This window comes from Metamycoplasma equirhinis, from assembly GCF_006385185.1.
In the GTDB taxonomy this organism is placed as follows: domain Bacteria; phylum Bacillota_I; class Bacilli_A; order Mycoplasmatales; family Metamycoplasmataceae; genus Metamycoplasma; species Metamycoplasma equirhinis.
In genome coordinates, this window is sequence record NZ_VFIX01000002.1 from 57,672 (window position 1) to 111,514 (window position 53,843).

General features: G+C 27.3%; 45 protein-coding genes, 3 tRNA genes and 1 other RNA gene (1 of these 49 only partly in view). 36 read left to right on the plus strand and 13 right to left on the minus strand.

From position 1 onward, the window contains the following. From FJM08_RS00865 to FJM08_RS07365, 6 genes are all read left to right on the plus strand, one after another. Positions 1-96, plus strand: the final stretch of a protein-coding gene (locus FJM08_RS00865; RefSeq protein WP_140031331.1) for a glutamyl-tRNA amidotransferase. 207 nt of this gene lie to the left of the window's left edge; only the last 96 of its 303 coding nucleotides appear in the window; the start codon falls outside the window, past its left edge; the stop codon is at positions 94-96. Further along, on the plus strand, positions 86-1,402 hold the full coding sequence (locus tag FJM08_RS00870; RefSeq protein WP_140031332.1) for an amidase family protein: 1,317 nt from the start codon (positions 86-88) through the stop codon (positions 1,400-1,402). The genes FJM08_RS00865 and FJM08_RS00870 overlap by 11 nt, the downstream gene beginning before the upstream one ends. Then, the gene (gene gatB, locus FJM08_RS00875; protein WP_140031333.1) at positions 1,395-2,810 is read left to right on the plus strand and encodes an Asp-tRNA(Asn)/Glu-tRNA(Gln) amidotransferase subunit GatB; all 1,416 of its coding nucleotides are present in this window, start codon (positions 1,395-1,397) and stop codon (positions 2,808-2,810) included. The genes FJM08_RS00870 and gatB overlap by 8 nt, the downstream gene beginning before the upstream one ends. After that, positions 2,810-3,922, plus strand: coding sequence for a YhjD/YihY/BrkB family envelope integrity protein (locus tag FJM08_RS07360; RefSeq protein WP_140031334.1), 1,113 nt, complete (start codon positions 2,810-2,812; stop codon positions 3,920-3,922). Before gatB ends, FJM08_RS07360 begins: the two co-directional genes overlap by 1 nt. Positions 3,923-3,987: 65 nt before the next feature. Beyond that, complete coding sequence (locus tag FJM08_RS00885) at positions 3,988-4,995, plus strand: ECF transporter S component (protein ID WP_140031335.1); 1,008 nt, start codon at positions 3,988-3,990, stop codon at positions 4,993-4,995. Next, positions 4,995-9,821 (plus strand): valine--tRNA ligase, encoded by a 4,827-nt coding sequence (locus FJM08_RS07365; RefSeq protein ID WP_306769759.1) that lies wholly within the window; start codon positions 4,995-4,997, stop codon positions 9,819-9,821. The genes FJM08_RS00885 and FJM08_RS07365 overlap by 1 nt, the downstream gene beginning before the upstream one ends. 76 nt (positions 9,822-9,897) lie before the next feature. Here the strand turns inward: FJM08_RS07365 and FJM08_RS07370 are convergent, their stop codons facing one another. Then, positions 9,898-10,980 carry a helix-turn-helix domain-containing protein gene (locus tag FJM08_RS07370; RefSeq protein ID WP_140031336.1) on the minus strand — a complete coding sequence of 361 codons (1,083 nt, stop codon included), beginning with the start codon at positions 10,978-10,980 and terminating at the stop codon, positions 9,898-9,900. Positions 10,981-11,100: 120 nt separating this feature from the next. After that, complete coding sequence (locus FJM08_RS00900; RefSeq protein ID WP_140031337.1) at positions 11,101-11,496, minus strand: cytidine deaminase; 396 nt, start codon at positions 11,494-11,496, stop codon at positions 11,101-11,103. Between the two features lie 261 nt (positions 11,497-11,757). Here FJM08_RS00900 and rpsP point away from each other — a divergent pair, with 261 nt between their 5' ends. From rpsP to rplS, 3 genes are read left to right on the plus strand one after another with little or no spacing between them, the layout of a single operon-like run. Further along, positions 11,758-12,012, plus strand: coding sequence for a 30S ribosomal protein S16 (gene rpsP, locus FJM08_RS00905; RefSeq protein ID WP_140031338.1), 255 nt, complete (start codon positions 11,758-11,760; stop codon positions 12,010-12,012). A gap of 9 nt (positions 12,013-12,021) precedes the next feature. Further along, positions 12,022-12,699, plus strand: coding sequence for a tRNA (guanosine(37)-N1)-methyltransferase TrmD (gene trmD / locus FJM08_RS00910; protein WP_140031339.1), 678 nt, complete (start codon positions 12,022-12,024; stop codon positions 12,697-12,699). After that, complete coding sequence (gene rplS / locus FJM08_RS00915; protein ID WP_140031340.1) at positions 12,689-13,045, plus strand: 50S ribosomal protein L19; 357 nt, start codon at positions 12,689-12,691, stop codon at positions 13,043-13,045. The genes trmD and rplS overlap by 11 nt, the downstream gene beginning before the upstream one ends. Positions 13,046-13,278: 233 nt before the next feature. On the opposite strand, the gene FJM08_RS07375 is transcribed toward rplS, so the two are convergent. Both FJM08_RS07375 and FJM08_RS07380 read right to left on the minus strand, forming a co-directional pair. Then, on the minus strand, positions 13,279-23,466 hold the full coding sequence (locus FJM08_RS07375) for a hypothetical protein (RefSeq protein ID WP_140031341.1): 10,188 nt from the start codon (positions 23,464-23,466) through the stop codon (positions 13,279-13,281). Positions 23,467-23,711: 245 nt separating this feature from the next. Continuing rightward, positions 23,712-24,275, minus strand: a complete 564-nt coding sequence (locus FJM08_RS07380; protein WP_211331331.1) for an NAD(P)H-dependent oxidoreductase — start codon at positions 24,273-24,275, stop codon at positions 23,712-23,714. Between the two features lie 96 nt (positions 24,276-24,371). Here FJM08_RS07380 and upp point away from each other — a divergent pair, with 96 nt between their 5' ends. Then, complete coding sequence (upp, locus tag FJM08_RS00930) at positions 24,372-24,998, plus strand: uracil phosphoribosyltransferase (protein ID WP_140031342.1); 627 nt, start codon at positions 24,372-24,374, stop codon at positions 24,996-24,998. Between the two features lie 49 nt (positions 24,999-25,047). On the opposite strand, the gene FJM08_RS07385 is transcribed toward upp, so the two are convergent. Both FJM08_RS07385 and ffs read right to left on the minus strand, forming a co-directional pair. Continuing rightward, complete coding sequence (locus FJM08_RS07385; protein WP_140031343.1) at positions 25,048-25,695, minus strand: hypothetical protein; 648 nt, start codon at positions 25,693-25,695, stop codon at positions 25,048-25,050. Between the two features lie 8 nt (positions 25,696-25,703). Further along, positions 25,704-25,800: signal recognition particle sRNA small type (gene ffs / locus FJM08_RS00940), an RNA gene on the minus strand. A gap of 107 nt (positions 25,801-25,907) precedes the next feature. Here ffs and FJM08_RS07390 point away from each other — a divergent pair. The 5 genes from FJM08_RS07390 to FJM08_RS00965 all read left to right on the plus strand — a co-directional run bounded on the left by FJM08_RS07390 (position 25,908) and on the right by FJM08_RS00965 (position 28,912). Then, entirely contained in the window at positions 25,908-26,816 is a 909-nt protein-coding gene (locus tag FJM08_RS07390; RefSeq protein WP_140031344.1) for a gamma-glutamylcyclotransferase family protein, read from the plus strand. Further along, positions 26,816-28,501, plus strand: a complete 1,686-nt coding sequence (locus FJM08_RS07395) for a GIY-YIG nuclease family protein (protein ID WP_140031345.1) — start codon at positions 26,816-26,818, stop codon at positions 28,499-28,501. The genes FJM08_RS07390 and FJM08_RS07395 overlap by 1 nt, the downstream gene beginning before the upstream one ends. Positions 28,502-28,591: 90 nt before the next feature. After that, a tRNA-Arg gene (locus FJM08_RS00955) sits at positions 28,592-28,667 on the plus strand. A gap of 96 nt (positions 28,668-28,763) precedes the next feature. After that, a tRNA-Gly gene (locus FJM08_RS00960) sits at positions 28,764-28,837 on the plus strand. A gap of 1 nt (position 28,838) precedes the next feature. Further along, positions 28,839-28,912: transfer RNA gene (locus FJM08_RS00965), tRNA-Gly, on the plus strand. 45 nt (positions 28,913-28,957) lie between these two features. On the opposite strand, the gene msrB is transcribed toward FJM08_RS00965, so the two are convergent. Then, positions 28,958-29,911 (minus strand): peptide-methionine (R)-S-oxide reductase MsrB, encoded by a 954-nt coding sequence (gene msrB, locus FJM08_RS00970; protein ID WP_140031346.1) that lies wholly within the window; start codon positions 29,909-29,911, stop codon positions 28,958-28,960. A 93-nt stretch (positions 29,912-30,004) separates the two neighbouring features. Here msrB and FJM08_RS07400 point away from each other — a divergent pair, with 93 nt between their 5' ends. The 3 genes from FJM08_RS07400 to rplA all read left to right on the plus strand — a co-directional run bounded on the left by FJM08_RS07400 (position 30,005) and on the right by rplA (position 31,920). Next, positions 30,005-30,601, plus strand: a complete 597-nt coding sequence (locus tag FJM08_RS07400; protein ID WP_140031347.1) for an FMN-dependent NADH-azoreductase — start codon at positions 30,005-30,007, stop codon at positions 30,599-30,601. 183 nt (positions 30,602-30,784) lie between these two features. Further along, positions 30,785-31,228: a 50S ribosomal protein L11 gene (gene rplK / locus FJM08_RS00980; protein ID WP_140031348.1), complete on the plus strand. Its 444-nt coding sequence runs from the start codon at positions 30,785-30,787 to the stop codon at positions 31,226-31,228. Continuing rightward, positions 31,228-31,920 (plus strand): 50S ribosomal protein L1, encoded by a 693-nt coding sequence (gene rplA, locus FJM08_RS00985; RefSeq protein WP_140031349.1) that lies wholly within the window; start codon positions 31,228-31,230, stop codon positions 31,918-31,920. The genes rplK and rplA overlap by 1 nt, the downstream gene beginning before the upstream one ends. Before the next feature lie 111 nt (positions 31,921-32,031). Here rplA and eno read toward each other — a convergent pair whose 3' ends face one another. Beyond that, on the minus strand, positions 32,032-33,408 hold the full coding sequence (gene eno, locus FJM08_RS00990) for a phosphopyruvate hydratase (protein WP_140031350.1): 1,377 nt from the start codon (positions 33,406-33,408) through the stop codon (positions 32,032-32,034). Between the two features lie 56 nt (positions 33,409-33,464). Between eno and FJM08_RS00995 the strand changes: the two genes are divergently transcribed. Continuing rightward, positions 33,465-34,175: a hypothetical protein gene (locus FJM08_RS00995; RefSeq protein WP_140031351.1), complete on the plus strand. Its 711-nt coding sequence runs from the start codon at positions 33,465-33,467 to the stop codon at positions 34,173-34,175. 43 nt (positions 34,176-34,218) lie between these two features. Here the strand turns inward: FJM08_RS00995 and FJM08_RS07405 are convergent, their stop codons facing one another. Beyond that, entirely contained in the window at positions 34,219-35,055 is an 837-nt protein-coding gene (locus FJM08_RS07405; protein ID WP_140031352.1) for a hypothetical protein, read from the minus strand. 78 nt (positions 35,056-35,133) lie between these two features. Between FJM08_RS07405 and tig the strand changes: the two genes are divergently transcribed. The 8 genes from tig to FJM08_RS04775 all read left to right on the plus strand — a co-directional run bounded on the left by tig (position 35,134) and on the right by FJM08_RS04775 (position 43,942). Then, a complete protein-coding gene (gene tig / locus FJM08_RS01005; protein ID WP_140031353.1) occupies positions 35,134-36,570 on the plus strand; it encodes a trigger factor in 1,437 nt (478 codons plus the stop codon). A gap of 82 nt (positions 36,571-36,652) precedes the next feature. Beyond that, the gene (secA, locus tag FJM08_RS07410; RefSeq protein ID WP_140031354.1) at positions 36,653-39,256 is read left to right on the plus strand and encodes a preprotein translocase subunit SecA; all 2,604 of its coding nucleotides are present in this window, start codon (positions 36,653-36,655) and stop codon (positions 39,254-39,256) included. A gap of 167 nt (positions 39,257-39,423) precedes the next feature. Next, entirely contained in the window at positions 39,424-40,413 is a 990-nt protein-coding gene (locus FJM08_RS01015; RefSeq protein WP_140031355.1) for a hypothetical protein, read from the plus strand. Beyond that, positions 40,404-41,786 (plus strand): putative cysteine peptidase, encoded by a 1,383-nt coding sequence (locus FJM08_RS07415; protein WP_140031356.1) that lies wholly within the window; start codon positions 40,404-40,406, stop codon positions 41,784-41,786. Before FJM08_RS01015 ends, FJM08_RS07415 begins: the two co-directional genes overlap by 10 nt. After that, positions 41,786-42,649 (plus strand): hypothetical protein, encoded by an 864-nt coding sequence (locus tag FJM08_RS07420; RefSeq protein WP_140031357.1) that lies wholly within the window; start codon positions 41,786-41,788, stop codon positions 42,647-42,649. Before FJM08_RS07415 ends, FJM08_RS07420 begins: the two co-directional genes overlap by 1 nt. 77 nt (positions 42,650-42,726) lie before the next feature. Next, entirely contained in the window at positions 42,727-42,894 is a 168-nt protein-coding gene (locus tag FJM08_RS07425) for a hypothetical protein (RefSeq protein ID WP_306769760.1), read from the plus strand. Positions 42,895-43,011: 117 nt separating this feature from the next. Then, positions 43,012-43,533 (plus strand): hypothetical protein, encoded by a 522-nt coding sequence (locus FJM08_RS04770; RefSeq protein ID WP_241863726.1) that lies wholly within the window; start codon positions 43,012-43,014, stop codon positions 43,531-43,533. Between the two features lie 64 nt (positions 43,534-43,597). After that, positions 43,598-43,942, plus strand: a complete 345-nt coding sequence (locus tag FJM08_RS04775) for an IS3 family transposase (RefSeq protein ID WP_306769761.1) — start codon at positions 43,598-43,600, stop codon at positions 43,940-43,942. A gap of 41 nt (positions 43,943-43,983) precedes the next feature. Here the strand turns inward: FJM08_RS04775 and FJM08_RS07430 are convergent, their stop codons facing one another. Both FJM08_RS07430 and FJM08_RS01040 read right to left on the minus strand, forming a co-directional pair. Further along, positions 43,984-44,430, minus strand: a complete 447-nt coding sequence (locus FJM08_RS07430; RefSeq protein WP_140031358.1) for a bis(5'-nucleosyl)-tetraphosphatase — start codon at positions 44,428-44,430, stop codon at positions 43,984-43,986. Further along, a complete protein-coding gene (locus FJM08_RS01040) occupies positions 44,423-44,923 on the minus strand; it encodes a hypothetical protein (protein WP_140031359.1) in 501 nt (166 codons plus the stop codon). Before FJM08_RS01040 ends, FJM08_RS07430 begins: the two co-directional genes overlap by 8 nt. A gap of 102 nt (positions 44,924-45,025) precedes the next feature. On the opposite strand from FJM08_RS01040, the gene dnaX reads away from it, so the two are divergent. From dnaX to rsmI, 6 genes are read left to right on the plus strand one after another with little or no spacing between them, the layout of a single operon-like run. Beyond that, a complete protein-coding gene (gene dnaX / locus FJM08_RS07435) occupies positions 45,026-47,050 on the plus strand; it encodes a DNA polymerase III subunit gamma/tau (RefSeq protein WP_140031360.1) in 2,025 nt (674 codons plus the stop codon). Positions 47,051-47,058: 8 nt separating this feature from the next. Further along, positions 47,059-47,346 (plus strand): YbaB/EbfC family nucleoid-associated protein, encoded by a 288-nt coding sequence (locus FJM08_RS01050; protein ID WP_140031361.1) that lies wholly within the window; start codon positions 47,059-47,061, stop codon positions 47,344-47,346. Then, the gene (locus tag FJM08_RS01055; protein ID WP_140031362.1) at positions 47,336-47,938 is read left to right on the plus strand and encodes a toprim domain-containing protein; all 603 of its coding nucleotides are present in this window, start codon (positions 47,336-47,338) and stop codon (positions 47,936-47,938) included. Before FJM08_RS01050 ends, FJM08_RS01055 begins: the two co-directional genes overlap by 11 nt. Before the next feature lie 13 nt (positions 47,939-47,951). Continuing rightward, complete coding sequence (tmk, locus tag FJM08_RS01060; RefSeq protein ID WP_140031363.1) at positions 47,952-48,596, plus strand: dTMP kinase; 645 nt, start codon at positions 47,952-47,954, stop codon at positions 48,594-48,596. Beyond that, positions 48,596-49,468: a DNA polymerase III delta subunit-related protein gene (locus FJM08_RS07440; RefSeq protein ID WP_140031364.1), complete on the plus strand. Its 873-nt coding sequence runs from the start codon at positions 48,596-48,598 to the stop codon at positions 49,466-49,468. Before tmk ends, FJM08_RS07440 begins: the two co-directional genes overlap by 1 nt. Continuing rightward, a complete protein-coding gene (rsmI, locus tag FJM08_RS01070) occupies positions 49,458-50,165 on the plus strand; it encodes a 16S rRNA (cytidine(1402)-2'-O)-methyltransferase (protein WP_140031365.1) in 708 nt (235 codons plus the stop codon). Before FJM08_RS07440 ends, rsmI begins: the two co-directional genes overlap by 11 nt. A 52-nt stretch (positions 50,166-50,217) precedes the next feature. On the opposite strand, the gene rpsT is transcribed toward rsmI, so the two are convergent. Beyond that, positions 50,218-50,478 carry a 30S ribosomal protein S20 gene (gene rpsT, locus FJM08_RS01075; protein ID WP_140031366.1) on the minus strand — a complete coding sequence of 87 codons (261 nt, stop codon included), beginning with the start codon at positions 50,476-50,478 and terminating at the stop codon, positions 50,218-50,220. A 217-nt stretch (positions 50,479-50,695) separates the two neighbouring features. Here rpsT and FJM08_RS07445 point away from each other — a divergent pair, with 217 nt between their 5' ends. From FJM08_RS07445 to FJM08_RS07455, 3 genes are all read left to right on the plus strand, one after another. Next, entirely contained in the window at positions 50,696-51,403 is a 708-nt protein-coding gene (locus tag FJM08_RS07445; protein WP_140031367.1) for a YgjP-like metallopeptidase domain-containing protein, read from the plus strand. A gap of 8 nt (positions 51,404-51,411) precedes the next feature. After that, positions 51,412-52,047, plus strand: coding sequence for a hypothetical protein (locus tag FJM08_RS07450; RefSeq protein ID WP_140031368.1), 636 nt, complete (start codon positions 51,412-51,414; stop codon positions 52,045-52,047). 154 nt (positions 52,048-52,201) lie between these two features. Then, a complete protein-coding gene (locus FJM08_RS07455) occupies positions 52,202-52,780 on the plus strand; it encodes a hypothetical protein (protein ID WP_140031369.1) in 579 nt (192 codons plus the stop codon). A 56-nt stretch (positions 52,781-52,836) separates the two neighbouring features. Here FJM08_RS07455 and FJM08_RS07460 read toward each other — a convergent pair whose 3' ends face one another. Further along, the gene (locus tag FJM08_RS07460; protein WP_140031370.1) at positions 52,837-53,739 is read right to left on the minus strand and encodes a TMEM164 family acyltransferase; all 903 of its coding nucleotides are present in this window, start codon (positions 53,737-53,739) and stop codon (positions 52,837-52,839) included. Positions 53,740-53,843: the final 104 nt, after the last annotated feature.

Here is a 53,843-nt window from a genome sequence, read left to right on the forward strand (position 1 = left end):
AGTGATTTTTACTTAAAGAAAAGCGATGTGCTAGCTAATTCAAAACAACATAATGATGATTGTGTAATTATTAGAAAGGTCATAAATGAAAAATAATATTGACGCTGCAATTAAAAATTTACAAAATGACAAAAATAATGCAATATCACACGTATTTTTTAACGCTAAACTAAATAATTTTGGACCTTTAAAAAATAAAATTTTCACTATTAAAGATAATTATGCTGATGTAAACGTAACTGCTTGCGGTTCTAGCAAAATTTTAGAGGCTTTTAAACCTCAATATAAAGCTACTGTTATAAACCTGCTAGAAAACGCTGGCGCCACTTGTGTAGCAAGAACTAATTTGGATGAATTTGGTTTAGGCGGTTCGGGAGAATACTCAGCTTTTGGATTAATTAAAAACCCATTAAATAGTGATTATTTAGTTGGCGGTTCTTCTTCGGGCGCCGCTGCGACTTTTAGCAAACAAATTGATTTTGCAATTGGCTCTGATACGGGCGATTCCGTTCGTAAACCAGCTTCAAATATTGGTGAGGTTGGTTTTAAACCTAGCTACGGCGCAATTAGCCGCTATGGACAATTTGCTTTTGCAACTTCGCTAGATACGGTGGCATATTTTACGCATAATGTGCAAGATGCAATTTTGCTTTCAAGTGTTTTATATAAGCAAGATTTAGAACATGATCTAACGTCAATTAATCTTGCCTTTGACTATGAAAGCGTCAAACTTAAGGTGCCTAAAACTATTGCATATTTAGATTGCTTTAGCGAACTTAGTGATTGTGTTAAAAAGTCATATCATGATTTACTTGATAAATTAGCTTTAAGAGGCATAACCCTAATCAAAATTACTCCCAACATTAAATTATTAAAATCAATTGATGTTTTATACAAAATTATTGCCTTCTCAGAAGCTTCATCTAACTTAGCAAATCTTACTGGCACACATTTTGGTAATCGAATTGTTGGAAAATCTTGAGAAGAAAGTTATATTAAAACAAGAAGCCAAAATCTAGGCAAAATGGTTCAATCAAGATTAATATTGGGTTCACATTTTTTACAAAAAGAAAACCAAATTAAATATTTCGTTAAGGCAAAAAAAATGCGTCGTTATTTAATTGATTATTTCACAAAAATTCATGAAAGTGCCGATTGCTTTATTTATCCCGCTTCAAATAATTCAGCACCATTAATTGGAAAAGAATATAAGCGATCATATATGGATTACATTTTGACTTATGGAAACTTAGTTGGTAATCCCTCTTTGACTATGAAGTTAGATTCTGATTCAAACAATATGCCCTTTAATATTGCTATTGATAGCAAAATATATCAAGATACTAATTTATTTTCATTTGCACTATATTTAGAAAAAATAATCGGAGGCAAAAATGAATAAAGAATGAGAAATGGTTATTGGCATTGAAATCCATCTTGAATTAAATACTAAAACTAAAATGTTTTCTCCGGTTGAAAATTCATTTGATAAAGAGGCGAATACTTTGGTTTCAAATATTGATTTGGCATATCCGGGTGCCTTGCCACTAGTTAATTCAGCAGCAATAATAAAAGGAATTAAATTAGCTAAGGCATTAAATATGAAAATTGATAAACTAATAAGATTTGACCGTAAAAATTATTTTTATCCCGATCTAACTAAAGGCTATCAAATTACTCAACAATTTAATCCTATTGGTAAGGATGGAAGCATTAAAATCAAAGTTGATAACGAATGGAAAACTATTTCAATTGAAAGAATTCATCTTGAAGAAGACACTGCGAAATCATTACACGAAAATGATCATACTATGCTAAATTACAACCGTGCCGGAGTTCCATTGATTGAAATAGTTTCTAACCCAGTTATACATAGTGCTAAAGAAGCTGTGGCGTATGTTGAAGCAATTAGACAAATGGCTTTATGCTTAAATATTAGTGACGCAAAAATGAATGAAGGTAGTTTGCGTACAGATGTTAATATTTCAGTGAGAAAAATAAATAGTAAAAATTTAAACACAAGAGTTGAAATTAAAAATTTAAATTCATTAGCAAATGTTGAAAAATCAATAAATTATGAAGCACAATATCAAATTGAATGCTATGAAGCTAATAAAACTTTTCTACAATCAACAAAACGTTTTGATGAAAGTAGTGGCAAAACAGTTTTAATGCGCTCTAAAAGTGATGCTGTTGATTATAGATATTTTCCCGATCCAAACATTCCATACATCCAATTAACTGATGAATTAATAACCAATACTTTAATTGAAGAAATTCCATATGAAAAAGAGCAAAGATATTTTAAAAATGGGCTAAATTCAATTCAAATTTCACAGCTGCTAAATAATATTGAATATGCTAATTACTTTGACAAAATTAATTCTTATGACATCAAAAAGTCAGCAAATATTTTCTTTTCAGACATTGTTTCTTATTTAAACCAAAATAATAAATTAATTAATGAATTGAAATTTTTACCTGAAGATGCAACACAGCTAATTAATTACGTAATTGCGGATAAAATTAATAAATCAAATATTAAAAGAATTATTGAATTAAAAGATAAAAATGCAGAAAAAAATTTAACTTTCCTTATAAGGGATAATAACTTATTTGAAGAAATTCAAGAAATTTCAATTGATAAAATTATTGACGAAATATTTTTAGAAAACCCATCACTTTCAAACGAAATTATCAAAAATAAAGACCGCTCATTGAAATTTATTATAGGACAAGTCATGAAAAAATCAAAAGGTAAGGCAAATGTAATAGAATTAAATAAAAAACTATTAGAAAGGTTTAAATAATGTTTAATCAAAACGATCAAAATAACATAGGCGGATGAGATAAAAATTCCAATAATAAAAAATCAAATAATCGCCCTTCCGTAGTTGAATCGCAAATTGTTACTAACAAAAAAAAGAATAACTTTTTTGTAAAAATCCTTAAATGAATTATTTATGGAATTTTATATGTTGCGATACCTAGATATTTAAGATCTTCAAAAACAAAAGGACGCGAAATTGTAGATAGCGCCTATGGTAAATTAAATTCAAACGAATTTGCATTTGTTCCTGCAGGATATGCAATGTATTTATTTTTATCATTTATTCCTGTGTCAATTTTGTTAATTGGAATTATTGGCTCTATTAGCGAACGTTATGAGGTTGTTTTAAAATTTATTATTTTAGGGCAAATAATTCCCGGTATTTCTGACATTGTACCTAAAATATCAGAAATATGAAAATCCGGAGCTGCGGGAGCAATTGGATTTACTCTTTTTGCATTTTCGATTATTTGATTAGCTTCAAAAGGATATTCAAAGTTTATTTTTTCAATTGATGCTTTATATCGTCACAATGCACAATTTAGAATGATCAAAACAAGAATTAAAGGGTTTATTTTAAGCTTAATAATTTCCGCTGGATTGACAATTTTACTATTAGGATTAACAGCATTTTTTACATTTTTAATTGAACATGCAAAATTGGGTAATTTTGCTCCTTCATTAGATGCGATGACTAAAAAAAGTGATTTCAACTTGAGTTGAGAATTTGAGTTAGTTTATTGAGTAACAATTATTATTTTACTTCCTGTTGTGACTTATACTGCGTTTGTTTTATTCTTCACTTTTTCACCAAATTTTAAATTGAAATTTTCGCAGGCTCATCCCGGTGCTTTAATTAGTGCTGTTCCCACATCATTATTTATTTTACTATTTGGTTCATTGACTTCATTAATTAGATATAGTAATTTTGGTGTTGTTGCTTCATTTATGTACATTATTTTATTTCTAAGTGTGACATCATATTTCATTTACATGGGTGTTATCGTTAATTCAAGTTTTTATCACACATTTATTAATTTGCCAACCGTAGAAAGAACACGTTGATTCAGAAGACCAAAACGTATCATTTAATTTAATATTTTAAATATTAAAATATAATTATAAATATCTTATTAATTAAATAGAAAGGCTGATTTATGGAATCAAGAGTACCTGGTGGTCTTAAACATTACCTTAGGTGAGTAAGATCACAAACAAGCATTTCTTATCGCAAATGGAATTCAAAGCGAATTGCATTTGTCGGTGTGTTGATTGCAATTTCTGTCGTATTCTTTTTAATTTCTGTACGTATTTTGCCAATAAGTGCATTGCCTAGCATCAAATTTGGTTTTATAGGTCTACCAATTAAAATTACAGGATTTATTTTTGGACCAATTGTTGGTTTTATTACAGGGATATTGGCTGATTTGATATCATTTGCTTTAGTTCCAACATATTATAATTTTTTATATACATTGGCGGTGGCAATTGCTGGATTTATTCCTGGAATCGCCGCATATTACTTTTTCAACATTAATGAAATATTTTTCTCAAGAAAATATCGAATTTATAAATTTAATGAAATAATTAACTATTTTAAAATTCAGTATGATGAAGCGCTTTTGAAAGGAAATTCAGAAGATTTACAATATTTTTCAGAAAAAATTGCTTATTATGAAGTTAAAGTAATTATGCTTGAGAATAAACTAAAACCTTCAGCAATGCTTAATTTTAGTTTTATTTCAACTTTGGCAATGTTAGCAATTCAGGTTTTAATCATTTTAGTAATTTTTAGTAAATTAGATAATTCAATTTTTGAACATAATCGCTTCATTAAAAACAAAAACTTTTACATTATTTTAACCTGTTCTGGTTTTGTTGGTATGGGAATATTTGTGATTTTGTATCGTATATTTTTAAAGAAAAATTATCAAACATTTATTGAAGCAATGGCGATTATTGGTTTTTGTGTTATTTTAGAATTTATTAATGTTGTTATTCTTTCATGAGCTGATACCGAAACACTTAAAACCGATTTTTGAGTAAATATTACCGGCCAAACAATTACTAGCCCGATAAAAATCTTTTTTAACCTTGCAATTATTTTAGCTACTTATAAAATTGTAGCGCCTCTTGTAAGATCAAAAGAAGGTGATCGTTTCTAATGAAAAAAAATAATTTGCAAGCTTTGCGTATAATCAACTTTAAGTTAGTTGATTTTGTTTCAAATTTATATAAATCATATATAAATAATCTTAATGTTTTCCTAAATTCCAACGGAATATTAGGTATTTTTTCTAATAATAGCGAAGAAAAAACTCGAATTTTTGAATGTTTAACAAATTACAAAATTAAGGCATCGCGCTATCAAGGACTTATAGAATTTGAAAATTCCGAAGGCGAATTTTTATCGATTCATAAAAATAACGATTACGTCAATAATTTGGCATATGGTTTTGATAATTCTACACTATTTGATAACAAAAGCGAAATTTCAATTTTTGATTATTTAAGTAACTATTTAGAACAAAACGTTATAGTCGCAAACAAAAATGCTGAATTCATAAACAAATGAACTAAAGCTTTTAAAGATTATAAAATTTTAATCAAAAATAAGCATGCTGCAATGCTATTGTCTTTGCAAAAAGAAATTTCACCACTGCTACAAATTTTAAACAAAAACTTCTATCATTTGATTTATCACAATTTTAACATTGAAACCTTAACTTCAGAAATTAATGAAATTAATAAACAATTTTTTCAAATAATTAACGTATTTAGAACACACGAAAGTCTATTATTTGATTTTATGAAATCTATTATTACTAAATTTGAAAATGGGTTTTCGTATTTACAAAAATCTGAGTATTTACACGCAAAGAAAAATTACGAATTAATAAAAAAAGAATACATTAATTCCCAAAAGCCAAATCAAAAGCGTCACGAACTTAAACGGGCATTTTTTGAACTTAAAATCAAAAACCTAGTGAAATATGTTGTTAAAAAATTTCGTCAATATAAGCATATTAGAAAAATTGAACACGACTTAATTAGAGAAAATAAAATCAACAAAATGAAATTGCGAACCGAAAAGGAAATTTCATCATTTACATATTATTTTAAAAATTATGTTTTTAACAAAAAAACATTATCTTTTTTAAGTAAATATAAACTTCAACTAATTAAACTTGAAAGTGATTCGCTTTTCAAAATTATGGAAGAAATTTATAATCTACGTTCAACAATAATAGTTGAACTTAATGTTATTTCACATAGTATTCCCCGTAAACAATATATGCAACAGGTAAAAAAAATTATCAATAATAGTTTTGACAACAATGCCCGTACATTTATCAAACGTTTTAATGATAATTCAAATACTGAATCAATTGCTACCACCTTTAATGAACTAGTAGCAAAAGAATCAACTACCACAACGTATTTCATTGATATTCAAAATGTTATCGAAAAAATCAAGTTGGCTAAAAATGAGTATCTCGAAACCAAAAACGAATATTTGTGAAATTTATCAACAATTAGTCGTAAGGTTTTTGCTCAACTTAGAAGTACAAATAACGATATTTCAAAATTAACTAAACAAAATGACAAAAATAAGCATGAAATTAATAATCTAACTATTCTACTTCAAAATAAACTTAAATATATTCCTAAAATAACTGGCGAATTAAGAAATGCAATTTTAACTTTATATGCGTATAACGATATTTTGCAACAAGCTAGCCTAATTCTTAAACAATACAATAAAACAATTTTGCCTCATTCTAATATCGCCACAGAAAGCTCAAAATTGTTTACAAAACGTATGCTAATTTACGATATTTTTAACGCTGCTAATATTTCTTTAAATAAGTTATATGATAAATTGAATACCTTAACATTAGAAGAAAAAATAAAAATTGAACTTCAAAAAATATTAGTTAACGGCCCAAGTTTAATTATTATTGGAAATAAAATTAGTGAATTGAGTTATGAAAATCAATTTGATATTTTAAATCAAATTAATAAATATGTTTTAAACAATCATAAAATGGCAATATATTTTCTAAATGATATGAAAATAGCAGCTAAATTAACTTCATCTTTGATAATCATTAACGAAGCCAAAGTTATTGAAGAAGGCCAAACTAGCAAAATTATTAATAATCCAATCAACCCATTAGTAAGAAAAATTCTTGGTCATAACGATCAATTAACGCAAAAGAATTACGAAGATTATATTTCGTATCGCGATAATTTTGAAAATATTTTTCAATATAAAATTGAAGATCAACATTACATTTGAAGTTCAAGCAACGAATTAAATAGTTGAATCAACAAACACAAAAAGAAGTCAAAGAATAAGTCTATTGAACCTGCAATCAAAAAGACAAAAATTCGCAATTTGAACAATTTTGAAGAAACTACAATTCTTGATTTATCAAAAATTAATAAAGTTTCAATTAATAAGGAGTGTGACAAAATGGATAAAACATTTGATCATAAAGTAGTTGAAGCTGGCAGACATAAAAAATGAGTTAATATTAAAGCCTTTTCAACTCACGATACAGTCAAACCACCATTCACAATAATTCTTCCACCGCCTAATGTTACTGGGAAACTTCATATTGGCCACGCACTTGATACTTATTTACAAGATACAATTATTAGATTTAAAAAACTTGATGGATATGATGTAATGTGAGTTCCTGGTAAAGATCATGCTGGAATCGCAACACAGGCAGTTGTCGAAAAATTACTTGCTAAACAGGGTATTAACAAATATCAAATAGGACGCGAAAATTTCGTTCGCGAAGTATGAAAATGAAAAGATATTTATTCGGATAGTATAAATAATCAATGAGAAAAATTAGGATTAGCACTTGATTATCCATCTGAAAGATTTACACTAGATGCAAAAGCAAATGAAGCGGTTTTAAAAGTATTTATCGACTTATATGAAGACGGTTTAATTTATCGCGATAGCAAACCGATAAATTGGGATCCAAAGCTTCAAACAGCTTTATCTAATATTGAAGTAGTGAATATCGAAACTGAGCAATCATTATATTACATTAAATATCCAATTAAAGATAGTTTAAAATTCGTTACCGTCGCGACCACGCGTACCGAAACATTATTTTCAGATGTTGCTCTAGCAATTAATCCAAACGACACTAAAAATCAACATTTACTAAAGAAAACTATTATTCATCCACTAACACTAAAAGAAATTCCAGTTGTTACTTCTGAATCAATTGATCCAAATTTTGGATCCGGAATCATGAAAGTTTCAGCACATGCAATCGATGATATTGAAATTATTAGAAAAAATAATCTGGAATTAATTGAATGTATTGATAAATATGGAAAAATGAATGAAAACACTGGCAAATTTGCTAAATTAGACCGTTTTGACGCAAGAGTCAGAATAGTTACTGAACTCGAAAAAAATGGTTATATTTTAAAAACTGAAAAAATTATTTCAAATGTGGGACATAGTGAACGTAGTAAAGAACCAATCGAAATTTTGGTTCAACCACAATGATTTGTAAAAATGCAATCATTAGCAAAATTGTTATTAAAAAATTTCCAAGGCGAAGATGGTGTTAAATTTGCTCCTAAAAAATTTGAAGAAACTTTAACACAATGAATGGAAAACGCTCGCGACTGAACAATCAGCCGTCAAATTTGATGAGGGCATAGAATCCCCGCTTGATATAAAGGCGACCAAGTTGCAGTGCAAATTAAAAAACCTATTGGCGAAGGATGAATTCAAGATCCTGATGTTTTAGACACTTGATTTAGCTCGGCACTTAGTCCATTTGTATTTTTGGGTTGACCACAAGATAAAAGCAAATTAAAACGCTATTTTCCAACTAATTTATTAGTTACTGGTTATGACATTATTTTCTTTTGAGTTGCAAGAATGTACTTTCAAAGTTTATATTTCATGCAGGAAAAACCATTTAATGAAGTTTTAATTCATGGGCTCGTTAGAGATTCACAAGGTAGAAAAATGTCAAAATCATTAGGAAATGGAATTGATCCTATTGCAGTTATTGATCAATACGGTTCTGATGTTTTACGGATGTCACTAATATTTAACTCTACTCCAGGACAGGATATTAATTATGGCGACGAAAAAATTCAAACAGCGCGCCTATTTATTAATAAATTCTGAAATATTGGTCGCTATATTAATAGCATCGAAAAAACATATTTAGAAGTTTTAGATATTAGTAAATTAGATTCATTTGATCTGTGAATTTTATCTAAGTTTAACGAATTTAAAAATGAAATATTAAAAGCGATAAATAAATATGAATTTACAATTATTTTTAAATTAATGCAGGAATTTATTATTAACGATTTTTCTAGTTGATATTTGGAATTTGCGAAATTTAAAGATAATCAATATTTTATTCCTTATTTATTCAGAGAAATTTTAATTACTTTGCATCCTTTTATGCCGTTTTTAACTGATTATCTATTTGAAAATATTTATCATGAAGAATTGCTTGAAGCAACTCAACAAAAATTTGCAGAATTAGAAAACAATTTTGACGAAAATGTTTCTAATGTAATTGAAACTATTACTGTATTGCGTAAATATCGCGAAGAAAAGAAAATATCTAAATCTAAGACGTTATTTTTCTGAAGTGACAACATTAAATATAGCGAAAAAGAACTTTTAATAATTTCAAAACTTGCTAATTTTAAATTAAAAGAAAATCATGATATTTCCATTAAATTAAATGCTAATGAAATATATATTTGTTTATCGAGCGAAAATAAAAACGCAAGAATATCAGAAATTAATAAATTAATTGATGAAGCTAAATATGAAATAGCATTTAACGAAAAATTTATTAATAATCCAAATTTCATGGCAAAAGCCAACAAAGAAACAATTCAATTAAAACTTGATAATTTGAAAAAAAATGAACAAAAGCTAGAATTCTATTTAGCCGAATTAGAAAAACTATCTTAATAAGAATTTCCTTGTCAATAAATCTGGCAAGGATTTTTTAATTAAAAAACACAGTCAAATAAAACCGTGTCTTATATTAAACTGATTCTTTATCCTTATCAGTTAATTCATCAAATGATACATAAGGGTATTTTTCTCGAATTTCTGATCAAAAATAGCTTGTGTTTATATTGCCGTTTTTAATTTTTTCTTTATACGATTCTTCAAAAGCATATAATGCTTTTTCCATAATATGTTTTTCGCCTGTATATTCATCTATATGCAAATGAAATTGTTTAATCAATTTTTCGTCAATTTGATTTTCATTATATTCAGGAAAATAACAGTGAATAATTTCATGCAATAAAGCAAATAAAATATAAGGTTCTAAATGATACATGTCCGAAAGAAAAATGTAGCGTTTTGCGCCTTTTTTTAGTGCAATTGCGCAAAGCGAACTATTTTCGATAAAAGGCATAGTCACTAACGCAATTCCTTTAGTTATTAGATTTGCTTTTAATAGTTTTATTTTTTCTACAAATGTTAAATCATTATTTAAGATGATTTTACATGATTTTTTAAAAACTTCAGTAAAAATTGATTTTCTAAATACACCAAAATTTTCATAGTCACTACTTTTTGCAGCTAGTATTTCACAAAATCTTATTCAAATTTTACTATTTGCATTTTTATATGTTTCTTGATCGGCTAAAACGTGAGTTTTTAAATAATCATCGTAATATGGCAATTTAGAAACGCCGTAAAAACGTTTCAACATCATTAATTTAATATGTAGTGGAGTTGCTTCCTTGATTGTGATGTTGGCAGCTATAGCTAATTCCGGATGCTCCATTAAAAAAGAAATTCCATATTCATTTAATTGTTTTTCCAAATTTTCAATTTGATTAGCATTTTTTAGATTTGAATATATATGATATACTTCTGCTAATGTCCCAGTTTCTAAGCAAAATGCATATTCCAATGATTCGATAACCGCAACGCTAACATCATTTATATTACCACGCATTATTGTGTTAATATGTTTTACGCTAATCCCGAGTCTTAAAGCTAGTTCTTTTTGCGTAATTGAAAAACGATCTAAATAGTATTTAATTTCTTCGGCAAAATCATTTCCGTGAGTTTTAATATGCTTCATATCGCATATATGTTGTTCAGCCATTATTTCCCCTTAATGTAATTAACTTTTATAATTATAATATTAATTTAATATTAAATTACAAGAAAAATAAACCATATGACATTTTTTCTTGTAATTTTTTGCTTAATTAAAGGCAAGATTCTAATTTTTAATATCGCAGTCACGAACTCCATAAGGCATAATTTCATTTAATGTATATACTTTTTGGTCGCTTAAATCATAGTTATATAAACACACTTTCGCATCGCTTTTTAAAAATTGCGAAATAACTTGTAGGCAAGCGCCACAAGGATATAAAACTTTGTTCAAATTGCTAATTATATGAATTTCTTTAAAATCACCAATATTTGCACCTTTTACAACAGATGAAAATAAAGCTGCACGTTCGGCGCATAGGCCACTAGGAAAAGCAGCATTTTCACAATTAACGCCATAGAATTCTTTTCCTTTGCTATCGATTGCAACCGAAGCAACTTTAACACCTGAATAAGGGCCATATGCATATTTTAATTTACTCTTTAATGTTTGTATTTTCATATAATAAATTTTACATCTTTTTAATCACAAAATTTATGCTCTAGATCGTTACATTATTTATTCTCTTGTTTGCCAATATTATTTTATTCAAAATAAAATTAACATATAAACTTTAAATATTCGCTTAATTAAATCTAAAAACACCATTTTAATTTTGCCTAGTTAATATATTAAACTGTCAAGTAATTTTGCTTGACATTTATTTTTTGTGGTAAAATGTACTTATCTTTAAATTTTGTAATTTTATAGAAAGGACCTAACATGGTTAAATTAAGACTAAAAAGAACAGGCAAAAAATTTTATGCTACATATAAAATTGTTGCTGCTGATGCGAGAAGTTCACGTGATGGAAAATTCATCGAAGAACTAGGATATTACGATCCTCATAAAAAAAGTTTAACTTTACACAAAGAATTAATCACTAAATATTTAGATCAAGGCGCTAAACCTTCTGACACCGTTAGAACTTTATTGAAACAAGATAATTTCTACGCTGATTATATTTCTAAAAAATAGTTTTTAAATATGAAAATAAACATTTTAACTTTATTTCCCGAATATTTTGAAACATTCAAAAATCAAAGTATTATTGCTAAAGCGATAAAACTCGGACATCTTGAAATAAATATTATTAACTTTAGAAATTTTTCTAAAGAGAAACATCAAAAAGTTGATGATACTGTATATGGCGGGGGTGATGGAATGCTTTTGCAAGTTGAACCAATTGATTTGGCATTGCAAACGGTTCCCAATAGTCATAAAATTTTATTATCACCCCAAGGTTCACGCTTTAACCAAAGCAAAGCTCATGAATTATCTAAATTCCCAGAAATTACGTTAATTTGTGGACATTATGAGGGATTTGATGAAAGAATTTTGAATTTTGTTGATGAAGAATTGTCAATTGGCGATTTTGTTTTGACAGGTGGAGAAATTCCAGCAATGACTATCGCTGAATCAGTTGCAAGATTAACGCCTGGCGTGCTAAAAAAAGGCAGCCATGAAAATGAAAGTTTTGAAGGTGATGGTCTTTTGGATTATCCTCAATACACAAAACCAGCTGAATATAAAGGATTGAAAGTTCCGGAAGTTTTATTAAGTGGAAATCACGCTTTAATAGAAAAATGGCGTAAGGAAAATGCTTATTTAAAAACCTTAAAAAATCGTAAAGATATTATTGAAAGGAAGAAAAATGAGAACTAAATTAATTGAATTAGTAGAAAAAGATCAAATTAGAGCCGACTTACCGGAAATTAGAGAAGGTTTTAATGTAAAAGTTCACGTTAGAATTAAAGAAGGTAATAAAGAAAGAATTCAAATTTTTGAAGGACTTGTTATTGCTGCTTATGGTGAAGGAATTAATAAATCCATTACTGTAAGAAAAGATTCTTACGGTGTTGGTGTTGAAAGAGTGTTTAAAATTAATTCTCCTCTTGTTTCACATATTGAAGTTACAAGAAGGAATAAAGTTAGAAGAGCTAAACTTTACTACATGAGAGATCTTAAAGGTAAAAGCGCAAGACTTAAAGAAATCAAAAATTATAAATAAAAGTTATATAGAGTTTGCGAGATTTATATGCAAAGTAAATTTTAAAAAACTCACACAAATATATTTCTAAAATTAAAGATCTCAATTTAAATTGCGAATAATTTTTTTGAGATTTCAAAATGTAATACAAAGTGCGACGTGCGCTTTGTATTTTTAATAAATTAAAATAAAAAAATGCAAGCACTTAATTAGCTTAAGTGTTGCATTTTACGTTTATTATGGAAAAAAAGAAATTATTTTTCTTTTAAGCAATCTGGCAATGGCCAGCTATTATACGCATCATGCAGAGAGTAATCTATATTTTTCTTTTGGTTGAGAGCTAATTTTCAATCCTTTGTAAATCTTAGAAGATATTTTGGATAATATATGTATAAATATCTAGCTAATTCTACAGGCCCCGGGTCTTGTGCTAATGCTTTTCAACGAGCATCATCTTTTTTCATTCAATATGAAAAAATGCGCGCGGCTTCAGTATCATCCATGCCTTGGTTTTTATAAACAAATATCAAGGATAATTGTAATAATTCAACTAGATTTTGTTTAATATTTTTGTATCTTTCCTTCAAATTTTGTCATCCAGCATCATTTCTTTCAAGTGGTGGAGTGATTGGTCCTGTATATACCAATGATTCATATAATTTTTTATAAACCTTGGCATACTCTTTGATTCCTTCTGTTGGTGTTTTATTTTCATGTTTATAGTTTATATATTCTTCGATAGTTCAATTTTGATTATTAGCAAGAACCTGAAATCTTGATAATTTTTCTCGTATTTGTGTAATGTCTGAAAAGAATCTAATAAGATGTAATGGTTCTAGGAATCAACTTAAATCTAAAATAGTTGTATATTGTTTTTTAATGTCTTTTACACCAGTATAAGTTTTGACTGTTTTCTTTACAAAATATGTTACTTTTAATTTGTAATCTTCATTATCCATTTCGGCTTCTATAATGGCATCAAATTTGCCTTTGCCACTTTTACTTAATATTTCTTTAAATCATTCAGTGATATTTGAATATTTAGAAATGTTATAATCTAGATAATCAGATAATTCTTTTTCCTTTGTAGAAGCTAACATTACTTTGTTAGTAATATTATAATCGCTTTCTACTAACGCTTTAATTTCGCTTGGCTCATCTTTTTTAAAATTAGGAATTTCTTGATAATATTCATGAGTAATGCCTGAAAATAATTTTGAACGTAGTCTTATTTGTAATCTTGCTTTACCGTGTTCATCATCTCCGACAACGCTTACAAGATTTCAATCATAATCAAGGTTATTGCTATTGTGAATAGGTGCAAAATCAGAAAGAGTTGCATCTGAGGCTAACAAGTTACCTATTGGTTTAGAACCTATATATTTATAATTAACTCGTTGATTTTTCAAAAATGCTCTTATATTTTCTTGTAATGTTGAAGCGAAATCAACAGTGAGTTCTCTACTATCTAATTCAAAATCAATATATTTTTGTTCGTTATTTTCAATGTGTGGCACGTTTGATTTAAAGAATTTTAATTTAAATCCCAATTTACCAGACCCTAAATCACGTAATGAATTATGATCAATTCGTATTATAGTTCCATCATTTGGCAAATCAATAAATTTAAATATTTGTTTTATATTATGCGCATTAGTTCCGTTTACTTCTGGCTTGTATGATTTTAACAAAGCAATTAATTGTTCAATTCTTGTGAATTTATTGTTTGTGCTATTAGATGATTTTTCAGCGTGAGCATGAACAGTAAATGTTCTTTTACTAATCTTAGTAAATCCAATAATAGTATAAGTATGTTTTGATCCGTTTATTACTTCACTATTATTTTTATTAGGATCAAAATATTTATTTCGTACAAACGCACTTAATTTAAATTGCAATTTACCATCAATGTCGCTATATTTAATATCATCTATATTTAAACCAAATCCTTCATAAATTGCATAATTATTTTCTTTCAATCCATCAACGTTGCCTAGATTTCCTAATGTTTGCAAATTCTGAATTTTGTAATTTAATGGAGTTTTATAGCTTCCCTTGCTTATATTAAATTTGATATACTCGCCAATTTGATGATTTGCATCTTTTACTAGTTCTGAAATCAATTTATTTTGCGAATTTTCTCATTTAAAATCAGTCAAATGTTCTACAAATTCTTTTAAATTGATTTCGTTAAATTTCTTTTCAACTTGATATTCAATATTTTTATATAATTTTTCGAATTTTGTAAATTCTGAAGTTGCTCCATCGAAAGTATAATTATCAGCTTTTTCATATAATAATTTGTAAATTTCTGTTCCTGAAGTATCTAATAAATTTTTATATAACTTTTTAACTTCGTCATATTTGTACATATTTTGCATATGTGGTAATTGGAAATATTTTGTGTTTTCAAAATTTTCGACAAAAGAATTTATCTTTTGATAATACTTCAGCACATCTTCTTTATGAGTATAGAAATAATTATTAGTTGCTTCCTTGAATCATTTAGCAGTTTTATTAATTTTATCAATTATTAATTGATAGTTACTATCAGAAGTTGAAAATGGTAATTTTTCAATTTCTTGTGTTCTATAATTACTTGACTCAATTTCCATCTTTCTAGCATATGCAAAAAATGGATTTCTATTATCTTTATCATGTTTTTGCATAATGTCATAAGCTTTTGTTACAAATGAAGCATTAATTGTTCATCCCTTAAAATCATTATACATTGAACCTAATAATTGTTTTGATTTATTTATTATTGTGTCAACAATAGGATAAAATTCAGTTTTCATTTTACTATTTTTTGCGCGGATAGTGTCATCATCAACATCATTATGATAATCAATATAATTATCGTTATATAGTGTATTTAATTGTGATCTTTCGTTTTCAAAAGAATATTGTTGGCTCATTCATTCCTTTGCGTCAAATAATTTTTCATTAATTGGCAACTGCTTTATTTTTTCGGATAAATTCTTATTTTCTAATATTAATTTTCGTGTAATTTCATCTGCATTTTTTGCATCATTCAAAATTTGTTGCATACGACTTAAATCGTTTTTATTGTCGTTTAAATCCTTAAGTTTTTGATCACGCTTAGAATTAGAAATTCATTTAAGATCTTGAATTTCTTCTTTAGCTTTATCATAAAATTTTTTAGCGGCAATTTTCTTTTCAATTTCTTCTAATGCTTTTGAAATTTTGGTTTTTGCATCTTGTCATCTATTTTGCATACCGTTGGCCAAAGATTGTACGTTTGGATGGTTTGCTTGATATTCATAGTTATGGAAGTTGTTAAAAATAGAATTTTGATCTTGAACATCGGAACTTATATTATCAATTATTGTCTTTTGATTTAGCCATTCATCTTTATCATTTTCATTAATTGTTTGATGATTGCTAATGAATTGTTCGACATTTTTTAGTTTTTCATCTAACTGGTGTAATTTAAATTCTTTATCTTGTCAACCTTTTTCAACATAGTCACGTGCCTCTTTGATCATATCTTGTGCAGCCTTAACGTCAGTATTTTTGAATGTTTCAATTTCTGACCGCAATTCTGCATATTTATTGTAATCATTTATTAAGCCATTGGCCTCATCTAATTTTTGCGTTAAAGCACTAATATCGGGTTCAAAATCAATTGACGATTTTTTGCCTAAATTATTTTTAACATTTTGAATAGCGCTTGATATGTCTTGTTTTAATCTATTTAGTTTTTCTCTAAATATTTTTACAATGTTAGCTTTATTTGCTTCGTTAGCTTTACGTGCGTTTTCGATAATATTTTCAACTTCAGCTTCATTAACAGCTTCGTATGCCTGTCTAATATATGTTTTTTTTGTGTCGGACTCTAAGTATTCAAATGTGTTAATTGTGTCATATGCTTTATTTTTAGACTCCGCCAACTTAATAGCTTTTTCAAGATTATCTTTAGATTCATTTAGTTCTTGTGCAGTTTCAGAAGCTAAAGAATTTTTAAGAGTATTTGCTTTTACTAATTCATCTTTTAGAGCTTGATAATTTTGTTGCATAATATTATCTTTATTAGCCTTAAGAGTATTTATCTTTTGGTTAATTGCTTCTATTTGTGTTTCGACTTCCTTAATTAATTTTTTAATTCTTAATTTTTCTGCGTTTTCTTTTCTTTCGATTTCTTCGGTAATTTTGTTTATTTTTTGTTTAATACTATTAATAATTTCGCTCGCTTTGGTTACTTGGGCAGCATAATCGCTAGTTTGTGCAAATGTTTTGGCATCATTTGCCTCTTTTAAATAACCGCTAGTTTCATTTCCCAGTGTGTTTAGTAGTGATCTTAAATCTTCAAGTGATTTTGAAGCCAAATCATCAATTGAAATTAATTCATTTTTGTTACTAATTTCATTATTTTTTTGAACAACTGATTCACCTAAAGTTTTATTAACGTCTTTTAAATCTCTTAAAATACCTGAACCATCTGATTTTTTAACTTCATCCAATAACGTCTTTAAATCATTAAGTTTATTTAAAATAGGAGATTTTTTATTTTCTTCTACAAATCAGCTTTGATATTTGTTATTAGCAGTTGCTCAAACACTTTCTAATGATGACAATTTAGAGCTAGAAGTATCAAATTTTCCCTTTGCTGAATTTGCATCATTTTTAGCTTTGGTTAAGGCATTAATTTGAGCATCAATATCTCTTTCAAGATTTTTAACTCTCTCTTCCTCAGATTCAGATTTAGATAAAGTATCTTTTAAGATTTCAAGTGCATTATTAATTTGCCTTATCAAAGCGTCAGCTTCGTTTACAACTTTGCTATAAGAATTATCTTGACCAGCTTTTTTAGCCAATCACACTGATCCTGTGTTTTCTTTTATTAAATCTTCTAAATCACGAATACGTTGTTTTATTGTTTCCGAAGGAGTATTTTTGTCAACAGGTTTATTTCCTTCTTCAATCGGTGACTTTGAATTTGCCTTTGCAGTAGCAAGCGCTTGTTCAGCAACTTGCTTCTTTTGTTCAGCTTCTGTTTTAGCTAATTGTTTTGCTTCTTTAGCTTCTTCAATTTTAGATTTTAATTGTGCTAAGGTAGATTTTAGCGGTTCAGCTTTATATTCATTTTTATCTTTATTATTGGTATATTCATTGTCTGCTTTTTCTAAAATTTTGCTAAATGAATTTTCTGTATTAGCTTCTAAATATGAAGTAATTGGATCGACACCATGAGTATTCTTTAGAGTTTCTGTTGCTTCATTTAGTTTATTGATTAAACCTTCTAATTCAGCAGTAATTTTATTTTTTAATTTATTTTCAATATTTGCTAGTTGACGATTTACTTCAGCTAATCTTTCAGAAACTTTTGTCTTTAATTCATGATAATCGTCTCTTAAATCAATTTCAAGTTGTGAAAGCGCATTTTTAGCAGCTATCAATTTTGTTTTTGCTGACTCTAAAGCATTTTTATCTGAAGCAGATGCACTTTTTGCAGCTTCAATCGCTTCATTAGAACTTGCTTCAAGTGGAGTTCATCTATCATCGAATACTTTTTTGTTGGCTAAAAGTTTTTCTTTTAATTTGTTAATTTCTGTTGGATTAATCTCATCTGTTTTTTGTTTTAGGGCCGCAAAAGCATCAATAACATCTTGACGAATTAATAAATTGTTATATATTGCATCACCAGATTTTTGTTTATTTTCATCGTTGTGATATCTAATACCTTCAGTAACTTTTGATTCAAGTTCGCTAATTAGTTCACTAAACACATCAATTTTTGATTTATGTTCATCTTTAATAGCTTCAAAAGCATCAATAATAGCAGATTTTTTCGCATCAATTTTTTTGATTAATTCTTTAGCTAATTTATCTTCGCCGGCAAGTTTTATTTTAGCTTGAGTAACTTCAGTAATTGCTTTTTCTATTTTTTCTATTAATTTATCTGCTTGAGTTTCATATTGACTATAACCGTTAGTATTAGCTAAGCTTTTAGCATCGGTTGCCTTTTGCTTTGCTTTTTGTAAATTAGAAATTAATGCTTCCAACTCGACAACCGACTTACCAGATAAATTATTTGCCTCATTTAAATAAGTTGTAGCAAAATTATCAGCTGCTTCATATTCTAATTTTGTTGCTTGTTTTTTAGAATTAAGTTCTGAGTTTTTTGAACTGTAAGTTTGGTTAGATTCGGCTAGTAAGTTATTTAATTTGTCTAATTCCTGTTTTAGTGTTTGATTATTTTTATTTTCAGGAGTATTTAATTTATCATAAGCAATTTGAGTATCATGAACTAATTTATTAAATAGTGGTAATTCCCTATCTAAATCATCAACTTTACCCAATTTATTGACATTTGTATTTGATTGAGTTAAAGCTTCGATTAGTGATTTCAATTCATCTAAAACTTTAGTGTCTAATTTAGAAATGGCATCTTTTAATTTTTTGTTGACATCTTCTAATTTGTTATTAGCGATATCAGCAACTTTTCTATAACCTTTGCCTTCAGCTTCAGTAGCTAAATCTTCTAATTCTTTTTTAGATTTTGTTAATTTATCTTTTGCGCTAGCAATTTTAGCCTTATCTTCGTTAGCGTTGTCTAGTGAAGAAATAGCTTCGTTAGCATTTTTTTCCGCTTCTTTTAATTTGTTATCTAACGCATCCTTGGCTTTTTTGTTTTGAGTTTTCAATGATTCCTTTAGAGATTTGCAATCATCAAGTTCATTTTTCAAATTAGTTAAGGCTTGCGACAATTCTGAAATAGATTTATTTTTTTTAATATTGTGTTCAGTATGTTTGGCATTTGAAAGATTGTATTGTGTTTCTAATTTATCTAATGCTTCTTCCAATTTGTCAATATTATTTTTATTATCTTCAACTATTTGTTTAGTTTCCTTTAAAACTCCTAGTGAATTTTCTAATTCTTTTTTAACTTGTTTAATTCGCTCTTCTTCGGAATTTAGTTCCTCATCAATTTTTTGTAATTTTTCATTTGCTTTTTCTTGCTCTAATGTAACTTTTTCTTTAGCAGTTTCGTATTTTAGGGCTTCTATTTTCTCTTTAAGTTCTTGTAACTTTTTAACTAATTTTTCTAATTCAGATTTTGAAGCTTTAAGTTCTGTTTTGTTTTTATTACTAATTGCTTGATCAGCATTTTTAAGTGCTTTTTTTACCTCGTCTTGAATTTCTGAAATTTCGGTATCAATTGCGCTTTTAATATTTGCTATTTCATCTTCTTTAGTTTGTTTTAGATTGTTAGCTTTGCCTAATTCAGTAGAGAAGGCATCTCACTCATTTTTTACGTTAGTGGTTTTATCAATTTCTTGAACATCTTTAGCGATTTCATTTGCTTCAGCAATAGCTTCCGATAATTCGTTTAATGCTTTTTCTTTATCGTCAATTCCATCAGCAGATTCTAATGTCGAAATTTTGTTTGATAGTTTTACAACAGAATCAGTTAATTTCTTTTTAAGAGCTTCAATTCTTTGTTTTTCTGCTTCTTGCGCATTTTCTAAATCTTGTTTTTTAGCTCTTGCTGCAACTAATTTTTCATTAATTTGGGTTATTAGGTCTTCAACATTAGTTTGTAAAGCGTTATATTTAATATTTTTAGTTTTATTTAAAAGCGTATTTGCTGTGTTTAAATTTGCTTCTAAATTACTAATAGCTTCGGTGACTTTGTCTAAGTTATCTGAATTACCATCAAATAACAAAATGTTTGCATCAACATTTTGTTTTAATGTTTTATATTCTTCATCTGCGACTTTACGTTCATTTTCAATGTCTTGTTTTTGCTTTAAAATTTCAGTTTGTTTTTGCTCTGCATCTGCGATTTTGGAAACCAAAGAATTAAATTCAGTTTGATATTTACTTTGATTTGCCTCAGTTTCTGATTTAGTATCATTTGCAGTTTTTAGCGCATTAGCAATTTCTGCTATCGCTTCATTTGTTTTTTCTAAATCATGTTTATTTGCGTCTTGTGTTGCGTCATTAACCTTACTTATTGCGCCATCTAATGCACTAATTGCATCATTTATTTTTTGCTTAATTTGATTAATGTTATCTTGTTCTGCTTTTTTGATTTTTTCTTCAAGTTTTTGCTTTTCAGTTTGCGCTTCCGCTAGCTTATCTTTTAGAGTTTGGTCACTCACGCCAGCATCATCTGCTTGCTTATTTGCCTTATTTCCTTTTTCAATAGCCTCATCTAATTGTTTTTGTTTTTCTTTTAAATCATCCAGTTTATTTGGATTGGCAGTTTTAGCTTCATTAATAGCTTTATCCAATTCTTGTTTGGCTTCTTGTGTTGCTTTTTTAGCGTCATCTTCTGCTTTATTAATATTTTTTAAAGCTTCTTCAGCAGCTTTTGATTTATTTTTAGCATCAGTTATTTTTGAATTAAGATCAATATGTTCTTGATTTAGTTTTGGTTCGTTTTTTATTTTTTCTAGCAATTCTTCTGCTTTAGTAATTTCTTTATCTAATTCAGTTTTTGCTAAATCAATGTTTGCTTTATTTTTATCAGAAATAGCCTTATCAACATTAGCAATTTCTTTATTTAGTGCTTCAATTTGCTCTTTAACTGCTTCTTTTGATTTAGCAATTTCTTTTTCTTTATTTTCAACTTTTGTCTTTTGCGTTTCTATTTCAGCTTTAGCAGTTTCTAATTCAGCTAATTTATCTTCACATTTCTTTTTATTTTCAGCATCATTTGCAGTTTCAGAATCTTGTTTTGCTTTTTCTAGTTCAGATTTGGCTGTAGAAATTTGTTCTAAAACAGAAGATAATTTGTCTTTATCTTCGCTATTTTTATTATTGTTTGCTTCTGTAATTGCCTCATTAGCTTTTGAAATGGCTTCAGCTACTTTTTTATCAAGTTCATTTTTTGCTTGTTTTAAAGCATCTAATTTTTGTTGTGAACTTTGCGCTTGATTTTTAGCGTCTTCTAGTGCTTTAGCAAAGGCGTTATACTCATCTTTAAATGAATCTTTTGATTTATCATCTTTAACTTCATTATTAAGTGATTCACCATCATTAATTGCTTTAGTTAATTCACTTAATGCATTTTCTAGGTCGGTAATTGATTCTTTTGTTTTGATATTATTAGTTTTTGATTCTAGATCTTGTTTTTGATTATTTAACTTAGTTTTTATCTCGCTTATTCTAGTATTTTCAGCGTCTTTTCGATTTTTAGCATCAGTTAAAATTTCGGCAGCTTTTTCAAGTGCTTTTTTTAATGTGTCGGCTTCTTCATTTAATTTGGCTTGGTTTAATTTAGGCAATAAAGTTTGGCCTTTTGCAATTTTAGCTTCTAATTCGGCAATTGCTTTATTTAAATCATTTAAACTTTGAGCATTTTGAGCATCTTCGCCAGCTTTTTTAAGTTCTTCAAGCAATTCTTTTAGTTCATTTTTTAATTCTGAATCTTTTGCCTTCTTTTCTTCAATACGCTTATTAAGTTTTTTAGATTCTTCTTCTAAACGTTGGATTTGCGATTCAATTTTTGCTTTAGCTTCAGGTTCATTTAATTTATTAGCTTCTTTAGCAGCTTCACTGGCAACATCTTTTAATGTGTCAATTTGCTTTTTAGCTTCTTCTAGCTCTTCAACAGTTTGAGCGTCTTCGCCTTTTTTAATTGCTTTATCAACTTTATCTTTTAATTCTTCAGCAAACTTTTTAATTGCTTCTTTTTGCGCAGATTCATCTTGCTTACTAATTTTATCTTTTAGAATTTGAATTTCAGCCTTTGCATCATTAATAGCGCTATCTAATTTGCTAATAATATCTTTTAAATCAAAAATTTTAGCTTTATCTTTAATTTCTTCGGCGGCGGCAGACAATTCTTCAAGTTCTTTAATTGATGCTTTAAATTCAGGAATTATTGTTCCCTTTTCAGCGCGTTCAATTGCCTCTTTAATTTGGCGAATAATAGTTTCAGCACGTTTTTCAACTTTACTTTTATCTTTTAAAAGTCCATCTAATTTAGATTGCGCAGATGCGATTGCCTCTTTAGCTTTTTCAATTGTTTCGGCTAGTCTTTTTCTATCATCTTGAAGAAGTTTTTGTTTTTCAAGATACTCTGACAAAGCTTTAATACTTTTATCTAAAATTGGAAAAGCATCTTCACCAATTTTAATTCCGTCTTTTAAATAGTTAATTAAAACATTATAGTCTTGGATGCTTAAATCTTTTTTAGCTTCATTAATTCCTTTATTTAGGTTTTCAATAATTTTTTCGATATATTTTCTTATCTTTTTAAATTCTTCTTCAACTTTAGCATCATGTGCACCAAATTCTTTTTGATCTTCTTTTGAAATACCAAAATCGATAAACGTTGTTTTATCTTTAGGTTTATCTAATTTATTTTTGCCTTTTAAATATAGCGCTGTGGCGATTGCTGCAGAAGCAAGCAAAGCTGTAGCTACTGATCCGACAATGATTGCAGTTTTTTTCTTATTAGAATTCATATTACCTCTTAATACTTAAATAATAATTATTTAAGATGTTCAATTTTTGACCGAACATACAAAAACCATTACATTGTAGGCGTTTTTTTTTTTTTTTTTTTTTTGAAAATGGTTAGCTAGCGTCTTACTTTAGCATAAAAAAACACGAAAATGGGCTTTTTTCGTGCTAAGAAGATAGAAATTAAGACAAATATTGGCTGATTTACTTTTTAAAAAATAAAAATTCAACCTTAATTTAACTCTAATTATTTTATTTTGCTAGTAATTTTATTAATGATATCTTTTCGTTTGTTTTCAGAACGATAAATTAATTTATCGATACGTTTGGCTTTTGAGACCTTTATACCCGTGAATCAACAAACAGCTCGCTTTAGCATTGCAAAATCAGCATTTTTATAAACTAAACTCACAAAAAAACTCGGAGCGTCGCATGTTGAAAAAATTCTTGCCGTTTTACCTTTTAATAGTTTGTCTCAAAGCGAACTATTTTGGCGATATTTATATGCAAATCCTTTTTGAAAAACATTATCAATATATCCCTTTAGTATTGCAGGAATTCCGCCTCATCATAAAGGATAAAAGAAAATAATTTCATCTGCTCATTTAATATTTGTTTGTTCGTTTTTAACAACTTTTGCCGTTTTTTCGCTAAATCCGCTTTTGCTTAAATTTATTTCAAAATCCAAGTCAATTATATTTACGCGTTTGACATCGTGGCCTTTTTCTAGTAGTTTCTTTTCATATGCATCAATTAATTGACCATTAAATGAATCTTTAGTTGGATGCCCTAAAATTAAATAGTATTTCATTATTATTCCCTTTTACTTATTTTTTCTATATTTAAAATTATATATTCTATAATATTAACAAAATCAAAATAACTTGTGAAATTAAGGAAAGAAGAAATGTTAAAAGTGCTAAATCATCCGCTAATATCAATTAAATTAACTAATATGCGCGATAAAAACGCAGACCATTCAGTTTTTCGTAGAAATTTAAACGAAATTGCTTCATTAATGGTTTATGAAATTTTAAGAAATTATCAAACAAAACCAAAAAATATTGTAACTCCACTTGATAAAAAATATGAAGGCACTACAATTGATAAATCAATTGTTTTTGTTCCGATATTACGTGCAGGACTAGGAATGCTTGACGGTCTTTTGGAATTAGTTCCAGAAGCAAGAGTGGGTCATATTGGTATGTATCGCGACGAACAAAGTTTTAAGGCAAAAGAATATTACTATAAAATGCCTGACGTCAAAAAAGATAGTTATGTTTTTGTAGTTGATCCTATGCTAGCGACAGGCGGCTCAGCAGTTGATGCAATAACAAGATTAAAAAATAATGGATTTAATAATGTCCATTTAATTTGTTTAGTTGGTGTTAAAGAAGGTGTTGAAAACATTGAAAAGCATTTTGGCAAGGATTTCGAAATTTATTTAGCTGCTCTTGATAGTAAATTAAACGAAAATAAATATATTGAACCCGGGTTGGGCGACGCTGGCGATAGAATATTTGGCACAAAATAATCTAAATTATTAAAAATAACCACAGTGAATGTGGTTTTTTGTGTTTATGTTAATTTATATTGGCTATTTTTTTCTTAATGATATCAATAATTTTTAAAATAAATAGTGACAGTTGATTCGCCAAGTATCTAGTATTTGTATTATTTTCATTTAAAAATAAGTTATTCGCCTTAGGGAGTTCACTAATGTAAACATCCGTGGCTGATATTAAAATAGTGTCATTTATGGTTTGATCATAAAGGGAATCTAATTGTTTTTTAGCTAATATTGGGTCGCATCAAATATAATATGGTTGATTTTTGCCTATACCCTGCGTTAATATAATTAATGTTTTATTGTTTAGATTTTTTTTAGTAAGCAATTCATAAATTTCTTCTAATGTTTTCAAGATAAATTTACTTGCAAAATAATTTGATTCATCATCGTTATATTTTCAATTTTTTCATTGGTTATTAGTTTCGTTATCAAAATGTTCATTTTCGGCAATAAAATACTCACCCTTAGAAAAATATAAATTGCTAAATTTTTTCGCATCATATTCGGTTGGCATTTCTATTTCACTTAAACATGAAATTTCATCATTGTGTTTAATTTTTGAAACTTTAATATAAATTACAAATTCAATCGTTCGCATTAATGGCAAAATTTCATAATCATTACCATTTAGTAGCGGCATCAATAATTTTGAGCAAATCATAAAATTCCTTTATATAAAAAACCACAAGACACAACACTTCTCGGTATGGCTGCTATATTTCTATCCTGACCAGTTTACAAGGTTATCGTTCTCATGGCAATATTATTATAATTGAATAATTTGAAATTTAAGTCAAATTAGCCAAACAAATAACGTAATTGGCAATATTTGTTTTGGTATAATTTTTTATTATTTACTATTGGAGTTAATTTATGACTGATGAAAAAATTTATGTATTTAGTTATGGTACAATACAAGAACCACTATTTTATGAAAATCTTTTAGGCAAAAATGTAGTTCGTCATGCAGCAACACTTAACGGCTATGCTAAATGTGTTGATGAAACTATGTATTTTTTATTAAAAAAAGATATGGCAAGTCAAGTTAAAGGAACGGTTTTTGAAATTTCAAAAGATCAATTATTCATGATCGATCGTTGAGAAATGTATCCTCAATATCAAAGATTTCAAGTTAATGTACTTTTAAACGATACAAATGAAATGTTGGAAAATGTTTATGTTTATACAAAACTTGAAACCGGAAAGTATTTTTTAGCAACTGATGATTTGCCATTTTCTAAAGATCCAAGTTCTACTGATGAGAATATTAATGCATTTGTTACACTAGAAAATGCAAGAAAGAATATGCCAATCTCTGACACAATTTTTCTTTACGAAATTTCGAAGGAAAAACATGATGAAATTCGTGCACTTTCACATCCTTATTTGGCTTTAATATTAGACGATAGCAAAAATAAATTATTTCAAGTTGACTCATGTGTTTTGTTTGCTATTCAAGAAAAAGGCAAATATTATGCGACCTTAACTTCGTTTGGTAATAAAAATGGTCTAAATAGTGTTCATTACTACAATATTTTTAATAATAAAATTGAAGATTTAAATGCAAAAATAACATATAAACCATTATATGATTTTGACATTAAATTTTTAGAAGAAAATAAACCAAACTACTATCTAAGTCATCGTGAAGAAAGTGACAGCGAAAATAAGGTTGGCTGATTTGAAAATATGGCCTTTGAATTGGTTTCAAAATCATTTAATTTGGATCCACTGAAACGTTATGATGAAATTTTATCAGCGTTTTTTGGCACATTAAAATAATGATTGAAAAAGAATTAATTAAAGATGTTCCTACTAGTCCTGGCGTTTATTTATGAAAAGATAAGAATGGCAATGTAATTTATGTAGGTAAAGCGAAAAATTTGAAATCAAGAATGTTGCAATATTTTGATCCTAAAATGCAAAACTCATATAAAACTCCAAAGATGCTACAAAACATAGCATCTTTTTCCACAATTGTTCTATCAAGCGATCGTGAAGCATTTATTCAAGAACGTAAATTAATTCAAAAATATCATCCTTTTTACAATGTTCTTTTTCCATCACAGTCGTCATTTCCTTATATCAGAGTTAAATTAAATAGCAATAAATTGGTTATTGACTTAAAAAATAAATATGAACAAGAAAAAAATGCTATTTACTATGGGCCATTACCTAACAATAAAAACTTCAAACCTCTAATAAGATATTTAAATCATTTGCTATTAGCAAAAGATGGCCAAATAATAAAAAACCAAACCAAAAAGTTCGCTGAAGAACAATTTTACAAAGCAAAAGAAATAATGAAATTTGGACTAAATTTTAAAAAAGACCTTGAAAATAAGCTTGATAGTGCAATTAATAGCAACATGTTTGAGCAAGCTAAATTTTATAACGATATTTTGGATTTGCTAAATTACAACACTCAAGATCAACATATTTTTATTAAATCGCAAAAACAGATTGATGTATTTGGAATTTATCAAGCAACAGATTTTGTTTTAATTCATTGCATGCTATATCGCGAAAGAATGCTTATTAGCGAATATGATTTCACGCTTGAAATCCGAAGTACACTAGAAAATTTAATCAACGAATTTTTATCGGAATTTTATTCACATAATTGAATTCCTGATCAGATTTTACTTAGCCAAGAATTTCCTAAAAATTCTTTAGAATTTGAAGATAAAATTATTTTTTCACAAGCTGGAATGATAAATGAATTAATAAGCAAAGCAAAAGAGAACGCCGAAAATAATGCTTCATTAAAAATTACTGAATATAAAAATATGCTTTTTAAAACTAAAATAGCTCAAGAAAAGCTTGCGATTTATTTAAAAACGAAAACCGAAAATATTATTATGTTTGATAACTCTTTTGTTCATGGAACAAATGAAATAATCGGCGGCGCAATTTGATTTTATGCCGGAAAACCATATAAAAAAAATTATCGATTCTATAATTTGGATTGCAATGCATTGCGCAATGCTGATGTTGAATACATGCGACAAACCTCATTTAATTATTTAAAAGAATTTAAAGATCAAATTGATGTTATATTTGCTGATGGAAATATAATGCAAATTCAAGAAATAAAAAACTCCATGGAATCATTAAATATTAATATTCCTATTTTTGGCTTGGTTAAAAATGAATATCATGAAACAAAATATTTAATTGACGAAAACGATAATGAAATAATAATTGATGACCCTAACGTTTTTAATTTGCTGGCACGTATGCAAACTGAAGTTGACAGATTTGCTAAAACAATGCATAGCAAAAAACATTTAAAATCAATGTTAAATAATCCTTTACTTTTAATTAAGGGTGTAGGGAAAAAAACAATCGAAAAATTGCTTGCTTCGTTTAATACATATCAAGATATATTAAATGCTACCGAAGAAGAATTGTGCAAAGTTGTTTCGCCAAAAATTGCAAAATTAATAATGAATGAAAAATTTTAATAATTAATTAAATTGATTACGAAAAACAAGTTTAAATTCTTATTATTTTTTATACATGACTAATTATTGTGCTAAAATAATACTTGCAACGGTCGTGTAGCTCAGGGGATAGAGTACGTGCCTTCTAAGCATGTGGTCGCAGGTTCGAATCCTGCCACGATCGCCATTTTTTTATTTTAATTTTCCAACATTAGAAGCAAAACTCTTTTATTAATTTTTTAAATCTCAAAAAATTTTTAATGTATAATAATAAGGCAATCTAGCGAGTGTAGTTTAATGGTAGAACATCAGCCTTCCAAGCTGAATACGAGGGTCCGATTCCCTTCACTTGCACCATGCGGATGTAGTTCAATGGTAGAACATCAGGTTGCCAATCTGAATACGAGGGTCCGATTCCCTTCATCCGCACCATTTGTTTAATTACACCAATTAAAAAATCGCCAATGATGTGGCGATTTATTTTATTTTTTCTACACATTCTTTAAAATAGGGAATTAAATTTTCGTAAATGGTATTTTCAAGTTTGCCAATTTCAATAAAGTTAAGACTTGCACCATTTATACAAAATCTAACGCCGCCTTGTTCTTTTGGACCATCGTTAAATACGTGTCCCAAATGTGAATCTTGATTTTTTGATGTGGTTTCAATGCGGTGCATATTATGTGAAAAATCATCATAATAGTTAACGCAATCAATTCTAATTGGTTTGGTAAATGAAGGTCAACCGCAACCGGCATTATATTTATTTTCACTTGAAAATAATGGTTCACCACTTATTTTATCAATAAATAAGCCACATTCATTTAGGCTATTTAATGATGATGAAAAAGGTGTTTCTGTAGCCTTTTCTAATAAAACTTTTTTCGAAAAATCGTCAATGTTTAATTTTTCAATTTCTTCGCTCGTCAATTTATCTTTGCTAAATAGAGGTTTATCAGCGGCTGATAAATTAATATGGCAATATCCATTAGGATTTTTTAGTAAATAATTTTGATGATATTCCTCTGCTAAAATAAAATTATTTAATTTTTCAACTTCAATTGCAACTTTTTTGCCTTCGTGTTGTTTTTCATAAATTTGCAATGTCAAAAGTGCACATTTTCTACTATATTCATCAACAAAATAAATTCCGGTTCGATATTGCCTACCAATATCACCGCCTTGTCTATTTCTAGAATATGGATTGATTAATGTTAAATATCTTTCAAAAATTTCTGCAATGTTGATAATATTTTCATCATATTCAATTTCTAAAGTTTCCGCATGATCGGTCTCCTTAATATTGTGATAATTAGTTTCAAGTGTTAATCCGTTTGCATAACCTACATTTGTATTAATGATTCCTTTAATTTTCGAAAAATAAGCTTGCATTCCTCAAAAACATCCACCAGCTAAATATATTTTGTTCATTTTTTCTCCTTTACAAATATTTTTTAATATTTCTTTGTAAAATAAATTGGTAAATATTATTTTAATAAAATAAAGGAGTATTAAATCAAAAAAATGAATAAAATAATTGCTTTATATTCTTCACCAATTAACGAGGAAAAATCAATTTCTAGTAATTTAACAAATTTATTTGTTGAAAACTATTTAGAATTAAATTCAAATGATGAATTATTAAAAATAAATTTAAATGATGAAAAAATTGGTACTGAAGTAATGACAAGTCATAGTTTTGTTGATGTTTTTGGCACTGAAAGCGAAAAATGAATTGATATGTTAAAATCAACAAATAAATTAATTATTTCTATGCCAATGATTAATTTTAATGTTCCAACAGTATTAAAAAATTTCTTTGATCATATTTGTGTTGCCAATAAAACATTTTCATATAAATATTCAAATAAAGGCGATGCTATTGGATTACTTTCAAATTTAAAAGTTCAAATAATTGCAACTCAAGGCGCGCCTATTGATTGATATCAATGAGGTTTATTTGTAAATTATGTTGAAGGAACATGCAAATTTTTAGGTATGAAAGTTATGCCTTCAATTATGGTTAGTGGCGTTAAAACAAAACCATTAAATGAAAAAAATATTTCTGAAATTAAGGAAATTTTTGCAGAAAAAATTAAGGAAGCTGCTCAGAATTTTTAATTACAAATAATCTCGATGGCAAAAATTTATTGTCACTTTTTTGCTTTAAATTTTTTCTAATTTTTTATTTATAAAATAAAATCGGTTTTTGTTATAATTCTAAATGCAATTATTAATTGCCTCTAGCAAGTGGGAGAATTTATTTAAATTCATTTGCACCACATTAATCGAAAGGATTTTATTATGGCAAAAAAAATAGTTAAAAAAGCCAAACTACAATTTGCTGCTGGACAAGCAAAACCCGGTCCAGCTTTAGCAGGTGTTGGAATTAACATGCCTGAATTTACAAAGGCATTTAACGATAAAACAAGAGAAAGAGGTTCAGAACCTGTTCCTGTTTTAATCACTGTATATGAAGATAAATCATTTGATTTTAAATTATTTACTTCACCTACAGCATATAAACTAATAGAAGCAGCAAAAGTTAAAAAAGGCAGTGGAAAACCAAATAAAGAAAAAGTTGGATCAATAACAATTGAACAACTAAAAGAAATTGCTGAATACAAGATGCCTGATTTAAATGCAACAAAACTTGAATCAGCTATGAAACAAATTGCCGGTACAGCTAAAAATATGGGAATTACAGTTGAAGGCTATGAAGAATGACTAAAAGGCGGTGCTAACTAATGGCTAAGAGACTTTCTAAAAATGTAAAAACTGTAAAAACATTAGTAAACAAAAAAGATGTATTTCCATTAATTGAAGCGATTGAACTAGCAAAGAAAGCTTCATTTGCAAAATTTGATGAATCATTAGATATTGCAATTAAATTAAATCTTGACACTAGAAAATCAGACCAACAATTGCGTGGAGCAGTTGTATTGCCACATGGAACTGGCAAAACCGTTAAAGTTTTAGTTGCAACTGATGAAGTTTCAGCACAAAAAGCTGCGCAAGAAGCAGGGGCTGATTTCGTATATTCAGCAGCAGAATTACCTGAAGTTTTAAATCAAGATAAATATAACTTTGATGTCATTGTTGCCGATCCTAAAATGATGTTAGTTTTAGGAAAATATGGTAAAAAATTAGGACCTAAAGGTTTAATGCCTAACCCTAAAACAGGTACCGTAACAACTAACCCTGCTAAAGCTGTTGAAGAACTTAAAAAAGGTAAGGCAAATTACCGTGCCGACAAAGGTGGAATCATTCATGCCTCAGTTGGTAAAAAATCAATGGATTCAAAAATGTTGGCGGAAAACGCTGAAACATTACTTCAAACAGTAAAAAGATTGAAACCACAAACAGTTAAAGGAACATATGTTCTTAACGTTACCGTTTCTACGACTATGGGTGCTTCTGTTAAGGTAAAAATTGATTAATCAACAATAATGTAAAAAACAAAACGCAATAACGCGTTTCGTTTTTTTGTTTGCTAAAAATTTAATCTAAAAAGCGACTGCACTTAAGCAATCGCATTTTGCAATGTTTCATTATTTAGAATTTAAATTTACAAACGATTGTTTGCCTTCATATTTAGCTTTTTCACCCAATTCATTTTCAATTTTTAATAAACGATTATATTTAGCAACACGATCAGTTCTTGAAAGCGAACCAGTTTTTATTTCTCCAGTGTTAAATGCAACTGATAAATCAGCGATAAATGTATCTTCGGTTTCGCCGGATCTATGCGATATAACTGGAACAAGATTCATTGATTGGCTTAATTTGATTGCTTTAATAGTTTCTGAAAGCGAACCGATTTGGTTTATTTTGATTAGCGAAGCATTGATTGCTTTTTTTTCGATGGCCATTGCAATAAATTTTGGGTTTGTAACAATTAAATCATCACCAACTAATTGAATATTTTTTCCAAATTTTTTGTTCATTCTTTGAAAACCTTCTCAGTCATTCTCGTCGTGTGAGTCTTCAATTGAAATAATTGGATATTTGGTTATTAATTTTCCATAATAGTCGACGAATTCATCTGATGTGAATTCATATTTGTAATCAACAAGTTTTGCATATCCCTTACTTTTATTTAAAACTGCTTCTTTAAATTTTTTAAAGACATAAGTTTTGGTATCAGAATTATAAAGTTCTGAACTAGCTGCATCAAGACAAATTGCAATTGCCTTTTCTCCTGAGGTAGCGGGATTAAATCCTGCAGTTTTAATCGCATTAACCAAAAAATCAAGTGCTTCTTCATGGGTGCGCAAATTTGGAGCAAAACCGCCTTCATCACCAACTTGCGTTCCATGTCCTGCTTTTTTTAGCAATTTAGATAGAGTGTGAAACACCATATTAGCCATTTGCAAAGCTTCTTTAAATGTTTTAGCCCCGATTGGCATAATCATAAATTCTTGAAAATCAATTGTATTTGATGCGTGTTCCCCACCGTTAATAACATTTAACATCGGAACTGGCAATTTATATGCTTCACGATTATCTAGCGATGCCAAATATTTATATAATGGTTGCTTTTTTTCTGATGCAGCGGCTTTTGCGCAAGCTAATGAAACAGCTAATATAGCATTCGCACCTAATTTTTCTTTATTTTCTGTATTATCTAAATCAATCATTAATTGGTCAATTTCAAATTGCTTTTTAACATCTTTTTTTAGCAATTGTGGCGCAATAATATTATTAACATTATCGCAAGCGGTTTGAACTCCTTTACCACCAAATCAATTTGCTTCGTATTGTGTGTTTTTGTCACGTAATTCTAATGCTTCTTTTGAACCTGTTGATGCCCCAGAAGGAACAAGAGCTTCGGCAAAAGCTTTTTTTGTTTTCAATTCAACTTTAACAGTTGGATTTCCGCGACTATCTAAAACTTCATATGCTTTTATATTAATTATTTTTGACATAATTTCTCCTTAATATTAATTATAAAATATTACTAATTAATAGTAAAATTAAAAGCATGGATTTAGCAAATAACAATATAAATTTTGATGAAATATTAAAAAAAGTGGAAGAAATTAAGCAAATAGACTCCTTACGCGCAATTTATATAATTGATGAAGAACTAAAAAATGTTATTTCAGAAAACGATATAGCTGATTTAAATGCATTACGTGATAATGTTATTTTTCAAATCAAAAAAAATAATTTAATTGCAAAGACTTCATTAGACACTTTAACTTTAATTAACTTGCTTAAAAACAAAAAAATGGATTATGCCTTTATGGTAATGTACAATGAACTGAAAGCACGTGAAAATTTAGCAAAATATGCTAAAGATTTTCAATATTTTTTTGACGAAATAAATTTTGATAGCGCTGGTTTTCAAACACTAATTTATGATTTATTAGTTTTGAAAGATATTGATTTTAACTATAAAATAAATGGCGAAATTATTAATCCTAAAAAAATGGGCTCGTTTTTGAAAAACGAAGGCGTTAATAAAATGCAAGAAAAAATTTTAAATTTATTTGAAAAGGATATTTCAAAAATAAAAATTGCGCGCCAAGTATTTTCAGCATATTTATTTCAAAATTGAATTGACATTTTACTAAATAGAACATCAAATGATTATGAGCAAATTTTTAATGTTGTTCAAGTTTTATATGGCGAAAAATCTTCAAAGGATTTAACTGAAAAAGAGCATAAATTATATAATGTTTTCAAATAAAAATATAGGCTGCGCCAAAGATTATTGGTTATGCCTATATTTTTTATTGTTCTTGTATTTTTGCTTTAGTGGGTGATTTTAAAGTTGCTCTCGAAATAATTGCTGTGATATTTGCTAGTAGTATTTCAACCATTAAAGCATAAATTAGTGGAATATATACTTTAGCTGCAGCAATTTTGTTCATCACAAGAGCGCCTTTGCTGCCAAATAAGTGAAGTGTGAACACTAAAATAAAGTTTAGAATAAATATTGCATCAAATATTAATAAAAATATGCCTTCAGCGATTGCTTTTTTAGCAAATGCAACAATAATGGTTATTATTCATATAATTTGCAATGTAAGCATGAATAATGCAATTAAAATTGCTAATATTAAGGCGCAAATAATAATTGCTGCCATTGGAGCTCCGGCTTTACCTTTAGTTATTGCATCTTTAACAGCAGCGAATAAAAATTTCGAAACAGTGGCAATTTTTGTTGGCGCAAATATTAGCAGTAGTAAAGAAAATGTTAATGTAACGAATGAAAAATATCCGTTAATTCCAATACTTCAAGTACTATCGCTCGAAATAACTTTTGTTGTATGTGTAGTTATATCAAATGCGCCAATAGGAATTATGATTAGTCCTAATAAAAAAAGTGTTATTGATGCAGTTGATATAAAACTACTAGGGTTAAAACTTCTTCTACTCATGGAATTCTCCTTGTTTTGTTTTATGTTATTATGCTCTAAATGATAGCAAAAAAATAATTTCTTACTTCAATCTGTTTTTTTAAATGCAATAAAAGCAAAAAAATAAGTAATTTTGGTTTCTTTTATGATTTTAGAAGCATTTATAACAATAAATAATTTTTGATATTTTTTGCGACAAAAAGTCAAAAAAATTCAAATAAAAATACAATTAAATTTACTTAAATTAAATATAATAATAAAGATATTTATTTTTAAGGAGAAAAAATGTCAAGAATAATAAATAAAGAAAAAAGTGAATTGATAATTTCTTATACATTAGAAGGCGAAGAATTACAAACCGCATTTGAAAAAGCTAAAAAATCATTACGCGCAAACATCACAGTTCCAGGTTTTAGAAAAGGTAAAGCCCCCGAAAGAGAAGCCGATAAAAGAATTTCATTTAGTGAAATATTAGACAAGGCTCTAAGTTCAAACATAGATTCAATATATGAAAAACATATCAAAACCGAAATTCAAGATAATGATGAAATAATCGGCAAAGCAAAGCTTACATTGGGTGAAACTGATAATCCGAAAGAAAAAGTTATTATTGAATTTGTCTTTCCATTAATGCCCGAAGTTAAATTGGGAAACTATAAAAATTTAGACATTAAATTAGGATCATTAAAATTAACTAATGATGAAGTTCAAAGCACAGAATTGCAACTATTAAGTGATTATGTTGCACTATTAGATACTGATGATGCTATTGCTAAAGAAGATACAGTTAACTTCGATTTTAAAGGCTATGTTGATGGTAAACCATTTGACGGTGGCGATGCTGAAGGATTTGATTTAAAAATTGGATCAGGACAATTTATTCCTGGATTTGAAGATAAAATGATCGGTCTAAAAAAAGGTGAAGAAAAAGACCTTGAGTTAGAATTCCCAAAGAATTATCATGTTAACTCTTTAGCTGGTAAACCAGTTACATTTCACGTTAAAATTAACTTTGTTAAAAGACCTAATTTTCCAGAAATTACTGAACAATTTATTAAAGAAATTAATTTACCAGGTGTTGAAACACTTGATGAATACAAAAATGAAATTAAAGCAAAAACATATAGCGAAAAATTATCAAAAATTGAGACAGAATTTACTAATTTAATAATACAAAAATTAGTTGAAAGTTCAAAAATAAATGTTCCCGATTCACTTGTAAAGCAAGAAGCAGAAAAATATTACGCAAACTTTATTAATAATTTAAAACAACAAGAAATTTTAGAAAAAGAATATTTAGAATTTACTAATAACACTAAAGAAGATGTTTTAAAAACATTTGATGAATCTGCAATTTTAAATCTAAAGAAAAGTTTTATTCTTAATGCAATCGCTAAAGCTGAAAAAATTAGTCTTTCACAAGAAGAATATTTAGCAGAATGTCAAAGAATTGCAGATCTTTACAAAATTGGTATTGATGGTGTAAAAAGTATTTTAAAATTCGAAAATGTTGAAAACCGTTACATTAATGAACATGTTATTGATTTACTAATTTCATACAATGATAAAACTGGGTTTGAAGAATATAAGAAAAATAAAGCATTTGTTAAAGAACACGAAGAATCTAAACTAGCAAGGATTACCGAAAAAGCCCGTGCTAGAGAAGAAGAAGCAAAAAAAGCAAAAGAAAAAGACGAACTTAAAAAAGTTGAAAATAAATAATTAAACTAAAGTGCGAACAATGTATCGTGCTTTTTTATTTTTTTAGTATTGCATAGCAATAAATGCTATAAAATATATGTTTATGAAGTTATTTAATTTTAAATCAGCTGAAATGCGTATCGCTGAAGCCACTCTTAAAAAAATTAATAAATTAGAGGCACAAATTTCTGTTCTTAGTGATGATGAACTGAAAGCGAAAACTAATGAATTTAAAGGCAGAATCAAATCTGGTGAAACAGCCGAAAATATTCGCGCCGAAGTTTTTGCGGTCTCAAGGGAAGCAACAAAAAGAATATTGGGCAAGCGCCCTTATGATGTGCAAATGATTGGCGGCATTATTCTTGATTTAGGATCGGTTGCCGAAATGAAAACCGGTGAAGGTAAAACTATTACATCAATTGCGCCTGTTTATTTAAATGCGCTAACCGGCAATAGTGTAATTGTTTCAACGGTTAACGAATATCTAGCTGAACGTGATGCTGAAGAAATGGGCCAAGTATTTAATTTTTTAGGATTAACTGTTGGAATTAATAAAGCACAAATGCAACCTGACCAAAAACGCGCTGCATATGCTTGTGATATTGTTTATTCAATTCACTCTGAGTTAGGTTTTGATTATCTAAGAGACAACATGGCAATGACAAAAGAAGAAAAAGTTCAAAGAGGACTTGATTTTATCTTGCTTGATGAAGTTGACTCTATATTAATTGATGAAGCTAAAACTCCCTTAATTATTTCAGGTGGCGATAACGATGAAAGTAATTTATATACAATAGCTGATTTATTTGTAAGAACATTAAGCCAAGATGATTATTTTATCGATGAAGAAACAAAGTCAGTTTATTTAACTGATGATGGAATTTCAAAAGCGAATAAATATTTTAATTTTACTAATTTATATGATATTGAAAATTCAGAACTTGTACATAGAATTCAAAATGCATTGCGTGCGCACAAGGTTATGAAACTTGATGTTGAATATATTGTTCGCGACGATAAAATTGAGCTTGTCGACTCTTTTACTGGTCGGATTATGGAAGGTAGAGCATACTCTGAAGGATTACAACAAGCAATTCAAGCCAAAGAACGTGTTGAAATCGAATCAGAAACCAAAACATTAGCAACAATAACATATCAAAACTTTTTTAGACTTTTTAAGAAAATTAGCGGGATGACGGGTACCGCGAAAACCGAAGAAAAAGAATTTATAGATATTTACAATATGCGTGTTAATGAAGTTCCAACAAATAAACCAGTTGTTAGATTTGATGATAAAGATGAAATCTATGTCGATATGCATTCAAAATGAAAAGCAGTAACGAGAGAGGTTAAGGCCGCATATGAAAGAAAACAGCCAGTTTTAATCGGAACCGCGCAAGTAGAAGACTCAGAAATTTTACACGAATATTTACTAGAAGCTGGCGTGCCACACACTGTTTTAAATGCTAAACAGGATGCTTCAGAAGCAGAAATAATTGCTAAAGCTGGGCAATTAGGAGCCATTACAATAGCTACAAATATGGCTGGTCGTGGAACCGATATAAAACCTTCAAAAGAAGCACTTGAGGTGGGTGGACTATATGTTTTGGGTACTGAAAAAGCTGAATCTAGACGTATTGATAATCAATTAAAAGGTCGTTCTGGTAGACAAGGAGATGTTGGGTATACTAAATTTTTCCTATCTTTAGATGACCAATTAATTTTGCGTTTCTCAGTACAAGATAAATGAAAAGAAATTTTTAAGGTTTACGGCGAAGATCCAATCGAAGGCGAATCAATTCGTAAAGCATTTTTAAGAGCGCAAAAGAAAATTGAAGGTTTTAACTATGACAGTCGTAAAAGCGTTTTAAATTACGATGATGTTATTAGACAACAACGTGATTTAATTTACGAACAACGTGATTTAATTTTAAATCGTGATGATTTAGGTTCGATTATAAGAAAAATGCTTGCCGTGGCTGCTGAACAAGTGGTTAATAACCCATATTTTATAAAGAAAAATGATGCTTTAGATTTAGAAGCTTTTACTTCTTATTTAAATAATAATTTTATGGCGATTTCAACTTATACTTTTGATAAGGAAGAAATAAAAAAATACGATCGTGAAGAAATGACTGATTTCATTATCAATATTTGAAATAAGGAATATGATAAACTTCGTCAAAATATGATTGATAAGTATGGAATTGCGGCTTTAGGTTCTTCGGAAAGAAATATTATTCTTAACGTGTTTGATAGCGCTTGACAAGACCATATTAATGTTATGGATAAATTGAGACGTAGCACTAATTTAGTTCAATATTCACAAAAAAATCCATATCAAGTTTACACTAAAGTTGGTTCAAAGAAATTTAATGAATTAGTTAAGCGAATCGCATTAGAGTGTGCAGTTAATTTAATGAATAATTATGATGCAATACCGTCATCAAATAGTTCAATTGACTTGCCATGAATTACAAGTTCCGAAGGTAGTGAAAATCAAATTACTAATGAACAAGCAAGTCAATTCATTAAATCACTTTTAGATAGTCAAAGGATTAATTTGATTAAAAATGGCGTTTCAATTGATGAAACTGAAAGACAAGTTACCGAAATGGGTAAAAGACTAGTGAAGGAATTAAAACTTGCGATTCAAAAATCACAAGAATCAGAAAATAATTCGCCCGAAGTTCAAACTAAAGATTAACAATAGTTTTTGCAAAAAATAAAACGGGAATATTGCCGTGAAATAAAGGCAATATTTTTTGAATATCATTCTATATTTTTTATCACTTTTAATATTTTTTTTGTTTTATAGTTATTTTTTTTAATAATTTTTTATTTTTATTCACATAAAAAAATACAATTTGATATATGGATGAGGATAAAAATTTGCTTGAATTATTATCAACAATACAAAAATATGATTTTGATAGTAGGTTAATTTTGCAAGGCAGCACTGTATTATATTTAAATAAAATTATTTCCAGAAAACCTAATGACCTTGATGTTTTGTTGGACTCAAACATAAATTTGCAGCAAAAAAACAAATATGTTAATTCATTTTTGAGTAATTTTGAAATTATAAATTTTTCTAAAAAAACAGAATTAATAAAAAAATGCAAAATAAAATTTAATTCACAAGAATTTAAACTTGAGTTCATTCTTGAAAAAAATATAGATTCAAAATTTATATCTGACTCTTCGAGATTACGAACCACGAATTCTTTATATTTTCTACCGTCAAAATTTACACAACTAGCATATATTATTGGTGTTGATTTTGCCAACGAAATAAAAAAGAGACGAAAAATAAATCAAATTTTATCCGATATGGTTGAAATAATTCAAAAAATAGACTATGATAATAAATTAGTGGGTTATATTTTGGACAATATAAAGTCTAATTTATGCTATCAAATAATAAGTCTTAAGAAACATTACTATAATAATTTATTGAGTTTAAATAACTATCTACGAAGAAATAATTATTTTGTAAATTCAAGACTTTCAATTTTGTTTAAAAATTTATCTTTGAATGCTGGATTGAATAAATTTTTAAATATATTAGATAAGATTTTTATTATAAAAAACGATTTTTTTTATTATGTGATTTCGTCATTGAAAAAGCCAAGTTTTAAAAAAAAATTAAATTGTGGAACTATTTTTTTTCTCAAAAATAATACTCAAAACATCAATGCAATTTTTATATTTTTAAAACGTTTAAATGAAAATTTTATTAATAAAGAAAACAATTTTTATATTTACAAGGAAAATAAAATAGTGTTTAATATAATGCTACCTATTTTAGAAAAAATAAATTCAATTTTAGAAAAAATAAAGGAAGAAAATAAATGATATTAGAAAATATGAATGAAAAGCAAATAAATCTTAATAACGAAATTGGGAATATATTAGTAAATCAAAATAAAATTAATAAAAAACTAGAATTAACTAATGAATTTTTAAAGAAATTGTTTTTGTATTGTGAGTTGGAAGTCAAAAAATACAATAAAATTATAAAATATACAGTTGATAAAGCGATATATTGTGAGGATGAATATGAAAATCCCTATCTTTTTGTTGAATTTAATCCATTTGGAAATCTGTTGGTATCATTAATAAATAATGAAACCTTGCTTATTAACCCAAAAACGAATATTAAACAAAAAAATATAAATAAAAACAATGAATATATTATTGATGTAATAGGCTATAAGCTATTTGAAAAACAAGAATACGAATATATTACACACAGTTCTAAAAACAAAAAATCTATTTTTAAAAATAACAGAGCCATTGCAGTAAGTTTAAATGAAAATAAAAGGGCCGATATATTAAAGCAAAAAATAATAAATTTAGATGAATATATAAAAGACAAAAACAATGTTAATATATTGAGTAAAAATCAAAATGTAAATATTAATGAACGAACTATACCAACATTTAATAAAGAAAGCCCTGAATCTTCACAAATTGAAATGATATTTGCTGACGTTGAATTAGAACATTCTTGGTGATTTAAAGGATTGCGCAATGATTTTGGATATACCGAACCAAATGAATGATATCCAGGAAGATATGATAAAGGACTATGCCATTTTATTGCCATGTCGATTTTACTACAATATTCACAGTTATTTTATTCGGATAAAACTTTTGACGAAGACCAACTAAAAAAATATTCAACAACATATAATCAAAGCGATCCTGACCGCGACAGGTTTGATTATGCAACAGTAGATACATTTAATAAAAAAATACCTTTTGATTTGTGAGAAAAATATAATCATGGTTTTGCAACTACACATCTTGACGTAGTTAAAATAATGAAAAGTTTTTTTTCAGAAAACAAAAATGGTATGCCGATTGATTTTCAAACGAGAGTTTGAGGTTGGATAAAACCTTGAAAATGAATTAGGGATAATAAACCTACAATTATAATGGGGAATGATTTTACATTTGGCTATCACGCTATTATGCCATATGGGTATTATAATAATGAGAATAAGTATTTAGTTCATTATGGATGAGAGGGATATTCACAAGTTATAATGAGTTCATCATTTTTGTTTGAAACTTGACTAGTGGGAATTTATCAAAGAAAAAACATATCTAATAGTCAACGTTTCGTCCATTTTCAAGGTAGAAAAATGTCACTTGAAGAATATGAAAAATTTTTACAGGAAAAATATGGAAAAAACTATCCATTTGAACATCATGGTGGTGGATACTAATGTACAATTTATCTACAATCGATTTATTTAAATTAAATTTATCATTGCATAAAATTAACAAACCAAAAGATAAAAAATTAATTACTTTAGCAATTTTTAATGCTTTGATAATATTCTTTACTTTTGTCATTTTACTTGCAGACATTATTTTGTTTGCTTCTAAGGCGTTGGCAGCTGAAAATATCAAAATTTACTCAGCAGCAAAGTTTTTGACACTATTTATTTTTACTGTGACAGTAAATTTTGTAATGAAGTCATGTTATTACAAAAAAATATCGTCATTAGAAAGCAACACAATCGAATATCAAAATTCAAAAGGATTTTATATTCTTTATGTGCTTTTAAATAATAAAAAAATGAAAGTCACTCATTATTTAAACAGAATTTTTGATTTTTGCTTATGAACATTATATATAGCACTATCGGCGATAATAGGTTATATTAAACCAAATGTTGCTAACGAATGATTAATTTTGCCCTCACCATTATTTGCATCGTTAATTTTATTTAAAGGATTTTTTGTTGATTTAATAGCTTCGTATGTAGTTTATTTAAATGTTTTCAAAAAATTTTCAAATATAAAAATAAATTCAGAAATAGGCAACTTTATTAATCTTTTATTTGTAACTATTTTCGTTTTATTTTATGGAACAATTTATTTGCTTTTTGCATATTTAATAGCAAATCATAAAATGAGTGATTGATCAATTCTTTCGCTTCGTTATGCTGTATTATTTACAATACCGGCTTTCTACGCGTTTAAATTTATCTTTGCTTTGATATTCTATCGCAAAGAAAAATCTAAAGTTAAATACTTGTTCGCATTTCTACCATTATTTGTTTTTCCGAAAATAGTTAAATAAAAAAATAATAGCGTTTTAAACATGGACAAAAAAATTAGACTCAAAATTGTTGAGTCTTTTTTTATAAGGAAGGAAATATGTCAAAACAGTTAACGAAAGAAGAATGATTAAAAGTATTTGATGAATATAAAATTAAATATTTCAAATATGATTTTATTAATTGATATAACAATACTAATGGAATAACAAAATTTTCAAAACTTAGAAATGGTTTTAGATTAATTGAAAAAATTAAAACTTTATAATTTAGGCATGATAGTTCTAAAATCAAAAACAGGTAAATCACCTAAAAAAGTGAAGGATGTCGACAGACCCAAAAAGGTAAATCTCATAGTGTATATGATAATTTAACTAAAGAACAGATGATTGAAATAATTAAAATCATAAATGAAGTTAATGGTAATAATAAGTTAGAAGAAATTATTAAAAAAATTAAGAAAAATTCCAATTTAAAACGTTTAGCAAATACTGAAATAATGGAAATTTTGCAAATAAAAAGAACTAAATTCTATTATTTATGTAAAAAAATGAAGACTGAAAATAAGTTCAAAACTAAAGTAATTCCATATGAAGCAGAAATAAGAAAGGCATTTCAAGAAAATTTAAATCGATTTGGAAGAAATAGATTATCGCAATATTTACTATTAAAATTTAATTTTTTAATAAATCCAAGAACATTAGGGCGTTATATGAGAAAAATAAATTTGATTTGCTTTGTCTGTAAAGCTAAACGTAAAAGAGAAACCAAAAATACAAATTCAAAATTTGAAGAATTGCCACAAAGAGATTATAATGGAATTCATAATGACATATACGCAACAGATGTATCATATATTCCCACTCCCAAAGATGTGAGTGATAGTCATTTTATTTATCAATATTAATTCATCATAAAACTAAAAAATAGTTAATTGATCTATATCCAAAAATAATGATGTTAATTTAGTAATGAATCATGTGAGAAATGCAAAATTTCCAGAAAATTTTATCTTACATTCTGACCATGGTTATCAATATTCATCATCTGAATATGCTAATTTTATAAAAATGAATAATGGCAAAATATCAATGTCAAGAGTTGGAAATTCTTTAGATAACCGAGAAGCAGAATATTTCTTTTCAATATTAAAAAGTGAAATTTTTCCGAATTTTTATACCAATGTTAAGAAATTAACATTTGCAAAATTGAAAACCGAACTAGATAATTTTATAAATTGATGCAATAATGAGAGATTTAATTCTATATTAAATTGAAAAACTCCCCAGGAAGTTTGGGAAGCATATAAATTTTAGTCTAAAATAATTGTCCTAGTTTAGTTTATTTGCGCTATTTTTTAACTAAATTTATTAACTATTTCACTTAAAAATTCATAATTATCTTCATAGTAATTTAATGCATTTGATAGCAAAAGAAAATCGTTATGATATGTGATTTTATTTTCGAGTGCATCTTTTATTGCAACTCATTGCAAATTACTGATTTCTGTGTCTTGTTTTTTCAAATAATTGCTTAGCGGAATAGCTAAAAAATATTTAACATCTTTTATTGTTCCTTCATATGGCGAATATGAAGTTACATATTCAAAATTACCGATAATTTCAATATCAATATTAGTTTCCTCTTTAACTTCGCGAATTGCAGTTTCTTTTTCAGTTTCGTTTAATTCAACATGACCCTTTGGAAAGCCTCAATGACCTAAATTTTGTTTAACCATTAAAACATGTAAATCACGATTTATATATTTAAATATAATTGCACCACAAGATTTTTCTTTATTCATTATATTCCCTCTTGGTTTTAATGTAAATATAAATTGCAAATCCCAAATTTATTGTTGTTAAAGCAACATAAATTGACGTAGCTGAAATTAACGTAAGTTTCAAAGCGTTTATTTTTGAAATCGCATCAGTGTCCGCATTTTTATATGCTTTTATCACTGAATTTATGAAAAAAGCGGAAACTAATAATATAAGCGAAATTGCTGCGAAAATTATGATAATTGAAAATAAAGTAATCGTAGATTTTTTATATTTTTGTTTAATATCCTTATATATTGGCGCAAGTGAAATTATTAAGAATAAAATAATTCCAATTGCAATAATTTGCACAATTGTGATTAAAATTGCAAACCCTTCTTTTATATATGGTTTTAAAAGAAGCGAAGCTAGCAACGCAATAATGCCGGTAGGTATCGCAATTATTGATGCAACAAGATAATATAAAATATTATTTTTTGTATTTTTTTCGCCAAAAAAATTTTCAAATTTACTCATAATTACTCATTTCTAATTAATAAATTATTATATACAATAAAACATAAATATCAAGTTCAGTTTTGGTAAAATATAAATATTTAGAAGGGAAGGAATCGGGATATGTCTTTATCTGATAAATATTTAGCACTTTATCGCCAATATCGTCCTAGTAGATTTGACGAAGTTAAAGGTCAAGATCACATTATTAAAACTTTAAAAAACATAATTCTTAATGAAAAAATTAGCCACGCCTATTTGTTTTGTGGGCCACATGGTAACGGAAAAACTAGTACCGCAAAAATATTCGCTAATACAATTAATTGTTTGCATAATATTGGCAATAAATTAGAACCTTGCGAGGATTGTATTCGTAATGTGGACCGCAACATTGATATTATTGAAATAGATGCTGCTTCCAATACCGGTATTGATGATATTCGTGAACTTCGCGAAAAAGTTAAGCACTTGCCAACTAATAGCAAATACAAAATTTATATAATTGATGAGGTTCATATGTTATCTAAGGGGGCATTTAATGCTTTATTAAAAACACTAGAAGAACCGCCAACACATGTAATATTTATTTTAGCTACTACCGATCCACAAAAAATTCCACTAACAATTTTAAGTAGGGTACAGCGTTTTAATTTCAAGAAAATGTCAAAAAACACATTAATAGAAAACTTAGACTTTATTTTTCACAAAGAAAATATTAGATGCGATTACGATGCGCTTGAATTGCTTTCACAATTAGGAGCGGGAAGTTTTAGAGATACATTGAGTTTGGCTGATCAAGTTTCAATTTATTGTGGGCATGACACAATTACAACAAACGCAATAAAATCTTTATTTGGAATAACAGATATAAATAACATTATAAAATTATTAAATTTAGCTGATTCAAAAAATATTTCCGAGTTGTTAGGCCTAACTAATTTACTTTTTGAAAGTGGGATTGATTTTGAAAGAATGTTGAATCAATTAATTGATGCTTTACGTGATTTTATTATTTTTAAAAAAACAAATGATTCGCTTTTGTTAGAATCATTAAATATTGAAAATGTTCAAAATATTAATTTATCAGAAAAAAATGCTGAACAATTTATTGAATGTATTTTAAAAACGATTAAGGATATAAAATATTCTGATTTTACAAAACAACTTATTGAATTAATGTGAATTAAACTTATAAATATTGCTTCAGAAAATGAACCGACACAAAAATATCAAAATATTATTGAATCTCCTTCGACAATTGCTGATGAAAAAGATTTTCAAATTGCTAGTCAAATAAATAATTTTGAACATGAAATCAAAAACGAAAAACAAAATCGCAATCAAAATGCTGAATTTAATTCTTATTTTAATTTATCAAATATCGCAAATAATTATGATTTTTCACCAAAAAAATCCGAGCCGGAAGATATTGAAGTTGAAGAAATTAATGTTGATGATATATTAGAAAAAACTTCAGAAATATTGCTTTCTGAGACTACAGCTGAATTTGAATCAGAATCAGTAGAGGATCAAATCATTTCTAGCGAATATAACACAAGTGAAAATAATGAAATACTGCCATCTTATCCTAATACAAAAAATAATAGTAATGAAGAAATAACTAATTTTCCAAAACAAGATAATAAACTGATTTCAATTGAACAAATTGTTGATTGTTTATTGATTAGACAATTTGCTAAAAACAATTTAAAAAATTATGAAAATTCTGATTTTACTATCAAAGACAGTGTTCAATATGGCATTTTAGATCAAAAATTATTTGGCACAGAAACCGGCATACAAACCAAAAACATATTACGTGGTTTTAAGATACTTTTTTCATCAACGGATTTTGTTTTGTTTACCTGCAATATCGACGAAAAAGTTTTTGATTTAAATATCAACGCTTATAAAGACGAAGTTATTAACGCGTCATTTAAAGTATTCGATAGATACGTACATTTATTTGCAATAACAAATGAACAAATTAATGAAGTTAAAAAATATTGGCAAGAACATATAAATGAATTAAGACAAAAAACCGAAGTAAAAAAACTACCTGATATTTCTAAATTAAATTCTAACGAGAAAGAAAAAATCAAATGAGCGCAAGACATTTTTGGCGACAAATTTAAAATTACAAAATAGAGGTTAATATGAATATAAACGAAATGTTAAAAAAGGCAAAACGCATTCAAGGCGAAATGGAAAAAGATGAACAAGAAATTGCAAAAAAACAATTTTTAATTAATAAACAAGGAATTGATTTAACAATTTTAGGATCAAGAAAAATTACTGAAATAAAAATTAATCCTGCTCTTATTGATCCAGATGATCCTGAACTATTACAAGATTTAATTATGTTAGCTGTCAATGAAGGCTTAGAGGAAATTGAGGCTTCATATGAAGAAATAAATAGTAAATATTCAGGAAATGGCTTTTAATATGGATAGCCCAGCTAAAGAAAAATTAGAAGATATTCTCAAAAAAATTCCTGGATTTACAAAAAAACAAATCCAACGTACTATTAATTATTTTATAGAAACATCAAATGAACAAATAAATGAATTATTTGAGAGAATAAATACTTTAAAAAAAGAGACTATAAAATGTGAAAAATGCAATGTATATTCTAATAGTGTAATTTGTGAAATATGTCAAGACAAATTACGCGACAAAAAGCTTTTAATTGTCGAAAATCAGACTGATATTAAAAAATTTGAGGAACTTGGCATTTATAAAGGAAAATATTTTATTTTAGAGAAATTAATGGATTTAAAATTCGAAAATGAAATATTTAAAAAAAACGAACAAAAACTGTTAACTGAAGCAAAAAAATACGACGAAATTATATTTGCTTTATCAGCGACTATTGAAGGACAATTAACCACACAATATCTCCAAAAAAAATTTCGTGATATTTTAAATGTTAAAAATACTTATCAATTATCAATTGGTATTCCTTTAGGGTTGCAAGTTGAATATATTGACCCCATTACACTAAAAGAATCACTACTAAATAAAACAAAATTATAAAAGAGGAAAAATCATGTCAAATCAGGACGCAAAATTTATTGTTATTGAAGGAATGGATGGATCTGGAAAAACTACAATATTAAAAAAATTTCGAGATGAACTAAATTGTAAAAACATGATTGATAATTTTGTTTTTACTCGTGAACCAGGAAGCGCATTTTCAAAAGAAGCCGAAAAAATCCGCGAGTTAATTTTAGAAAATGAAAATAGTTTTAGTCCTATGGTGGATGCATTATTATTTGCAACCAGTCGAAGAATTAACTTAGAAAAGGGAATTTGACCTGCGCTCGAAAATAATAAACATGTAATTTCCGATCGCTATTGAACATCATCTTTTGTTTATCAAGGAATCTTAGGTGGTGTTGGATTAGGTAATGTAAAAACATTAAATGAAATTGCTACAAACAACACGAAACCTGACTTGATTATCTTTTTTGATTTAGAACCAGAGATTTCTGTCGAAAGAATTACTAAAAATCGTGATTTTACTGATCGTTTGGAAACCTCTGATGTAAACTACTATAAAAAATTGCGTGCCGCATATAAACAAATAATTTCAGAAAACACAAACGATTATCGAATTATTGATGCTAATTGCTCGATTGATGAACTATATAAAAAATTTATTACTATTTTGAAGGAAGTTTGCATTTTATAATGAAATCAAATGATAATTTTTTGCGAATAATTAAAAATTCAATTTATGAAAATAAACTGCAACAAGTTTATTTATTTTCGCAATTGATTTCCAATGATTTTGATGAATATATTAAAACTTTTATAAATTTAGTCAATGACGAGAATTTTTTAAGTTTTGATCAAATTACTTTTGGGGATAATTACTATATCGTAAATCCAAATAATGAATCTATAGCAAAAGAAGAAATACTAAGTGCAATAACTTGAGCTACTAAAAGTGCAATAAACAGCAAGAAACAAAAAATTTTAATTATTAAAAATATTGAAAATGGTAGCATGAAAAGTTTAAATAGTTTATTAAAATTTTTAGAAAATCCTCCGTTTAATACAATCGTTTTAATGACTACAAATCAAAAAAACAATGTCCTTAAAACAATAAAATCACGATCTTTTTTGATTGATATTAAAAATTCTTTTGCAAACATATATGATATTGACTCGTTTTTATTAGCTTATCCAATTGCTGAAAATGAAGAACTTGCAGAAAGCAAAATAAAACTAAAAGAGCTTAACAACTTAATTTTACAATCAAATAAAAAACCAGAAACTTTAATTGCGTTTCTGATTTTGAATTTTGACAAAGCAAATGCAAAGAAAATACTTATATATATGTTCATTGTATATGAAGACATATATAAAAACTTACTTAAAAGTTATAAATATTCTTTACTAACTGAAAGTGAATTAAACAATAAAAATTTTTCAAAAAAAAACATTGCAAATATTGTTGACTTAATAGTCGAAAGTTATGAGATTTTTTCAAAAAATATTAATTTTTCAATTCAAAAAATTAATTTTATAAATAAATTAGAGGAAATTTATGAATTATAAAATTTCAATTGTTGGAACACCAATCGGTAATTTAGAAGACATTACATTAAGAGCGTTAAAAACATTAAAAGAATCTGAGTACATTTTATGTGAAGATACACGTGTTAGTAAAAAACTTTTATCACATTACAAAATATCAAATTATACTTTAATTTCTTATAATAATTTTAACGAGCGCACAATAACACCTAAAATAATAAATTTAATTTTAAATGGCAAAAAAGTTTCTTTAATATCTGACGCCGGAATGCCCTGCATATCCGATCCTGGTTTTGAAATTATTAAAATAGCTAAGCAAAATAATATTTTTGTTGATGTCATTGGCGGCCCTAGCGCTTTTACGCACGCAATTATAAAAGCAAATTTCAGTAATTCATTTACCTTTCTCGGTTTTCTAAAAGATAAGTCATTAAGTCGACAAAATGACTTGAAGAAGTTAATACCTGGCGTTTATATTTGTTATGTCTCACCACATAAACTTATTGCTACTATAAATGATTTTAAAATTCAATTTGGCGATACGGTAAATTTATTTTTAATTAAAGAAATGACAAAAATTTACGAAGAAAGTTATGAAGGTTCGCCAGTTGAAATACTTCAAAAGCTTCCCAATAATCCTCGCGGCGAATATTCATTAGTTTTCGAAATAAAAAAACCTACCCACGTTAAAATTAATAAATATCCAAAATTAAAATAAATAAAAGCCCAACAATATTTAAGTGGGCTTTTTAATTTAAAAGAAATAATTATTATTTGTTTTTAGCAATAAATGCGTCTAAACGGCTAGCTTTTCTTGCGCCGTTATTTTGGTGTAATACACCTTTTGAAACGGCTTTGTCAATTTCGTGGTGAGCTTTTTGAGTTAATTCAACAGTTTTTGGATCTTTAGCTTGTGATGCTAATTTTGCCTTTTTGATTGCAGTTTTAACTGATGATTTAATAGCTGTGTTACGGGCGTTTGCTTTTTCGTTAGATAATATTGCTTTTTGTTTTGATTTAATGTTTGCCATTTTTGCCTTTCTTGCTTATTAATAATTAGCACTTAATATTTTATAATAAAAAATGAATTTTTTAATTTTTATTGAAAAAACATTCCATTTTTGAATTCAAATTAAATTATTCTAGTCTACAAACGCAAATGATTATCATTTAATTAATTTAAAATTAATTATGTAGTGATTTTTAACATTGAATTACACTAATTTTGTTTTTGAATATAATTATAGTATGCGCAAAATTGATGAAGTTCAATATTATACTTATGATGATAAAGAATATAAAGTTAATGTAATTTTCAAAGATAATTTACACACATATTTTAAAGAAATTAATGGTGAATTTTTCTTATACACAAATATTTTTAATTATAAAAATGAGTCGATCAAAAACTTTGTTTTAGTCTCCATATCCAAATTTCTTAGTTTAAAACCCCGAAAAGAAAAACCGCTACTTGATATTAATTGAAAAGAAAACATATTTTTTTTATTTGGCAGAAAAACATATTTTACGCTTTTTGAAAAGCAAATTATTTTATACGATAGCAAAAGCGATTTTATAATTGATAAGATAAAATGTTCTAACGCAGCTTTTATTTCAAAAAAACTTTGAGAATATTTAAAAACAGTTCTAAAAAAACAATTTATTGAATTTGTAAATCATTATATGCATATAATTTTAGAAAAACAATTTAGTGTGAGTATAAAAATTAGCAAGAAAAAATCCGCGTGAGCAACAAATTATGTAACTAAAAAAATTATTACTGTTTCGCAATTTTTAATCTTCTATAACCCAGAATATATAAAATATGTAGCATTACATGAAGTTACACATTTTATAGAACAAAACCATTCCAGTGCTTTTTGAAATATTGTTAAAAATTTTTGCCCTAACTATAAAAATATTCGCAAAAAATTAAATAATCACATTTTTGAATAGGAGAGAACATGACCCACAATCCATATACCATTGGAATAGCTATCGGCATTTGTTGTGTAATCGTAACTATTATTTTAATTATTGTCTTTAGTGTTTTAATGCACAAAAAACACAAAAGAGAAAATAGCAAAGATAATGAAATTGAAAATTCGATAAAGACTATCATTTCTGATTTTGCTAATTCCGTTTCAGATGCTAGGTATATTACGAAAGGTGATTATAATAATCCAAACGGAAAGAATAAATTTTTTATAAATGATTTATTAGTAACCGAAAAATGTATATATATATTTAAAACAAATAATTTCGATTGTTTAAAGCTTGATGGAGACGAACTTGAAAGAGAATGACAAATTGAAACAAAGACTAAAAAAATTAATATACCCAATCAAATAACGCCATTAAAAAGTCAAATTTCTAATTTAGGAAAAATTGTTCCAAAAAATACTCCAATTGTTGGTGTGCTGATTTTCAAATGCGACGCTGAAATTTCAATATTTAATAAACCCAGTTATATTACTTATTCAACCATTAATAATCTAAAAAATACCTTGCAAGAAATAAATGAAAGTTTGGATTTTTCAATGAGTGCCCAATACATTGAAAACATATTGAGCAATATATTGAAATTTAAACAAAATTAATTGAAAAACATTGATTTTATCCAAAAATCAAGTAAAAAATTTATAAAATAACATTGCTTAGTTCAAATTTCAATGTTTATTTTTTTATATTGATAAAATTTTGCTAAAATAATAGTATAAATTAAGAACAATTTATATATTTTTTGGAGAAAAAATGGAAGCAAAACCTAAAAAAGTGTTAGATAAATACTACATTTCAGAAGCATTTGATGCTGACAGAAATATATCATTTAACTTTAAAAAAGCTAATAAAAAAATCTCAGGAAACTTTAAAGAATTTACCGAAGCGGTTGAAGAATTTATTAGAGTATCAGAAAAATCAAAAAATGATACTAGAGTATGATTCCACCGTGATGGTGCATATCGTGGAAGTGTTGGCATCGAAAAAGCTCGTGCTATCGTAGGAATTGTTAAAGAAAAAGCAATTCAAAATGAAAACGTTATCGAATTTATCGAAAAAGAAAATTTAGTTGAAAAGTCAACTAAAAAAACGACAACCAAAAAAGCAGTTGAAGAACCTGTTAAAGTTATGGAGAAAACATCTGTTAAAGCAGTTAAAAAAGATGAACCAATGACTGAAGTAAGTTGCGCAACTTGCAATCCATATGCACGTAAATCTAAATTCGTACCAAAACGTCAAAGAAATGCTTTCTGATCATTATTTAGTTTTTTAATTGTTTTAGTAGTTATTAACATTATTTTAATAGCATTGCGTTTAGCAAAAGTTTACTAGTTTGAAAATTATAAAAATACGCCTTAGTTAAAAGCGCGTATTTTTATAATTAATTTCTAAATTTTTGATTCTTGGGTATTTATATTTTTGTTTTGTTGTCTTAACTTGTATTTCTTTTCAATAAATTTAACTAAATATCCAATGCCACTTATTAAACTTCAAAAAGCTCCAACACCTATGAATGTAAATGGTATGTATGAAATTGTAATAACTCATGGTTTAGCTTTTGCTAGGAATGCAATATCACTTACCATTGGATTTGGTTTGCGGTGACTCATATTGAATAAATTTATTCCTCACGATCATTTTAACTTAGATTTTTGTTCTAATTGATATATTATTTCATTTCCAATGATTGCGAATAAATATAAAACTATAAAAATTATACCGGCATATAGGAAGCTTTTTCAATGGAATTTAACAATGAATCTAATTGTTAAGAATAATCCTAACGCAAATAGTAGTGAGTGATATATCATCGAATGGAAACAAATAAAAATATTTTTAGTGAATACATCGCCTGGGTAAAAAATAACAAATCCGCCCATTCACAATGAATATATTCCAATATAAGTTAATATACCATCGCTTACTTTACCTTTTGGTACAAGTAAATATATTGGCATAATATATAACGCAGTAGAACATAAAACATAAGGAAAATATGAATGATTTTTATAAATGTCATATACTCACTTATGTTTAACACTATCATTATGACCGATAGCTAACAATTGTTTGAAAATCTCTATCAATAGCAAAACAAAAAAGATTGAACCAATAATTGTTTTTAATTTTCAAGTTTTTAGTTCTTGATTATTATCTTTTTTAATAAAAATAATCATTAATGTTGCCAAAATAATTGTGAAAAATATAAATATTAAATGAAATCAACCATATGAACTAGGCCTTTCTCAAATTTTTCATTCTTTGCTTATTCCTTCTATAAATTTATACATTTTTTCTCCAAAATAAATTTTTTCTCTTATACACATTTCCGAGCCAACGAGACAAGAGCCAATCTCGTTGGCGGTCTTCGGCTGAAAAAAAAAACAACAAAAAA